The organism is Duganella rhizosphaerae, from assembly GCF_040364205.1.
Taxonomy (GTDB): domain Bacteria; phylum Pseudomonadota; class Gammaproteobacteria; order Burkholderiales; family Burkholderiaceae_D; genus Rugamonas; species Rugamonas rhizosphaerae.
In genome coordinates this window covers 171,459-218,169 of the sequence record NZ_BPWK01000010.1, presented here as the reverse complement: position 1 = coordinate 218,169, position 46,711 = coordinate 171,459, and the positions used below count along the sequence as shown (strand labels likewise).

General features: G+C 65.9%; 52 protein-coding genes (1 of these 52 running past the window's edge). 25 read left to right on the top strand and 27 right to left on the bottom strand.

The genetic code is table 11. From position 1 onward, the window contains the following. Positions 1-263 precede the first annotated feature (263 nt). The 4 genes from otnI to RUGAMON1_RS21635 all read left to right on the top strand — a co-directional run bounded on the left by otnI (position 264) and on the right by RUGAMON1_RS21635 (position 2,778). Entirely contained in the window at positions 264-1,043 is a 780-nt protein-coding gene (gene otnI, locus RUGAMON1_RS21650; RefSeq protein WP_445232476.1) for a 2-oxo-tetronate isomerase, read from the top strand. 67 nt (positions 1,044-1,110) lie between these two features. Next, entirely contained in the window at positions 1,111-1,878 is a 768-nt protein-coding gene (locus tag RUGAMON1_RS21645) for a hypothetical protein (protein ID WP_445232475.1), read from the top strand. Between the two features lie 18 nt (positions 1,879-1,896). Next, positions 1,897-2,331, top strand: a complete 435-nt coding sequence (locus RUGAMON1_RS21640; protein WP_445232474.1) for a hypothetical protein — start codon at positions 1,897-1,899, stop codon at positions 2,329-2,331. Between the two features lie 72 nt (positions 2,332-2,403). Beyond that, positions 2,404-2,778: a TraR/DksA family transcriptional regulator gene (locus tag RUGAMON1_RS21635; RefSeq protein ID WP_445232473.1), complete on the top strand. Its 375-nt coding sequence runs from the start codon at positions 2,404-2,406 to the stop codon at positions 2,776-2,778. 32 nt (positions 2,779-2,810) lie between these two features. Here the strand turns inward: RUGAMON1_RS21635 and RUGAMON1_RS21630 are convergent, their stop codons facing one another. After that, positions 2,811-3,173, bottom strand: coding sequence for a hypothetical protein (locus RUGAMON1_RS21630; RefSeq protein ID WP_445232472.1), 363 nt, complete (start codon positions 3,171-3,173; stop codon positions 2,811-2,813). A gap of 237 nt (positions 3,174-3,410) precedes the next feature. Between RUGAMON1_RS21630 and RUGAMON1_RS21625 the strand changes: the two genes are divergently transcribed. Genes RUGAMON1_RS21625 through RUGAMON1_RS21600 form a run of 6 tightly spaced genes read left to right on the top strand, consistent with a single transcriptional unit; the run spans position 3,411 to position 9,534 of the window. Continuing rightward, positions 3,411-5,075 carry an EAL domain-containing protein gene (locus RUGAMON1_RS21625; protein WP_445232471.1) on the top strand — a complete coding sequence of 555 codons (1,665 nt, stop codon included), beginning with the start codon at positions 3,411-3,413 and terminating at the stop codon, positions 5,073-5,075. Next, complete coding sequence (locus RUGAMON1_RS21620) at positions 5,072-5,404, top strand: hypothetical protein (RefSeq protein ID WP_445232470.1); 333 nt, start codon at positions 5,072-5,074, stop codon at positions 5,402-5,404. The genes RUGAMON1_RS21625 and RUGAMON1_RS21620 overlap by 4 nt, the downstream gene beginning before the upstream one ends. After that, positions 5,401-6,234 (top strand): HDOD domain-containing protein, encoded by an 834-nt coding sequence (locus RUGAMON1_RS21615; protein ID WP_445232469.1) that lies wholly within the window; start codon positions 5,401-5,403, stop codon positions 6,232-6,234. Before RUGAMON1_RS21620 ends, RUGAMON1_RS21615 begins: the two co-directional genes overlap by 4 nt. After that, positions 6,231-7,718 (top strand): PAS domain-containing sensor histidine kinase, encoded by a 1,488-nt coding sequence (locus tag RUGAMON1_RS21610; RefSeq protein WP_445232468.1) that lies wholly within the window; start codon positions 6,231-6,233, stop codon positions 7,716-7,718. Before RUGAMON1_RS21615 ends, RUGAMON1_RS21610 begins: the two co-directional genes overlap by 4 nt. Then, positions 7,715-9,043, top strand: coding sequence for a response regulator c-di-GMP phosphodiesterase, NosR family (gene nosR / locus RUGAMON1_RS21605; protein ID WP_445232467.1), 1,329 nt, complete (start codon positions 7,715-7,717; stop codon positions 9,041-9,043). The genes RUGAMON1_RS21610 and nosR overlap by 4 nt, the downstream gene beginning before the upstream one ends. Then, a complete protein-coding gene (locus RUGAMON1_RS21600; protein WP_445232466.1) occupies positions 9,040-9,534 on the top strand; it encodes a response regulator in 495 nt (164 codons plus the stop codon). The genes nosR and RUGAMON1_RS21600 overlap by 4 nt, the downstream gene beginning before the upstream one ends. Before the next feature lie 3 nt (positions 9,535-9,537). Here the strand turns inward: RUGAMON1_RS21600 and RUGAMON1_RS21595 are convergent, their stop codons facing one another. The 3 genes from RUGAMON1_RS21595 to RUGAMON1_RS21585 form a co-directional block, all read right to left on the bottom strand. Beyond that, on the bottom strand, positions 9,538-10,857 hold the full coding sequence (locus RUGAMON1_RS21595; RefSeq protein WP_445232465.1) for a sensor histidine kinase: 1,320 nt from the start codon (positions 10,855-10,857) through the stop codon (positions 9,538-9,540). A gap of 109 nt (positions 10,858-10,966) precedes the next feature. Next, positions 10,967-11,836: a M90 family metallopeptidase gene (locus tag RUGAMON1_RS21590; RefSeq protein ID WP_445232464.1), complete on the bottom strand. Its 870-nt coding sequence runs from the start codon at positions 11,834-11,836 to the stop codon at positions 10,967-10,969. Positions 11,837-11,969: 133 nt separating this feature from the next. Next, positions 11,970-12,560 carry a winged helix-turn-helix domain-containing protein gene (locus RUGAMON1_RS21585; protein ID WP_445232481.1) on the bottom strand — a complete coding sequence of 197 codons (591 nt, stop codon included), beginning with the start codon at positions 12,558-12,560 and terminating at the stop codon, positions 11,970-11,972. Positions 12,561-12,940: 380 nt separating this feature from the next. Between RUGAMON1_RS21585 and RUGAMON1_RS21580 the strand changes: the two genes are divergently transcribed. Then, the gene (locus tag RUGAMON1_RS21580) at positions 12,941-13,990 is read left to right on the top strand and encodes an OmpA family protein (protein ID WP_445232463.1); all 1,050 of its coding nucleotides are present in this window, start codon (positions 12,941-12,943) and stop codon (positions 13,988-13,990) included. 39 nt (positions 13,991-14,029) lie between these two features. Next, on the top strand, positions 14,030-14,893 hold the full coding sequence (locus RUGAMON1_RS21575; RefSeq protein WP_445232462.1) for a YihY/virulence factor BrkB family protein: 864 nt from the start codon (positions 14,030-14,032) through the stop codon (positions 14,891-14,893). Between the two features lie 7 nt (positions 14,894-14,900). Here RUGAMON1_RS21575 and RUGAMON1_RS21570 read toward each other — a convergent pair whose 3' ends face one another. From RUGAMON1_RS21570 to RUGAMON1_RS21560, 3 genes are all read right to left on the bottom strand, one after another. Continuing rightward, positions 14,901-15,191, bottom strand: coding sequence for a hypothetical protein (locus RUGAMON1_RS21570; RefSeq protein WP_445232461.1), 291 nt, complete (start codon positions 15,189-15,191; stop codon positions 14,901-14,903). 74 nt (positions 15,192-15,265) lie between these two features. After that, positions 15,266-16,423, bottom strand: a complete 1,158-nt coding sequence (locus RUGAMON1_RS21565) for an AI-2E family transporter (protein WP_445232460.1) — start codon at positions 16,421-16,423, stop codon at positions 15,266-15,268. Between the two features lie 65 nt (positions 16,424-16,488). Next, the gene (locus RUGAMON1_RS21560; protein ID WP_445232459.1) at positions 16,489-16,800 is read right to left on the bottom strand and encodes a BON domain-containing protein; all 312 of its coding nucleotides are present in this window, start codon (positions 16,798-16,800) and stop codon (positions 16,489-16,491) included. Positions 16,801-17,013: 213 nt separating this feature from the next. Between RUGAMON1_RS21560 and RUGAMON1_RS21555 the strand changes: the two genes are divergently transcribed. The 3 genes from RUGAMON1_RS21555 to RUGAMON1_RS21545 are packed head-to-tail and all read left to right on the top strand — an operon-like array spanning position 17,014 to position 18,020. Beyond that, complete coding sequence (locus tag RUGAMON1_RS21555) at positions 17,014-17,460, top strand: outer membrane lipoprotein (RefSeq protein ID WP_445232458.1); 447 nt, start codon at positions 17,014-17,016, stop codon at positions 17,458-17,460. Between the two features lie 52 nt (positions 17,461-17,512). After that, positions 17,513-17,665, top strand: a complete 153-nt coding sequence (locus RUGAMON1_RS21550; protein ID WP_445232457.1) for a DUF3309 domain-containing protein — start codon at positions 17,513-17,515, stop codon at positions 17,663-17,665. Between the two features lie 16 nt (positions 17,666-17,681). Further along, positions 17,682-18,020, top strand: coding sequence for a hypothetical protein (locus RUGAMON1_RS21545; protein ID WP_445232456.1), 339 nt, complete (start codon positions 17,682-17,684; stop codon positions 18,018-18,020). Positions 18,021-18,031: 11 nt separating this feature from the next. Here RUGAMON1_RS21545 and RUGAMON1_RS21540 read toward each other — a convergent pair whose 3' ends face one another. The 7 genes from RUGAMON1_RS21540 to RUGAMON1_RS21510 form a co-directional block, all read right to left on the bottom strand. Beyond that, the gene (locus RUGAMON1_RS21540) at positions 18,032-19,189 is read right to left on the bottom strand and encodes a patatin-like phospholipase family protein (protein ID WP_445232455.1); all 1,158 of its coding nucleotides are present in this window, start codon (positions 19,187-19,189) and stop codon (positions 18,032-18,034) included. 43 nt (positions 19,190-19,232) lie between these two features. Continuing rightward, entirely contained in the window at positions 19,233-19,598 is a 366-nt protein-coding gene (locus RUGAMON1_RS21535) for a hypothetical protein (RefSeq protein WP_445232454.1), read from the bottom strand. Positions 19,599-19,610: 12 nt separating this feature from the next. After that, entirely contained in the window at positions 19,611-19,979 is a 369-nt protein-coding gene (locus tag RUGAMON1_RS21530) for a phage holin family protein (protein WP_445232480.1), read from the bottom strand. An 18-nt stretch (positions 19,980-19,997) separates the two neighbouring features. Further along, the gene (locus tag RUGAMON1_RS21525) at positions 19,998-20,300 is read right to left on the bottom strand and encodes an ElaB/YgaM/YqjD family protein (protein ID WP_008446875.1); all 303 of its coding nucleotides are present in this window, start codon (positions 20,298-20,300) and stop codon (positions 19,998-20,000) included. Positions 20,301-20,389: 89 nt separating this feature from the next. Further along, entirely contained in the window at positions 20,390-20,917 is a 528-nt protein-coding gene (locus tag RUGAMON1_RS21520; RefSeq protein ID WP_445232453.1) for a ferritin-like domain-containing protein, read from the bottom strand. 20 nt (positions 20,918-20,937) lie between these two features. Next, positions 20,938-21,852, bottom strand: coding sequence for an OmpA family protein (locus RUGAMON1_RS21515; RefSeq protein ID WP_445232452.1), 915 nt, complete (start codon positions 21,850-21,852; stop codon positions 20,938-20,940). Between the two features lie 11 nt (positions 21,853-21,863). Beyond that, the gene (locus tag RUGAMON1_RS21510) at positions 21,864-22,253 is read right to left on the bottom strand and encodes a DUF4398 domain-containing protein (protein WP_445232451.1); all 390 of its coding nucleotides are present in this window, start codon (positions 22,251-22,253) and stop codon (positions 21,864-21,866) included. Positions 22,254-22,390: 137 nt separating this feature from the next. Here RUGAMON1_RS21510 and RUGAMON1_RS21505 point away from each other — a divergent pair, with 137 nt between their 5' ends. Together RUGAMON1_RS21505 and RUGAMON1_RS21500 are read left to right on the top strand one after the other, a co-directional pair. After that, on the top strand, positions 22,391-24,442 hold the full coding sequence (locus RUGAMON1_RS21505) for an AsmA family protein (RefSeq protein WP_445232450.1): 2,052 nt from the start codon (positions 22,391-22,393) through the stop codon (positions 24,440-24,442). Between the two features lie 117 nt (positions 24,443-24,559). Next, positions 24,560-24,784 carry a YMGG-like glycine zipper-containing protein gene (locus RUGAMON1_RS21500; protein WP_445232449.1) on the top strand — a complete coding sequence of 75 codons (225 nt, stop codon included), beginning with the start codon at positions 24,560-24,562 and terminating at the stop codon, positions 24,782-24,784. 116 nt (positions 24,785-24,900) lie between these two features. Here RUGAMON1_RS21500 and RUGAMON1_RS21495 read toward each other — a convergent pair whose 3' ends face one another. After that, positions 24,901-25,650 carry a Crp/Fnr family transcriptional regulator gene (locus RUGAMON1_RS21495; RefSeq protein ID WP_445232448.1) on the bottom strand — a complete coding sequence of 250 codons (750 nt, stop codon included), beginning with the start codon at positions 25,648-25,650 and terminating at the stop codon, positions 24,901-24,903. A gap of 120 nt (positions 25,651-25,770) precedes the next feature. Here RUGAMON1_RS21495 and RUGAMON1_RS21490 point away from each other — a divergent pair, with 120 nt between their 5' ends. The 3 genes from RUGAMON1_RS21490 (at position 25,771) to RUGAMON1_RS21480 (ending at position 27,303) form a co-directional block, all read left to right on the top strand. Beyond that, a complete protein-coding gene (locus RUGAMON1_RS21490) occupies positions 25,771-26,415 on the top strand; it encodes a glycine zipper 2TM domain-containing protein (RefSeq protein ID WP_445232447.1) in 645 nt (214 codons plus the stop codon). Between the two features lie 136 nt (positions 26,416-26,551). Further along, positions 26,552-26,698 carry a lmo0937 family membrane protein gene (locus RUGAMON1_RS21485; RefSeq protein ID WP_019921959.1) on the top strand — a complete coding sequence of 49 codons (147 nt, stop codon included), beginning with the start codon at positions 26,552-26,554 and terminating at the stop codon, positions 26,696-26,698. A gap of 74 nt (positions 26,699-26,772) precedes the next feature. Next, on the top strand, positions 26,773-27,303 hold the full coding sequence (locus RUGAMON1_RS21480) for a DUF3617 family protein (RefSeq protein WP_445232446.1): 531 nt from the start codon (positions 26,773-26,775) through the stop codon (positions 27,301-27,303). A gap of 5 nt (positions 27,304-27,308) precedes the next feature. On the opposite strand, the gene RUGAMON1_RS21475 is transcribed toward RUGAMON1_RS21480, so the two are convergent. Together RUGAMON1_RS21475 and RUGAMON1_RS21470 are read right to left on the bottom strand one after the other, a co-directional pair. After that, on the bottom strand, positions 27,309-28,145 hold the full coding sequence (locus RUGAMON1_RS21475; RefSeq protein ID WP_445232445.1) for a branched-chain amino acid aminotransferase: 837 nt from the start codon (positions 28,143-28,145) through the stop codon (positions 27,309-27,311). A gap of 42 nt (positions 28,146-28,187) precedes the next feature. After that, positions 28,188-29,267, bottom strand: a complete 1,080-nt coding sequence (locus RUGAMON1_RS21470) for a porin (RefSeq protein WP_445232444.1) — start codon at positions 29,265-29,267, stop codon at positions 28,188-28,190. A 114-nt stretch (positions 29,268-29,381) separates the two neighbouring features. Between RUGAMON1_RS21470 and RUGAMON1_RS21465 the strand changes: the two genes are divergently transcribed. The 3 genes from RUGAMON1_RS21465 (at position 29,382) to cls (ending at position 34,264) form a co-directional block, all read left to right on the top strand. Beyond that, positions 29,382-30,674, top strand: coding sequence for an acetyl-CoA hydrolase/transferase family protein (locus tag RUGAMON1_RS21465; protein WP_445232443.1), 1,293 nt, complete (start codon positions 29,382-29,384; stop codon positions 30,672-30,674). Between the two features lie 102 nt (positions 30,675-30,776). After that, a complete protein-coding gene (locus RUGAMON1_RS21460; protein ID WP_445232442.1) occupies positions 30,777-32,876 on the top strand; it encodes a site-specific recombinase in 2,100 nt (699 codons plus the stop codon). Then, a complete protein-coding gene (gene cls, locus RUGAMON1_RS21455; protein ID WP_445232441.1) occupies positions 32,873-34,264 on the top strand; it encodes a cardiolipin synthase in 1,392 nt (463 codons plus the stop codon). Before RUGAMON1_RS21460 ends, cls begins: the two co-directional genes overlap by 4 nt. 17 nt (positions 34,265-34,281) lie before the next feature. Here cls and RUGAMON1_RS21450 read toward each other — a convergent pair whose 3' ends face one another. The 3 genes from RUGAMON1_RS21450 to RUGAMON1_RS21440 are packed head-to-tail and all read right to left on the bottom strand — an operon-like array spanning position 34,282 to position 36,732. Beyond that, the gene (locus RUGAMON1_RS21450; protein WP_445232440.1) at positions 34,282-35,100 is read right to left on the bottom strand and encodes a metallophosphoesterase family protein; all 819 of its coding nucleotides are present in this window, start codon (positions 35,098-35,100) and stop codon (positions 34,282-34,284) included. Position 35,101: 1 nt separating this feature from the next. Then, positions 35,102-36,085: a diacylglycerol/lipid kinase family protein gene (locus RUGAMON1_RS21445; protein ID WP_445232439.1), complete on the bottom strand. Its 984-nt coding sequence runs from the start codon at positions 36,083-36,085 to the stop codon at positions 35,102-35,104. Further along, the gene (locus RUGAMON1_RS21440) at positions 36,019-36,732 is read right to left on the bottom strand and encodes a phosphatase PAP2 family protein (protein WP_445232438.1); all 714 of its coding nucleotides are present in this window, start codon (positions 36,730-36,732) and stop codon (positions 36,019-36,021) included. Before RUGAMON1_RS21440 ends, RUGAMON1_RS21445 begins: the two co-directional genes overlap by 67 nt. Before the next feature lie 139 nt (positions 36,733-36,871). On the opposite strand from RUGAMON1_RS21440, the gene RUGAMON1_RS21435 reads away from it, so the two are divergent. Beyond that, positions 36,872-37,096, top strand: coding sequence for a hypothetical protein (locus RUGAMON1_RS21435; protein ID WP_445232437.1), 225 nt, complete (start codon positions 36,872-36,874; stop codon positions 37,094-37,096). A gap of 72 nt (positions 37,097-37,168) precedes the next feature. Here the strand turns inward: RUGAMON1_RS21435 and RUGAMON1_RS21430 are convergent, their stop codons facing one another. Next, positions 37,169-38,242: an AI-2E family transporter gene (locus RUGAMON1_RS21430; protein WP_445232436.1), complete on the bottom strand. Its 1,074-nt coding sequence runs from the start codon at positions 38,240-38,242 to the stop codon at positions 37,169-37,171. A 96-nt stretch (positions 38,243-38,338) separates the two neighbouring features. Beyond that, complete coding sequence (locus tag RUGAMON1_RS21425) at positions 38,339-39,238, bottom strand: LysR family transcriptional regulator (protein WP_445232435.1); 900 nt, start codon at positions 39,236-39,238, stop codon at positions 38,339-38,341. A gap of 101 nt (positions 39,239-39,339) precedes the next feature. On the opposite strand from RUGAMON1_RS21425, the gene RUGAMON1_RS21420 reads away from it, so the two are divergent. Next, positions 39,340-40,353, top strand: a complete 1,014-nt coding sequence (locus RUGAMON1_RS21420) for a zinc-binding alcohol dehydrogenase family protein (RefSeq protein WP_445232434.1) — start codon at positions 39,340-39,342, stop codon at positions 40,351-40,353. Here the strand turns inward: RUGAMON1_RS21420 and RUGAMON1_RS21415 are convergent. The 5 genes from RUGAMON1_RS21415 to RUGAMON1_RS21395 all read right to left on the bottom strand — a co-directional run. Then, on the bottom strand, positions 40,350-40,859 hold the full coding sequence (locus tag RUGAMON1_RS21415) for a hypothetical protein (protein ID WP_445232433.1): 510 nt from the start codon (positions 40,857-40,859) through the stop codon (positions 40,350-40,352). The two genes, RUGAMON1_RS21420 and RUGAMON1_RS21415, sit on opposite strands and share 4 nt — an antisense overlap. A gap of 84 nt (positions 40,860-40,943) precedes the next feature. Next, positions 40,944-42,140 (bottom strand): alanine transaminase, encoded by a 1,197-nt coding sequence (alaC, locus tag RUGAMON1_RS21410; protein WP_445232432.1) that lies wholly within the window; start codon positions 42,138-42,140, stop codon positions 40,944-40,946. 102 nt (positions 42,141-42,242) lie between these two features. Continuing rightward, on the bottom strand, positions 42,243-42,560 hold the full coding sequence (locus RUGAMON1_RS21405) for a hypothetical protein (RefSeq protein WP_445232431.1): 318 nt from the start codon (positions 42,558-42,560) through the stop codon (positions 42,243-42,245). 60 nt (positions 42,561-42,620) lie between these two features. Beyond that, positions 42,621-43,475 (bottom strand): EamA family transporter, encoded by an 855-nt coding sequence (locus RUGAMON1_RS21400; protein ID WP_445232430.1) that lies wholly within the window; start codon positions 43,473-43,475, stop codon positions 42,621-42,623. A gap of 1 nt (position 43,476) precedes the next feature. Next, positions 43,477-46,711: the 3' portion of a DUF748 domain-containing protein gene (locus RUGAMON1_RS21395; RefSeq protein WP_445232429.1), read on the bottom strand. It continues 236 nt past the right edge of the window; the window shows 3,235 of its 3,471 coding nt (coding positions 237-3,471); its start codon lies beyond the right edge, outside the window; its stop codon occupies positions 43,477-43,479.

Genomic DNA, 46,711 nt, shown 5'->3' with positions numbered 1-46,711 from the left:
GCGGCAAGCCACGCGCGCCAGGCGCGCCGGCCGGCGGCGGTCCCCGCACCGGCACCAGCGCCCCGCGCTCGGCGGCCCAGCACCGCTCCGGCGGCCGCGGCCGATAAGCTCCAAGGAAAACCACCCTCGCGGTGGTTTTTTTTCACCCCGGCACAGCGGGGTCTGACCCCAGGCGGGGCGGCGTGCGGGGTGCCGGCGCGCCGCGCCTCCGGCATTTGCGGTTACGATAGCGGTTGCCTGACATTTCCCCCGGAATCTCTCCCATGCCCAAATTCGCCGCCAACCTGTCCATGCTGTTTAACCAAGCGCCGTTCCTGGAGCGCTTCGCGCTGGCCCGCGAGGCCGGCTTCGACGGCGTCGAATTCCTGTTCCCCTACGACTACCAAGCCGGGCAGCTGGCCGAGCGCCTGCGCCGCCACCAACTGCAACTGGTGCTGTTCAACCTGCCCTGCGGCGACTGGAACGCGGGCGACCGCGGCATGGCCTGCGATCCGCGCCGCCAGGACGAGTTCCGCGCCGGCGTGCACAGCGCGCTGGCCTACGCGACCGAACTGGGCGCGCCCCGGCTGCACTGCATGGCCGGCAAGCTCCCGGCCGGCGTGGCGCCGGAACTGGCCCACGCCACCTATGTCGACAACCTGCGCCACGCCGCCGCCGTGCTGGCGCCGCACGGCATCGAGCTGCTGATCGAACCGATCAACCACTACGACATGCCGGGCTACTTCCTCAAGCACAGCAGGCAGGCGCTGGACATCATCGCCGAGGCCGGCAGCCCCAACCTGTTCCTGCAATACGACATCTATCACATGCAGCGCATGGAGGGCGAACTGAGCAACACGATCCGCGCCCACCTGACGATGATCAGGCACATGCAGATCGCCGACACCCCCGGCCGCCACGAACCGGGCAGCGGCGAGATCAACTACCGCCACCTGTTCCGCCACATCGACGCCATCGGCTACGACGGCTGGCTGGGCTGCGAATACCTGCCGGCCGGCGACACCATGGCCGGCCTGGGCTGGCGCCAGACGCTGACCACCTGATCTGCGCATTCGCAACACGAAGATCTTCGGCTGGGACAAAAATACCTACACACTTTGTGGAGCGCCCATGAAACTCACCCGTGCACTGCTGATCCTCGGATTGCTGGCCCTGCTCGGCGGCTGCGCCAGCAGCACGCCCCGGATGGCGGAGGTACGCGCCTTCGCCGCCCAGTCGCCCAAGCTGGGCGCCTACCATGAATTGACCGAGCGCTACCGCTCCACCTACCAGCGCGAACAACCCTTCCTCAGCCCCGCCGCCGACGCCCGCGAGCGCCAGCTCGACAGCCAGCGCCAGGCCGCCTGCGACGACTTCGTCAAGCTGCAAGCGGGCGTGCAGGCCTATATGCAGGCGCTGGGCCAGCTGGCCGGCGACCACCAGTACGACCTCGAGGACCAGGTCAAGTCCATGAGCGGCGGCATCAAGGCGTGGCCGGACAACGGCATCGACGACCGCCACGTCAACGCCTACGCCGGCCTGACCCGGCTGCTGGCGCGCGCCCTCACCCGGCCGGCGCAGGAAGCCGCGGTGCAGGAATTGATGCGCGACGGCCACCAGGCGATGCAGGAACTGCTGGGCGCCATGCGCACCCTGCTGCGCCTGTACGGCAAGACCAGCGACAACGAGGAACGCATCGTGCTCGGCATGCTGGAGACCGAAATCCCCTTTGTCGACGCCCGCCGCGACCGCCTGCTGCTGGCGCTGGCCAAGGCCCAGCAGCACGACCGGCAAGCCGAATACCACCTGTTCGGCCTGCGCAACACGCTGGCGCAAAACAACCTGGCCGCCATCGAGCAGAGCCACCGCGCGCTGCTCAACCAGATCCCGCAACCATAAACCCAGCAAGGAGTTGCCATGGCAGATCAGCACGATCAGCACGATATCGAAGCGCTGGGCGACAGCCTGTCCGCCAGCGCCGACGCCTTGCACGCGCAGTTGATGTGCGCGCTGCGCCAGCGGCCCCCGGGCAGCGCGCCCGCCATGCCGCAGGGCACGGCGCAGGCGCTGTTTGAAAACGAAGTGCTGCTGCGCCAGCGCGCCAACAGCCTGTACCTGGACAGCGCCAAACTGGCCGCCAGCGGCCTGGGCGGCGCCCAGCAGCAGCTGCTGGAGCAGACCCGCCGCGCCCAGGACGCCGTGGCCCGCATCGACAAGGTCAAGGACCTGGTCGACCTCTCGGCCGAACTGCTGTCGCTGGGCGCGGCGGTCGCCAGCGGCAGGCCGGAACGCCTCGTGACGCCGCTGGAAAAACTCAAGCACCACCTGGACGCGCTGGCCCCGCCGGCTTAGGGCCGGGCTTCAGCCGACCCGCGCCGAACAAAATCGCGCCGCGCCGGTCCAATGCCGTAAGGAGCACGCGGCATGAATGGACTCGATGAACATCAATGGACGGCCTTGCAGGCGCGGCTGGAGCGCGCGCGCACCGCCCTGCTAAGCCAACTGGCGGACGATCTCGACCGCAGTGCCGACGTGCGCGCGCCGCAGCCGCACGAGGCCGAGGCCTCGCCGGCCGACAACGCCAGCCAGCGCACCCTCAACGCGCTGGTGCACGAGACCGCCGAGCATACGGCGCGCCAGCTACACATCGTGCGCCACGCGCTGGCCAAGTTCGATGACCACAGTTATGGATTGTGCGAGCATTGCGGTGAGCTGATCGGCTATTCGCGCCTGAACGCGCGGCCGGAAGCGCGGCTATGCATCACTTGCCAGACGCGGCAGGAACAGCGCCACCGCTGAGCTCAGCTGAGCTCAGTTCAGCTCAGTTCAGTTCAGCCGGCCTCCAGCCAGGGCTGGCTGCGGATCTTGGCCACCTGCCGCTGCGCCAGCAAGCGCCACAGTTGCAGCGCGTCGGCCTGCGCCAGCGCCGTCATCACGCGCGGCCCGGCCAGCGCGATTTCGCAATCGCGGTCCGACCATTCGGCAAAGCGCACCCCGCCGCCGGTGGACACCTCGACTTCGTACATCAAGCCGTCGTCATAACCGAAACGCAGCACGGCGCTGCCGGGGCCGCCGTCGGGCGCGGCGCTCTTGCCGCTGTAGACCTCCGCCAGCACCGCCGCCATCTGCGCTTCGGACGGCGCCGCCACATCGCGGCCGTCTGGACGAGTGAGCACTACCCATGCCTGTGCCATTGCCGCATCCCCCTATCAAAACGCGCCAGTCCGCCGGGTGCCAGGTTTTTTTATTGTAGCGACTATCATACCCAAAATTGCCGCCAGCGCTGGCTTAGTCCCCAATAAGCAACAACCGCGCGCAAATCGGCGGGCGGCAAAAAAAGGCGGCGCGCATACACGCCACAAAACCGGCGTGGTCGTATAATCGATTTGGGTTTTCGATAACCGGAAGCTATCATTAAGCTAGGCGCGCCCATGCATGCAGCACCGCAAACGCACGATGTCCCACCCGTGACGGCCGCACCGGACCAGCCGTTTTGCGACGCGCTGGAGCAGGCGCTGGCGCAGGACCAGCTGCGCCTGCTGTACCAGCCGCTGGTGGACTTGCAGAGCGGCGCCGTGGTCAGCCTGGAGGCGCTGGTGCGCTGGCAGCATCCGGAACTCGGCCTGCTGTCGGCCCACGCCTTCCTGCCGCAGGCCGAGGCGGCCGGCATGACGGCCGCCATCGGCCACTGGGTGCTGCGGCGCGCCTGCGGCGACCTGCAAGCCTGGCGCCGCGGCGGCCAGAACGACCTGCGGGTGGCGATCAACGTCGCGCCCAGCCAGTTCCGCGATCCCGGCTTCGGCGCCGCCGTCGCCGCCATGCTCGACGACTACGCCATCACCCCCGCCGCGCTGACGCTGGAAATCACCGAGACCGCGCTCAACGAAGCCGGCGCCGCCTGCGACGACGTGCTGGCCGGCTTCAAGACGCGCGGCCTGAACCTGACGCTGGACGACTTCGGCACCGGCCACGGCTCGCTCAGCAGCCTGAAGCGCTATCCCTTCGACGCCATCAAGATCGACGCCGACTTCATCCGCGACGTGGTGGCCGACAGCCACGACGCCGCCATGGCCAAGAGCATCATCGCCATGGGCCACAACCTGGGCATGAAGGTGGTGGCCGAGGGCGTGGAGACGGAAGCCCAGTGCGACTTCCTGCGCCGCAATATGTGCGACCAGATCCAGGGCTATTTCTTCGCGCCGCCGCTGGCCTCGACCGACCTGCACCAGCTGCTGGCCAGCGGCCGCGTGCTGCCGGGCCACCTGCTGCGCATGCACCGGCCGCAGCGCCGCCTGCTGCTGGTGGACGACGAGCCCAACATCTTGTCCGCGCTCAAGCGCCTGCTGCGCGGCGACCAGTACCAGATCTACACCGCCAACGACGGCCCGCAGGGCCTGGCCGTGCTGGCCGAGCATCCGGTCGACGTCATCGTCTCCGACCAGCGCATGCCCGGCATGCTGGGCGCCGACTTCCTGCGCAAGGCCAGGGAGCTGGTGCCCGACACCATACGCATCATGCTGTCCGGCTACACCGAGCTGCAGTCGGTGACCGACGCCGTCAACGAAGGCGCGATCTACAAATTCCTGACCAAGCCGTGGGACGACGAGCAGCTGCGCGGCCATATCGCCGACGCCTTCCGGGTCAAGGAAATCGCCGACGACAACCAGCGCCTGCACCTCGAAGTGCGCAGCGCCAACCAGGAGCTGGCGGCCGCCAACCGCCGCATGGAACAGCTGCTGCAGGAAAAGCAGCGTCAGATCAGCCGCGACGAGATCAGCCTGAACGTCGCGCGCGAGCTGCTGCAACACCTGCCGCTGGCGGTGATCGGCATGGACGACTCCGGCATGATCGCCTTCATCAACGGCGCCGCCGCCGGCCTGTTCCGCCACAGCGGCGCGCTGCTCGGCAACGAGGCCTGCCACGTATTGCCCGAGCTGTTCCCGGCCGACGGCGCCCTGGCCGCCCCTGGCCAGCCCCACCAGCACCTGGCCGACATCGACGGCCAGCGCTACGCCGTGATGTGCTACCCGATGGGCGAGCACTCGGCCTCGCGCGGCAGCCTGATCACCCTCAGCATCATGGAGACCCATCGATGACCGTCACCGCCCATCCCAATGAAATCGGCCTGGAGCAAGCCGTCGAAGGCATGACCCTGGCCGCCGCCCTGCTCGACGCCCACGGCGGCGTGCTGCTGCCGCAGGACGCCACCCTGACCACCGCCACGCTGGCCTCGCTGCGCCGGCGCGGCATCGAGCGCTGCGTGGTCTGGAGCGAGGCCGACGCGCCCGACCCGGCCGCGCTGGCGCGCGCCCGCGCGCTGCAACTGGCGCGGCTCGAGCGGCTGTTCCGCCACAGCGCCGACAGCGACGGCGGCGCCGTGCTGCTGCAATGCCTGCGCGCCTACCGCGAGGGACCGTGCGCATGACCGCCGACGACATCATCAAGGCGGTGCGCGACCTGCCCTCGCTGCCGGCGGTGGTCAACGAACTGCTGGCCAGCATGGACCAGGACGACATCGACACCCACGCGCTGGCCGCCAAGATCACGCTCGACCAGGCGCTCACCGCCAAGACGCTGCGCCTGGCCAACTCCTCGTTCTACGGCATGCCGTCCAAGGTCACCTCGATCCAGCAGGCGATCTCGGTGCTGGGCTTCCACGCCATCCGCACGCTGGTGACGGCCTGCTCGGTGACCGAGAGCTTCAAGCCGGCGCCCGGCAACCAGTTCGACTTCCCGGCCTTCTGGCGCCACTCGATCGCCAGCGCGGTGTGCGCGCGCGTGCTGGCGCCGCACGTGCGCCTGAACCCGGACACCGCCTTCACCGCCGGCCTGCTGCACGACCTCGGCACGCTGGTGCTGGCCACCCGCTTCCCCGACGACTACCGCCGCGTGCACGACTACCGCCGCCAGCACGACTGCACCGCGGCGCCGGCCCAGCTGGCCGTGTTCGGCATCGACCACGCCGCGGTCGGCAGCGCGCTGGCCAGGCACTGGAAGTTCCCGGCGGCGATCCAGGCCGCCGTGGCCGACCACCACCGCGCCGCCGACGGCAAGCCGGCCACGCTGTCGAGCGTGATCTACGCGGCCAACATCCTGGCCCACGCGCTCGACCTGTCGGGCCAGGAGGACGACCAGGTGCCGCCGCTGTCGCTGGCCGCGTGGCAGGCGCTGGGCCTGGGCGACGCCGCCTGGGCCGGCGTGTTCGCCGAGACCGAACAGCTGTTCGAAACCATGTGCAAGATGCTGACGACATGAACGCCGCCTCCCCCGCCCCCCAAAGCGCAACGGCCACGCCGCCGCAGCCCGACGCCGAACTGCAGGCGCACGCCGCGATCGCGCTGTCCGAGTTCTTCGACGGCCACCCGGTGGCCACCTTCGCCATCGACACCCGGCACGTGATCACGCACTGGAACCGCGCCTGCGAGCACCTGCTGGGCTGGAGCAAGCTGGCCATGATCGGCACCAGCAACCACTGGCAAGCCTTCTATCCCAAGCAGCGCCCGGTGCTGGCCGACCTGATCGTGGCCGGCGACGACCACCTGCTGGAGCTGCACTACCCCGGCAAGTACCGCGCCTCGGCGCTGATCCCCGGCGCCTACGAGGCCGAGGACTTCTTCCCCAACATCGGCGCCAGCGGCCACTGGCTGCACTTCACGGCGGCGCCGCTGCGCGACCACCAGGGCCGCATCGTCGGCGCCATCGAAACGCTGCGCGACGTCACCGAGCGGCGGGTGGCCGAGAACGCGCTGCGGCGCGCCCACGACAACCTGGAACACGTGGTCGAGAAACGCACCGCCCAGCTGGCCGACATGAACGAGCAGCTGCAGGAAGACATCCGCCAGCGCCACCTGGCCGAGGCCGAACTGCGCCGCAGCAACCTGGAGTTGACCGAACTGAACAGCCAGCTGTCGCGCGCCCAGCAGCAGTTGGTGCAGGCCGACAAGCTGGCCTCGATCGGCCAGCTGGCGGCCGGCGTGGCGCACGAGATCAACAACCCGATCGGCTACATCTTTTCCAACTGCACCACCCTGCAAACCTATCTGGACCAGCTGTTCGACATGCTCGAGGCCTACCAGCAGGCCGAGGCCGACGTCGGCGTGCCCGCCACCGCGGCCGCCCTGCGCGCGCGCCGCCAGCAGATCGACCTCGACTTCCTGCGCGAGGACATCCCGGCGCTGATGGCCGAATCGCGCGAAGGCATCGTGCGGGTACGCCACATCGTCCAGGACCTGAAGGACTTTTCGCGGGTCGACGCCAACCAGGACTGGGTCTGGTCCAATCTGCACCGCGGCATCGACTCCACCCTCAACATCGTCGGCAACGAGGTCAAGTACAAGGCCGACGTGGTCAAGGAATACGGCGACATTCCCGACATCCAGTGCCTGCCGCTGCAGATCAACCAGGTCGTGATGAACCTGGTGGTCAACGCCGCCCACGCCATCGGCGAGCAACGCGGCCGCATCACCGTGCGCACCGGCACCGACGGCGACAACGTGTGGATCGACGTCGCCGACAACGGCAGCGGCATTTCGCCGGACACGCTGTCGCGCATCTTCGACCCCTTCTTCACCACCAAGGCGGTCGGCAAGGGCACCGGGCTGGGGCTGTCGCTGGCCTACGGCATCGTGCAGAAGCACGGCGGCCAGATCGACGTCGAAACCGAACTCGGCAAAGGCACCCGCTTCCGCGTGCGCCTGCCCATCCACCAGCCCGAAGCGGCCAGCGGGGATCCCGCATGAGCAGCGCGCTGTCCGCCGCGGCCGCGCCGGCCGCCGTCGCCACGCTGCTGTGCGTGGACGACGAGCCCAACATCCTGTCGTCGCTGCGGCGCCTGTTCCGCCCGGCCGGCTACCGCGTGCTGCTGGCCGAGAGCGGCGCGCTGGGGCTGGAGGTGCTGGAGAAGGAACAGGTCGACCTGGTGATCTCCGACATGCGCATGCCGGAAATGAACGGCGCCCAGTTCCTGGCCCAGGTCAAGGCGCGCTGGCCCGACACCATGCGCCTGCTGCTGACCGGCTATTCCGACATCCAGTCGATCCAGGACGCCATCAACTGCGGCGAGATCTACCGCTACATCACCAAGCCGTGGGAAGACGACGACATGCTGCTGGTGGTGCGCCACGCGCTGGAGCGGCGCCAGCTGGAGCAGGACAAAGTGCGGCTCGAAGCGCTGACGCTGCGCCAGAACGAGGAACTGAAGACGCTCAACCAGAGCCTGGAGGCCAAGGTCGAGGCGCGCACCCGCCAGCTCAAGGCCGAGCACGAGGCGACCAGCGCCGCCAACAACAAACTCAAGCGCAACTTCGTCACCACCATCAAGATCTTTTCCAGCATGATCGAACTGCGCGCGCACAACCGGCCCGGCCACGCGCGCCTGGTGGCCGAGCTGGCGCGCCAGATCGCCGTGCGGCTGGAGCTGGACGCGCGCGCGACCCAGGAAATCTTCATCGCCGCGCTGCTGCACGACATCGGCAAGATCGGCTTTTCCGACGAGCTGCTGCAAACCCCGCTGACCCTGCTGCACGGCGAATCGCTGGGCCTGTTCCGCAAGCACCCGCAGCGCGCCGCCGAGCTGCTGATGCCGCTGGAGGACTTGCGCGGCAGCGCCGCCATGCTGCGCGGCCAGCTGGAGCGCTTCGACGGCAACGGTTTCCCGGACGGCCTGGTCGGCCTGGCGATCCCGCTGGGCGCGCGCATCCTGGCGCTGGCGGCCGACTACTACAACCTGCAGCAGGGCGCGATGGTGCAGCGCCACCTGCGGCCGGAGGAAGCCAAGACGCTGATCCTCGACGCCAGCGGCAAGCGCTACGACCCCAACGTGGTGGCGGCGTTCCGCCAGATCGTCGACGGCGACGCCGACGCCGGCGCCGGGGTCGAAGTATTGTCCGGCGAGCTGCTGCCCGGCATGGTGCTGGCGCGCGACCTGATCAGCCGCGACGGCCTGATGCTGCTGTCGGTCGAGCACGTGCTGGACGCCCGCATGATCCAGCAGGTGCAGGACTTCGAAACCAAGGCCGGCGGCCGGCTGTCGATCTGGATCCGCAATCCCAAGGGGGACGCATGAGCAAGATCCTGCTGGTGGACGACGAGATCAACGTGCTCAACGCCTTGCAGCGCGCGCTGCTGCAGATGTTGCGCGACGCGCCGCCGCAGATCGAGACCTGCGTCGATCCCTACGACGCGCTCAAGCGCATCTGCTATTGCGACTACGACCTGATCATCTGCGACTACAACATGCCGCAGATGACCGGCGGCGAGCTGCTGCAGGCGCTGCGCGACGTCGCGCCCAACACGGTGCGCATCATGCTCAGCGCCTCGACCGAGTACACCACCGTGCTCAGCGCCATCAACCAGGCACAGGCGTTCCGCTTCATGAGCAAGCCTTGGGACGCTGCCGAGCTGGAGCAGAATGTGCGGCAGGCGCTGGCGCAGCGCGCCGCGCTGGTGGCGCCGCCGCCGCCGACGCCGCAGGAGCTGGAGGCGCGACGGCTGGAAGCCGAGGAACCGGGCCTGCTGGACGTCAAGCGCGACGACGACGGCGCCGTCATCCTGTAGCCGTCAAGCGGCAGCTGCGGCCTGCGGCGGCTGCACCGGCAGGTGCACCGTGAAGCGCGTGCCCTGCCCCACCACCGAGGCCACCTCGATGCGGCCGCCGTGGCGGTTGACGATCCCGTACGACAAGGACAGGCCCAGCCCGGTGCCGCTGCCGACCGGCTTGGTGGTGAAGAACGGTTCGAAGATGCGGTTCAGGTTTTCCGGCGCGATGCCGCAGCCGTTGTCGCCCACCTCGATCCACACCCAGCCGTCGGCGGCGCCGGTGCGCAAGGTGATCACGCCCTGCTCGCGCAAGGCGTGGGCGGCGTTGACCAGCAGGTTCATGAACACCTGGTTCAGCTGCGAGGCCAGGCAGGTGACCGGCGGCAGCGTGCCGTATTGCTTGTCGACCCGGGCCTTGTACTTGATCTCGTTGCTGACGATGTTGAGCGTGCTGTCGAGGCCGTGATGCAGGTCGGCCACCTGCCACTCGGTCTCGCCGACGTGGGAAAAATCCTTCAGCGCCTGGACGATGTCCTTGACCCGCTTCAGGCCGTCCATCGATTCGCGCACCAGGTCGGTCACGTCTTCCTTGAGGAATTCCAGGTCGGCCTGCGCCCGCAGCGCCGCCAGCTGCGCCGCCAGCGCCGGGTGCGGCGCGGCCGCCTGCTCGTAGCGCTCGATCACGCCCAGCAAGGTGCCGACGTAGTTTTTCAGCGAGCCCATGTTCGAATTGACGAAGCCGACCGGGTTGTTGATCTCATGCGCGATGCCGGCCGCCAGCTGGCCGATCGAGGCCATCTTTTCCGATTGCAGCAATTGCTCGTGGGCGTTGCGCAGTTCGCCGATCAGCGCCTGTTGCTCGACGCCCTTGGCCTGCAAGGTCTCCTCCATGCGCTTGCGCGCGGTGATGTCGGTCAGCGAGCCGATCACCTCCAGCGGCACGCCCTTGTCGTCGCGGATCAGGCGCAGCGTGTCGTGCATCCACAGATAGCTGCCGTCGCTGGCGCGGAAGCGGTATTCGTAGGCGCGCTGGCCCTCGCTGAACACCAGCGCCAGGCTGGAAAAGATGCTGGGGGCGTCGTCGGGATGGATGTGGTCGAACCAGAAGTTGGGGTCGGCCACCATCTGCTCGGGACGGTAGCCCAGCACGTTCAAGGCGTTGTTGCTGACGAAGGTCATCTTGAAATCGCCGCTGGGCACGGTGCAATAGATGATCGCCGGCGTGTTGTCGACCAGGTACTGCAGGCGCACCAGCGGCGAGGTCGCCTCGGGCGCCGGCGCTGTGACGGCGGGGGCGCCGGCGGCGTCGGAGGAAAGAAAGTCGAATTCGTCAAATTGCATATCGATAGCCTCGCGACGACGTCTGTCTTGCGCAGATCGCGCAGGCGGACGGCTTGCATCAGCGTGCGCGGCTGAATCGATTATGCACTAGTTCCGGCATTGATGGTGTTCAATGCGACCAGCTGGACTCCCAGCCGTAAATGGGTTCGGGCGGCGGTGGCGGCGGCGTCATCCAGGCGCGCGGGTCGACCCGGTAGTACTTGAGGAATTCCGCGTACAGCTCGGCGTGGTGCTCGGCCATCTGGTACGGTTTTTCAAAGAAGGTTTCGGTGGCGACGGCGAAGAATTCGGCCGGATTGGTGGCGCCGTAATGGTCCATCACGCTGTGCTGGCGGTACATGGCGCTGTGGCGCAGGTTGTGGAAATCGCGCTCCAGCACTTCCGACCATTCGCGGTAGCTGGCCGGATTGCCCAGGTACGGCGCGCCGTTGGCGCGGCCCGACTCGCTGTCGAGCTGGTGCGCGAATTCGTGCAGCACGACGTTGTGGCCATCCGTCCAGTCGCCGGCGCCGCGCTGCACGTCGTCCCAGGACAGGATCACGCGGCCGTCGTCCCAGGATTCGCCCAGCATGCTGTGGTGGCCGGGCGTGACCACCCCGCCCGGGCCGATCTCGGCACGCTGCGCCACGAAGGCGCCGGGGTAGACCAGGATGGTGTGCAAGGCCGGATAGACTTTGGAGGGGCGGTTCAGCAGCAGCAGGCAAGCCTGGCCGGCGATGGTGACGGCCATCTCGTCGCTCACTTCCAGGCCTTCGCAGCCGACGAATTTTTTCTGGTGCAGGAATTGCACCACCATGCGCTGCAGCTGCTGCTGCAGATCGGGCGCCATGCGGCGGTAGACCGGGATGTTGCGCTGCAGGACGGCCAGCGCCTCGGCCGGCAGGGGCCGCGCCAGCACCCGCCGCAAACGCCAGCGCGGGTAGTAAAAAGGCAGCGCTATCAACAGCGCCGTCAGGCCGATCCAGGTCAAAGCTTCCATGCGCCGCGCGTCCGTTGAGATGTCCAGTCAAGGCTAGGTGGGGGGCCTTGTCGACATTTCAATATGCAAACAGCCGGGCATGCCCGGCCGTCGCATCATACTACCGCGGATACGCGTGCGCCGCGGCGTGCGCTCAGACGGTTTCTTCTTTTTGCATCGACGGCGCCGAGCCGAACAGCGCTGCCACCAGCGGATCGCGCATCACCGGGCCGCGGTTGACGCGGATCGCATAGTGGGTGTCGTCGGCCAGGATGTGGAAATGGCGGCCGCTGCCGGCCATCGCCTGTTCGCGCAGGCCCGGACGTTCCTTGCGCGGCGGCGCGCCTTCGCGTTTCGGCTGGACGATGGCGGCCAGGAAGGCGCTGACGCGTTCCGGGTCGGGGGTCAGCTGGTAGACCGCCTTGCCCAGGTAGGTGGCCGTGCCTTCGACATAGCGGGCCAGCTCGATCACGCCGGCTTCGCGCAGGTCGCGGATGTATTTGCGGGCGCCGGACGGCGAAAACTTCAGGAACCAGGCGATTTCATCGGCCAGCATTTCGTGCAGCTGCAATTCGCCGATCAGCTTTTGCATGTTTTCGATGCGGCGCAGCGTGGCCGAGGTCGAGCGGACCCGCTCGATAGAGGCCATCGACAGCGCAGGCTTCCGGTCCAGAGGCGCCGGGGCCGGACGTTCCACCAGCATCAGCTTGGCTGTGGTGGCGTGCATTTCCGGCGAGGCTTTCATCTCGTTCTGGATCAGATGTTGAGGTTGTCTAACTGCATGCATGGGAACACTCCTTATAACAATTGCCGAGATTAGTGGCAGCGGATAGCGTGGCGGGCGGCGGGCATCTCGCTACGGTCTCTGCATCTGGCTCAAGAATGCCTTTTCGCAGCGCATTGGTCTGTGCGGCAACGAACATTAGCGACCATCCTTGGCACTTAAGGTGTGACAAAGGGCGTTGAACTAAGTTTCTGCAACTGTGACAAATTTGATACACCACAAGCTTAGGTACGCTAGCGCACGGAAGCACCGCACCAAACTCCTTAATCTTCGGTCCAACAGCGGTGCCTCAACATTGCTGGCAATGAAACACATCCAATCAATAAATCGGGAGCAAACCTGTGAACCAAACTAAAAAAATCGCCCTCGCCGCCGCTGTTCTGTGTGCGTCGTTTTCCGCCCTGGCCCAGGATGCGGTCGTCAATCCATCGTGGTATATCCAGCCCAGCGTGAACGCCATGAAGCCCGATTCGGACTTCGGCGTGGACAAGCGCGGCTACGGCGTCGGCCTCAAATTCGGCAAGGCCATCAATCAGGACTGGGATGTGCAGCTCGGCACCACCTATGCCCGCTCCCGTGAAAACGGCCAGCGCTACCAGCAAAACACGCTGGGCGTGGACGGCCTGTATATGTTCTCGCGTAAAACCTTCCGTCCCTTCCTGCTGGTCGGTATCGGCGCCGAGCACGACAAGTCCAACCTGAACGTCATCGGCCAGCGCAGCAAGACTTCGCCCTACCTGAGCGCCGGCCTGGGCTTCCAGGCCGACATCAACGACCAGGTCGCCTTCCAGGCCGACATCCGCGACGTGCATGGCTTCATTCGCGGCAATGAGTTCCCTAACAGCAAGAGCAACAACTACTACGCAACGGTCGGCCTGAACATCGCCTTCAATGCGCCGCCGAAAGCCGCGCCGGCCGCGCCGCCGCCACCGGCGCCGCAAGTCATGGAACCTGCGCCGCAGCCGGCTCCGGCCGTAGTGCCGCCACCGCCGCCACCGGCCCGCTTTGAAAAAGTGACGATGTCGGCGACCGAACTGTTCGGTTTCGACAGCGCCAAGCTGGCGCCCGGCCAACCCAAGCTGGACGACATCGCCAACGTGCTGAACACCAACTCCGGCATCGACAACGTGGTCATCTCCGGCTACACCGACCGCCTGGGCAGCGACAAGTACAACCAGAAGCTGTCCGAGCGCCGCGCCAACGCGGTCAAGGACTACCTGGTCAGCAAGGGCGTCGCCGCCAGCCGCCTGAACGCCGTCGGCAAGGGCGAATCCAATCCTGTCGTGCAGTGCAACGACAAGAAGCAGAAACGTGCCGACCTGATCAAGTGCCTGGAACCTAACCGTCGCGTCGAAATCGAGCAGATCACCATCGAACGCCGCGTGCAGTAAGCAGGACAAGCCCCGCTCCGGTAGCGGGGCTTTTTTCTGATGAAGCCGAATTTAGGGTCTGTGCTGCGATGCACCGTGACCGAATGGTTTGAACACCGCGCCAGCAGCAAGGGCGCGGCGTTGGCGTTTTACACGCTGTTTTCGATGGCGCCCATCCTGGTGCTGGTGCTGGCCATCGCCGGCTGGTTCTACGGGCCGCAGGCGGCGCAAGGCCAGTTGTTCAGCGAGCTGCGCAGCCTGGTCGGCGCGCAAGGCGCGCAGGCGCTGCAACTGGTGCTGGCCGGCGCCCGCAACAAGCAGGAAGGCCAGCTCGCCACGCTGCTGGCCGGCGCCCTGCTGCTGTTCGGCGCCACCAGCGTGTTTGCCGAACTCAAGGCCAGCCTGGACGATATCTGGCAAGTCCCGCCGCTCACCCACGGCAACGCCTGGGACGTCATACGCACCCGCCTGCTTTCCTTCGGCATGATCCTGGTGCTGGCGTTCCTGCTGATGGTGTCGCTGGTGGTCAGCGCCGCGCTGACCCTGCTGGAAAACCTGTGGAGCGCTTACTGGCGCGAAGCCGGCCTGGTACTGTCGGCCATCAATTTCATCATCGGCTTTGTGGTGATCGCCGTCTTGTTCGGCGTGATCTTCAAGATGTTGCCGCGTGTACGGCTGTCCTGGCACGACGTGACGATAGGCGCGACCGGCACGGCCGCGCTGTTCACGCTGGGGAAATACCTGATCGGGGTGTATATCGGCAACAGCGGCGTCACCAGCAGCTTCGGTGCGGCCGGTTCGGTGATCGCGCTGCTGCTGTGGGTGTACTACTCGGCGCAGATCTTCTTCCTGGGCGCCGAATTCGCGCGCCAGTATGCGCTGCAACTGGGCAGCCTGCGCCGGCGCAGCGCCGCGCAACGCTAGCGCCGCCTTACACCGGCGTGCGCCGCAGATAGGCGCGCGGCGTGGCGACCGGCAGCTCGGCCACCGGCACCGACGCCGCCAGCACCTGCTGGTCGGCCTCGCGCACCTGCGCATCGGGCGCCAGCACGCGGGTGATCACCTGCGGGCTGATGCCTATGCCCTGCAGGAATTCCACCGCATTGGCGGTGCCGATGTCGCGCTGTATTTCCAGCGCATGGCGCACGATAAATTCAAGTGAGTGCCAGCCTGCGGTTTCCGAGGTCTCGGGCCGCTGGCGGCGGTCATGCTGTGGACTCATGGCGTACTCCTCAAAGTGCCTGTATTGCTCATGTTAGACGACCGCCGCCCGGAAGCAAGGGCCATCGCGCCAGCCTATTCGCCCAACAATTCGGCCACCACTTCCATGCCCTCGACGCGCTCGGCCACCACCTTGACGATGACGATCAGCGGCACGCCCAGCAGCAGGCCGTACACGCCCCACAGCCAGCCCCAGAACAGCAGGCTGACGAACACCGCCGCCGCGTTCATGCGGGCGAAGCGTCCCGTCATCCAGGTCGCCACCACGGTGCCGACCAGCGTCGCGATCGCCAGCGAAGTGCCCATCACCAGCACACTCATTTGCAGCGATTCGAATTGCATGAAGGCCACCGCGCCGGTGGCCAGCGTAATCAGCAAGGGGCCGAAGTAAGGCATCAGGTGCAGCAAGCCGGCCACGATGGCCCAGGCGCCGGCGTTCTCCAGGCCGATCCAGCGCAGCGCCACCCACATCAGCAAGGCCAGCAGGCCGTTGGTGACGAGCAGCATCAGCATGTATTTCTGGATCGACGAATTGATGTCGTCGAGGATGTGGACGGTGATTTTTTTCTTGCTCAGCGACGGTCCGGTCAGCTTGACCAGCTTGCGCTTGAAGGTGTCGCCCGACAGCAGCAGGAAGAACACCAGGAAGATCACCATGGTGGCCTGGCCGAGGAAACCCATCACGCCCATCGAGCCGGCCCAGATCCAGTCCAGCACCGGCAGGCTGCCGCTGTCCGGCGACGGCGGCGCGGCCTTGCGCACGGTGCGGCGTTCCTGCGCGCCGGCGGTGGCTTGCTGCAATTCGGTGGCCACCGCCTGGATGCGCTGGAAGGTACTGGGGCCGCCATGCGCGCGCTCGGTGAGCAGGCGCGACAATTTATGGCTGACGGTGGGCAGCTCTTCAACGATGGATTGGAACTCGCCCTGCACCTTGTCGATCACCACGAACACGCCGCCCAGGATGGCGACGGTGACCAGCGTGGCGCCGAGCACGCGCGGCACGCGCAGGCGCTCCAGCCAGCACACGAGGGGACTGAGCATATAGCTGAACAAAATGCCGAGTAACAGCGGAACCAGGAAATTGCGCGACCATTGCAGCGCATAGAGGAACGCCACGGTGGCGATGACGCCGAGCGCGAGGCCGCGGGCGTGGACGTGCAGGGGAATGCGGGGCGCATCGCTGTCGGCGGCCACTGCGTTGTTAATGGGAAGTTCGGCAGGCGGCTGGCTCATGATGGCTCACAAAGAACTCCCGGCGCGGCACGCCCGGATGGGCATGCCGCGCCGGCAGGTAATGCTTACTTGACGCGGATGTCGTTCTTGACGGCGGTCACGCCCTTGACGCCGCGCGCCACTTCGCCGGCCTTGGCGATATCGGCAGGCTGGGCGACAAAGCCGCTCAGCTGCACGGTGCCCTTGAAGGTTTCCACATTGATTTCGGTGGACTTCAGGCTAGGCTCGTTGAAGATGCTGGCTTTGACTTTGGTGGTGATGACGGAATCGTCGACATACTCGCCGGTGCCTTCTTTGGACGAGGTCGATGCGCAGCCAGCGGTGGCCAGCAGCGAAACGGTGAACAGGGCGGTGGCGATTTTGTGTGCGATTTTCATAGCATTCTCCTTGGAGGGTGATTAACAGTGGTTTGTCAGCCAGCGGGGCTATTGGATGGCCTCGCTGCCGATGTAGAGGTTTTACGCCCCTTCCCCGCCCACCTCTGTACGGTACCGTACACAGACCGCACTTCGCCAAACTGGGTGCGGAAGCGCACAGACCCCCGTCCCACCGCTGTCTATTCTGGAATCACACTTTTTCAGGAGGACAACATGAAACACTCGACCACCATAGCAGCCGTGCTGATCGCAGGAACCGCCGTCCTGAGCGGCTGCGCCAGCACCAGCCAGCCGCAGCAGGGCAGCTACACCAACCCGGCGGACACCGCGTCCTACGGCACCATCGAATCGATCCAGGTCGTGCAGGCCAAATCCGGCACCAGCGGCGCCGGCGCCGTCGCCGGCGGTCTGGTCGGCGCCCTGCTGGGTAACCAGGTCGGCTCGGGCAGCGGCCGCACCGCCGCCACCGTGGCCGGCGCAGTCGGCGGCGCCGTGGTCGGCAACAAGGTGGAGGACAGCCGCAACCAGCCACGCGAGCAATACCAGATCAGCGTGCGCATGGACAACGGCGACTACCGCATCGTCAACCAGGACAGCGTCTACGACCTGCGCGCCGGCAATCGCGTGCGCCTGGTCGATGGCCGCGTCTACCGTTATTAAGCATTATTAACCCTGCCGCATCGGCATCGAAGCACTCAACAAGGAGAACAATATGGGTACCATCATTCTGATCATTCTGATCCTGGCATTGATCGGCGCCTTGCCGACCTGGCCGCACAGCCGCAGCTGGGGCTATGCGCCCAGCGGCATCACCGGCATCGTGGTGGTGATCCTGCTGATCATGCTGCTCACCGGTAGGCTGTAAGCACACGGAGGCAATCATGGCTCACTTCAAACACTTCATCATCGGCGCGGCGCTGGCGGGCGCCGCGCTCGCCGCCCAGGCGGCCAGCACTACCACGCCGCCGCAAAACCTGCGCCTGCAACAAACGGAAATCGCCAAGGGCGATCCGCCGCGCTGGTACCAGGACGACGCCAGCCCGGCCGAGCAGCTGCGCACGCTGCGCAAGGAAATCGGCGCCGCGCTGGCCGAGGCCAACCTCGCCTGCAAGCAAGGGCCGGCCGCGGAGCGCAGCGCCTGCCTGAAGGAGGCGCGCGCCACCTACCAGCACGACATGGCGAACGCCGCGCAGATCCGCGCGGAGAACCACCCGCACTAAGGCGCCAAGGCTTACGCCGCCTGGTCGTGCGCCGGCTGCCGCAACGGCGGCAGCTCGTGCACGACCAGCGGCGTGTCTTCCGTCACAAAGCTCAACCAGCCCGCCGCCGTGATGGCGCGCAGCGCATCCTGATAGCCCTGGTCCCAGCGCCATTCGATCGAGCCCTTGGAGAAGTTGATGTCCTTGGCCGCCATATTCCAGTCACGCCCCGCATACGCCAGCCGCACCACGTGCAAGGTGCTGTCGCCGCCCAGGCCGGCCAGTTCCTGCATGCCCTGCTCCGATTTCGCGCGTTCCGGCAACTCCGCATACAGCTCGCGCAGCTTCTGCTTCAGCTTGTGCGTGGCGACGTAATCCTGCAGGTGGCGCTTGGAACGCGAGGCGAAGGTCACATCCTTCTGCCGCGTCTGCACTTCGTCCAGCGTGGTCGGCTCCGGGCCGTCGGCGCTCCACAAGTCCACCATGAAGCACAGCGTGTCGACATGCTCGTTATCGTCCAGCACGGTTTCCAGCGGCGTGTTGGAATACAGGCCGCCGTCCCAGTACAGGTCGCCATCGATGCGCACCGGCGGAAAGCCAGGCGGCAAGGCGCCGCTGGCGCGCACATGGTCGGCGCACAGCGTCTGCTCGCGGTTGTCGAAGCTGCGCAGGGTACCGCAGGTGACCTTGAGCGCATTGACCGTCAGCCGCATGCCGCCCGCCGAGTTCAGATAGTCGAAATCGATCAGGCGCTCGAGCGTTTCGCCCAGCTCGCTGGTGTCGTAGAAGCTGGCCTGCTCGGGCGCGACGGCGGTCCCCATCGGGAACAGACTCATGAAGCGCGGCTTGAAGAAGCCCGGCACGCCGCGCATCACGGTGTCCCAGGTTTGCAGCAGCACGTTGGAACGCCGCTGCATGTCCGGCACCCGCGTCATGTCGTAGCTGTCGCGGTGGGCCACGCCGTCCCAGAATTCCTTGAGGCGGCTCAGGCGCGTCTCGTGCGGATTGCCGGCCAGGATCGCGGCGTTGATCGCGCCGATCGAGGTGCCGACGATCCAGTCCGGCGCCAGGCCGTGCTCGTGCATCGCCTGGAACACGCCGGCCTGGTAAGCCCCCAGCGCGCCGCCGCCCTGCAACACCAGTACCACGCGCAAGCGCTGGGGATTCAATTCGGGTATAGCACTGCTCATCTGTGACTCCAATAAAAAAAACGCCGCGGTTGCGGCGTCTGGACTACTCCTGCTCCGGCGCGGGTTTGCGCCGCAGCAGCCACGCCATGCCGACACCGGCTGCCACGGCCACGCCGATGGCCGGCTTGACCAGCCGCTTGCGGGCGATGAATGAACCCACCGTCAGCGCATACGGCAGCAGCGACTTGAAGTTGATATTCTTCAGGCCGCCCGGCTGCAACAGCCCGCCGAGGCGGGCCTGGGCCATGCCGACGGCCTGCTCGACGGCGCCATGGAACAGCGCGTCCGGCTGCAGGGCATTGCCGACCAGCGCCTTGGCGTGCACCACCTTGATACGATACAGCTCGCCTTCGCGGACCAGACGTTGCTTGGCCGCCTCGACGGCCGCGCGTTCAGCTTCTTTGCTCATCTGCTCTCCCGGTTACAACAGCATGTCGCGGTCGGACTTCAGTTCCGCCATCGTCGCCGGCATCGACAGTTTGCCGCTGCGTATCAAGCCACGCGCGTACGCGATCAGGCCGATCGCGATCAGCAGGAACACGCCGGTGATGATGGGCAGGATCTTCCAGCCGATCGAGTCCCACGCCAGGTAGGCGATGGTCACCGTGCCGTAGGCCAGCGCGAAGCAGCCCGCCACCACGGCCAGCGCGAACACCAGCACCAGTTGCAGCAGGTGATTGCGCACCTGCGACAATTCCAGCGCGGCCAGCTCCAGCCGGGTCAGCACCAGGCCGATGCTGTTGCGGACAATATTGCCCAGCGACGCGATCAAGCCCGGCGGGCGGTTCATCTCATCGGACACGATGGATTACTTGCGGCCGATGATGACGCCGATCAGCAGGCCGACGCCGGCTGCCGCGGCGATCGAACGCCATGGGTTTTCCTTGACGTAGACATCGGCCTGCTTGGCCATTTCCTTGCTGGCGGCGACCGCGCTCTGCTGCGCTTCGTGGGCCTTGGCCAGTGCGGTGTCGAGCGCGCGCATGCCGCGGCCGCGCAGTTCTTCGGCTTTTTCGCCGGTCAGCGCGGTGGCGGCGGTGAACAATGCTTGCGCATCCTTAACCAGAGTTTTCACGTCGTTATTCACGGTACTGATGTTTTGTTCCAGCATGATGGAGCTCCTGTTATGGTTGTGTGAAGTGAAAACTGTACTGCAAACTGCAAACTCAAAATAGCCACTAAGTGGTCACTCAGTGTTCATTATCCCAGCAAATCGCGCATATCGTCCGCGTGTTCCTCTTCCACCGCCATGATCTTGATCAACAAGTGGCGGGTGGTCGGGTCGGTCGTGCCAATCTGTTCGATCATCTGGCGGTACGACTCAATGGCGACACGCTCGGCGATCAAATTGGCTTTGATCATCGATTGCACATCGTCAGATGCATCATACTCGGCATGGCTACGTGCGAGCAATGTTGCCGGATTGAAATCAGGTTGGCCGTTCAACTGGATGATACGCTCAGCCAGCCAATCGGCGTGTTCCTGTTCCTGCATCGCGTGCTCCAGGAACTCGGCCTTGACCGAACCGTTGTCGCGGCCGCTGACCGTGTAGTAGTGGCGCTTGTAGCGCAGAATGCAGACCAGCTCGGTGGCCAGCGCATCGTTGAGCATCTTGATGACGGCCGTGCGGTCGCCCTGATAGCCGGCCGTGACCGGGCCGTCCTGCAGGTTGCGGGCGGCCGCGCGGATGGCCTCCCTGTCGATGCCGGTGGGGGTGGATTCAGCCATGATCTGCTTTCCTTTCGTGGTTAGTGACGGGTGGCGATCGGCGCGCCGTTCTGCGACAGCACGATCTCGACGCGGCGGTTCAGCTGGCGGCTGCCGGCGTCGCTATTGCTGGCGACCGGGAAGGCCTCGCCATAGCCGCGGGTGGCGATCTTGTCGCTCTTGACGCCCAGGCCGATCAGCGCGTTGCGCACCGATTCGGCGCGACGCTGCGACAGCTCCAGGTTATGCGCGGCGCTGCCGGTGCTGTCGGTAAAGCCCTCGATCAGCACCGCGCTTTGCGGTTCCTGCAACAGCACGTCGGCCATCTTCTGCGCGGTGCGCATGCCTTCCGCGCTCAGTTCGGCGCGGTCGACGTTGAACAGCACGTCGCTCAAGGTGATGACGATGCCGCGGTCGGTCTGCTTGGCTTTCAGGTCGGTCAGCTGCTGTTGCAGCGCGGCGTTCTTGGCCGCTTCGTCGCGGGCGCTGTTGGCGGCGGCGTCGGCCTGGGCGCGGGCGGCGTCGGCGTCAGCCTTGGCCAGGTTGGCTTGCGACTTGGCCTGGTCGGCGCTCATGCGGGCCTGGTTGGCTTCCGCCGTGCGGGCTTCCAGGCGGATCTCGTCGCGCTGGCGGCCGGCGTTGGCCATCTCGCCCTCGGCCTGCTTCTGTTTCGCTACTTCACGCGCGGTGGCGATCTTCTGCTTGGCGAGGTAGGCCAGCTTGTCGATCTCGTCCAGGCTTTCCTTCTTCGCGGCGGCGGCGTTGGCGCGGTCCAGCGCATCGGAGGCGGCCTTGAATTCCAGCGGCGCGTTGGCCGCGACCGACGGCGTGCTTTGCGCGGCCATGAAGTCGCCGCGGGTCTGATCCAGCAGGCTGGTGGTGGTCGGCGTGGTGCTGCAGGCGGCGAACATCATGGACAGCGCGAAGACGGATGGAATGAGGTAATGGGATTTCATGTCGGAGCTCCTTATTGTTGGCTGGTGGCGTTGCTGCGGTTCAGTTCTTCACGCAGCGCGCGTATGCTTTGCTGCAGCTCGTCCGCCGCCATGGTGGCCTTGGTCGAGCTGGCCTTGCTCTGCGCCAGCTGGGCGTCGGCCGAAGCCTGGTTGGCCAGGTCCTGCGCGGTCTTGTAGTCCTTGGCGGCCAGCGCCTGGTTGGCGCGCATCAGCTTCTCGCGGGCCGATTGCATTTCGGCCGGCGCCAGGTCGGCGGCGCCGGCGCTGGTGGCGTTGGCCACGGCGGCGCGCGACACGGCGACGTCGGCGGTGGCCGGGGTTTTATCGCTGGCGCAGGCGCTCAGGCCGAGTACCGCGGCCAGCGTGCACAACAGGGTGAGACGATATTGGATGGTGGTCATTATTCTTCTCCTTAAAAATCATTCGGTAGGTTGACGTTATAAGCCCTTGCCGATGCAGCCTCAGTACGGTGCCGCACATAGAACGCTCGGTGCGAGCTAGTAAAATAGCGCCACTCCAATAAGAAAATAGGCCAGTCATGTCCCAACTCCGTCGCCCCACCCGCATCGCACTTGCCGTCGCCGGCGTCCTGGTCGCCGTGCCCGCCATCGCCGTCATCGTCCTGGTCAACTACGACTGGAACCGCGCGCGGCCGTGGCTGAACGAGAAGGTCAGCGAAGCCATCGACCGTCCGTTCGCGATCCGCGGCGACCTGTCGCTGACCTGGGAACGCCAGGGCCGCGGCGACGCCGACCGCACCTGGAGCGACTACCTGCCGCTGCCGCACCTGGTGGCGCACGACGTCCATGTCGGCAACCCGGCCGGCTGGCCGGCGCAGATGGAAATGACCAGCGTCAGCCAGTTCTCCTTCTCGGTCGACCTGTTGCCGCTGCTGGAGCACAAGCTGTCCATCCCGGTGCTGCGCTTCGACAATCCGGTGGTGCTGCTGCAGCGTAACGCCGATGGCGGCAACAACTGGACCTTCAAGCCGGCCGACAAGCCGTCGCCGTGGAAACTGGATTTGCAGCGCGTGGTCTTCACCAAGGGCACGGTGCATTACGTCGACGCCATGACCCACGTGGACGCGGTCGCCGAGGTCGACACGCTGAACGCCGATCCGACCTACGGCGTGGCCTGGAAGGTGCGCGGCAAGTGGAACAAGCAGAACATCTCCGGCGGCGGCAAGGCCGGCGCCGTGCTGTCGCTGCAGCAGCAATCGACGCCCTACCCGCTGGCGGCCGACATCAACGTCGGCGGCACCAGCATCGCCATCGTCGGCACGCTGACCAAGCCGTCGGCGCTGGCCGCGCTCGACATGCGGCTCAAGGTGTCCGGCCCCAGCATGGCGCGCCTGTATGGCCTGACCGGCGTGCTGCTGCCGGAAACCCCGCCCTTCGCCACCGAGGGCCACCTGACCGCCAGCCTGGGCGCCCACGCCAGCCACTGGACCTACGACCAGTTCAGCGGCCGCGTCGGCCATTCCGACATCGGCGGCAAGTTCGACTACCAGTCCGGCCAGACGCTGGCGCGGCCGCTGCTGACGGGTTCGGTGCAATCGAAGCTGCTGCAGTTTTCCGACCTGGGGCCGCTGATCGGCGCCGACTCCAACGCCAGCAAGGAGGCGCGCGGCGTGGCGCCGGTGCAGCCGGGCGACCGCGTGCTGCCGGTGGAGCCGTTCAAGACCGAGCGCTGGACCGCGCTGGACGCCAAGGTCAGCTACAAGGCCCAGCGCATCACGCGCGACAAGGACCTGCCGATCGCCAACCTCGACACCGTGATCCATATGCAGGACGGCGTGCTGTCGCTGACGCCGATGAACTTCGACATCGCCGGCGGCCGCTTCACCTCCAACGTGATGCTGGACGGCAGCGGCAAGCTCAACCCCAACGCCATCCGCGCCGAACTCAAGGCCGGCGCGCGCCACCTCAAGCTGCGCCAGCTGTTCCCGCGCATCGAGGAAATGCAGGCCACGGTGGGCGAGGTCAACGCCGACATCTCGCTGTCGGCCACCGGCAATTCGGTGGCCGGCCTGCTGGCCACGTCAAACGGCGAACTCAAGGGCGTGATCAACGAAGGCAGCGTCAGCAAGCTGCTGCTGGAAGAGATGGGGCTGAACATCGGCAACGTCGTGCTGACCAAGGTGATCGGCGACAAGCAGGTCAAGCTCAACTGCATGGTGACCGACTTCGGCGTGACCAACGGGCTGATGCAGTCGCGCCTGTTCGTGGTCGACACCTCGGACGCCAAGATCGACATCGCCGGCACGGTCAACCTCGGCAACGAGAAACTGGACCTGACCATGCGGCCCGACGCCAAGGGCTTGCGGGTGATTTCGCTGCGGGCGCCGATCTATGTGCGCGGCACCTTCAAGGATCCGGCCATCAGCATCGACAAGGGTGTGCTGGCCTTGCGCGCCGGCGGCGCGCTGGCGCTGGCCGTGGTGGCGCCGGTGGCGGCCATCCTGCCGCTGATCAACGCCGGTCCCGGCGAAACCACCGGTTGCGCCACCCTGCTGGCCCAGCAAGGCGGCAAGCCGGTGGCGCCGCCGCCGGGCAAGACGCTGGCGCCGAAACCGCCGCGGAAACACTGAGGGCCAGCGCAGCTCTGTGTGCGCTGCCGAACGGAATTGACCTGAATTCTTGCGTACGCTGAGGTCATTGGTGCAGGCATTCCCTGCCGCGCCTCAATCAGTTGCAAGGAGAAAATCATGAACAACATCAAACAGCTGGTATCGACCGCCGCCATCGTCGCGGCCACCCTGGGCCTGAGCGCCTGCGCAGGCATGTCCAGCCAGGATAAAAGCACCGCCATCGGCGCCGGCGTCGGCGCGGTCGCCGGCTCGGTGCTGACCGGCGGCAGCGCCGTCGGCACCGTGGGCGGCGCAGCCGTCGGCGGCGTGATCGGCAACCAGGTCAACAAGCCGCCGCGTTAATCGGTCGCCCCATCGGGGGTCAGATCTGACATTCGGACACGAGCTCTACCGCAACAGCGGTAGAGCTCGTGTCCGAATGTCAGATCTGACCCCCGCTGCTTTTGTGGAGCAGCGCGTCACAGAAAGACGTTGGCCATGCCGATGGCGCCGTCGTCCTTGACCAGCTCGTAGCAGCGGCAGGACGCCGCCTCCAGCCCGGCCGAATCGAGGATCTCGATATTGCCCCGGCTGTAGCTGATCAGCTTCTGATTTTGCAGCGCGCTGGCCGCCTTGGTCACGCCCACGCGGCGCACGCCCAGCGCGTGCGCGAGGAACTCGTGGGTCAGGTGGAACTTCTCCGATTGCAGGCGGTCGCGCGTGATCAGCAGCGAGCGCGCCAGGCGCGCCTCCAGCACATGGAAGCGGCTGCACACGGCGATCTGGATCGCCTGCGCCAGCAAGGTGTCGGTATAGCGGTACAGCAGCCGTTGCAGCGACGCGGTGCGCTTGAACTCGGCGCGAAAGTCGGCCGCGTCGATGCGGATGGCGCGGCCGGCACGCTGCACGATGGCGCGCACCAGCGCCTGCCCATGGCCCAGCGCTACCGACGCGCCTATCATGCCCTCCTGCCCCACCGAGCCCACCTCCAGCGTCATGCGGCCTTCGGCCACCGCCAGCAGCGAGATCAGGCAGCCAGTCGGAAAGTAAATGTGGTCGACGGTCTGGCCCGGTTCATACAGCACCTGGCCCGCGTCCAGCCGGACCGTGTCGCACTGCGCCAACAGCCTGGCGCGGTCGTCGTCCGGCAGGCCGGACAGCAAGCGGTTCAGCATGGGCCTGGCTTGCGCCCTGTCGTCGTCGGAAAAAATGGAGGGATGGGTATGCATGGGACCAGCGTAAAGGCTGCGATTTGCCCTGTATGTACGGTGACGCACGGAAGCAGGACAAGTCCTGAGGGAAAATCCGGGCTGCAATCCACTACTCTAACCAAAAACAGGACCTACATCATGGACACCCCAACCAGCAAGCCATCGCTCCACCCTATCATGGTCATCGCCGCCGTCGCGGTGGTGCTGTTCTGCGGCGTCGGCAGCGCCGCCATCATGGGCTGGCTGCCGACCTCCAGCGCCACCGTGCCTGGCGCCGCGCCGATGCCGGGCCAGCTGTCGTCGGTGCCGCCGGCGGAGCAGCCGCTGCCGTCGCAGCCATCGCAGCAGGCCGGCTACGCCAACCACGCGGCACCGGCCCAGGGCCAATATCCGGCGCAGCAGCAGCAGCAGCAGCAGCAAGAACAGGTCGCGCAACAGGGTCCGGCCGTCTGCAACAGCTGCGGCGTGGTGGAGTCGGTGCGTTCGATCGAACACCGCGGCCAGGGTAGCGGCGTGGGCGCGGCAGGCGGCGCCATCCTGGGCGGCCTGCTGGGCAACCAGGTCGGCAGCGGCCATGGCCGTCAACTGGCCACCGTGGCCGGTGCGGTCGGCGGCGCAGTGGCCGGCAACCAGGTCGAAGGCAATATGAAAACCACGCACAGCTGGGAGATCGTGGTGCGCATGGACAATGGCAAGAAGCGCGTGCTGCACCAATCGTCGCAGCCGCAATGGCGTTCCGGCGACCAGGTCAAAGTGGTCAACGGCCAGTTGCGTTCAGCTTAAGTACGATACCGTACAGAGACTTGCGCCAGCATTGCAGATAATGGCTACAAGATACGAACATGGCAACAGGGTTGCAGGTTCGGGATCGCAATCGATGACCAACATGGACGTCGCATAACAACCTAAGGAGAGAATCATGCTCTATACCATCGCTGTCGTTTTGCTTATCCTGTGGCTGCTGGGCCTGGTCACTTCCTACACCATCGGCGGATTTATCCACGTCCTGCTGGTCGTTGCTATCATCATGGTGCTGCTGCGCCTGATTAGCGGACGCGGCGTGTAGCGCCACCTCTGTAAGCCTTTGAAGCGGCGCTCCACTGAACGGTGGCGCGCCGTTTTTCATTTTCAGGAGATCACATGAAGCGATTGATAATTTCCCTGGCCATGCTGGCCGCGGTGCAGGCCTCGGCCCAGAGCATCAAGCCGGGCCTGTGGGAGCTGACCAACAAGGTCAAGACCGGCAACGCGCAAGCCGACCAAGCGATGGGCATGGCGCTCAAGCAGCTGGCCAACATGCCGCCCGAGCAGCGCGCGCAGATCGAGGCGATGATGAAGCAGAACGGCGCCTCCATGCCCACGGTCGGCGGCGACGGCGCCATGGTCATCAAGGCCTGCGTCACGCCCGAGATGGCGGCGAAAAGAGAATTGCCGATGAATCAGAAGGGCCAGTGCACGTCGAAGAGCGATCCGGTGGCGGGCGGCCTGAACATTTCGTTCAGCTGCACCGATCCGGTCTCGAGCGGCACCGGCACGCTGCGCTACATCGGCGACAGCGGCTACCTGATGAACATGAACATCAACAGCGAGGCCGGCGGCAAGCCGCAGAGCGTGCAGGTGGAATCGACCGGACGCTGGCTGGGCGCCACCTGTCCGGCCCGCTCAAACTGAACCGATTACTCGCTGTCGCAGAACGCCATGTAGCGCTGGAAGGCCAGCGTGGCGACCGGCCCGACCGGCAGGCTGCGCGCCTCATAGCGGATGCACGGCGTGACCTTGCCGTAGTTGCCGGTGTTGAAGATCTCGACGGCCGTCTCCAGCTCTTCGGGACGCACCGAACGCTCCTCGACCGCGATGCCCTCCTGCGCCAGCAAGGCGATCACGCGCGCGCGGGTGATGCCGGACAGGAAGGTGCCGTTGGCCACCGGCGTCACCACCTTGCCTTCGGGCGTGACCAGGAACAGGTTGGCCGAGGCGAACTCGGCCACGTTGCCGGCGTTGTCGCACACCACCGCGTTGTCGAAGCCGCGCTGCTGCGCTTCGCGGATGGCCTTGCTGGTGTTGGCGTACAGCGCCGACGCCTTGGCGTCGGTCGGCGCCATCGACGGATCGGGACGGCGCAGCGCCGTCAGGCAGGCCGAGAAACCGGTGAACGGCGGCATCGGCGCGTCGAACAGGGTCAGCGCGAAGGCGCTCTTGTCCGGCAGCGGCACCAGCAGGCCGTCGGTGCCGAACACCAGCGGCCGCACGTACAGCTCGGCATCGGCCGGGAACTTGGCCACGCCTTCGCGCACCAGCTTTTCCATCTCGTCCACGCTCAAGGGGCATACCAGGCCGACCCGCTCCGACGAGGTGATCACGCGTTGCAGGTGCAGGCGCAGGTCCGGCATATGGCCGCGTATCGAGCGCGCGCCGTCGAACACGGACGAGCCCAGCCATACGCTGTGATCCATCGCGCCAAACAAAGGGGTATTGCCTTCGGACCAGCCGCCGTTGAAGTAAGTCAGATACATGCTTGTTCCTGGTGATCAGTAAAGCAAGCAATTTATCACGGATCAGAAAGAGTGGCGCAGGCCGACGGTGACGGCGCGGTCGCTGTGGCCGGGCGCGCTGGCGTTGCCGACCGTGTAGCCGGCGCCGTTGCGGTTCTGGATGCGCGCGAAGGAAGCATAGAAGTCGGTGCGGCGCGACAGCGCGTAACTGGCGCCGACGGCGAACTGGTTGGCGTCGCGGTTGGCGCCGCTGCGGTCGTCCTTGTGGATCCAGGACGCCAGCCAGGTGGTGGCGCCCATCGGCACGGCGACGCCGACCAGCACGTCGCGGCTGTTGTTGGTCGGCATGCTCTGCACCACCGCGCCGTAGGGATTGGACATGTCCCACGGCGAACTGCCGTCGCCCCGGCTGTGGCCGTATGCGGCGTAGGCGACGAAGCGGCCGAAGTCGACATTGGCCGCCACCAGCGTATTGCTGGCCGACTGGTCGACCGCCGGCGTGGTGCCGCTGGCGTCGAGCAGGTTGTCCTTGCGCTGGTGGCTGATGCGCAGCGTGGCGGCGCCGTTGGCATAGCCGATGGTGGCGCCGTAAGCGCGGTTGACCCGGCTGTTGTAGGGCGACTCGCCGAAGCTGTAGATGGCGGCGCCGGTCCAGCCGCCGCGGCCGCGCGGCGACTGGTACTTGATCGTGTTGTCGTAGCGCTGGGTGGTATAGCCGACCAGGTTGGCCGCGCTGCCGGCCATGCCGCCGTGGAAGGGATCGGCGACGTCGGTCAGCGTCTCGTAGACCAGGTTGTACTGCCGGCCCAGCGTGACCACGCCCAGCGGCCCGTCCAGCCCGACATAGGCCTGGCGGCCGAACAGCCTGCCGTTCTGGTCGGAGGCGCCGCTATCGTTGAGGATGCCCGCCTCCAGCGTGTAGACCGCCGCCGTGCCGCCGCCCAGGTCCTCGCGCCCGCGCACGCCCAGCCGCGAGCCGGACGCGACGCCGCTGTCGAGCCGGGTGCGCGCGCATTCGCCGCTGCAGCCGCGCTCCGCCACCACGCCGGCGTCGAGCAGGCCGTACACCTGCACCGGCGACGCTGTTTGCGCCGCCGCGGACAGGGGGCCGCTAACGGCCAGGGCGTAGAGGATGAGTTTCATAAGCACCATCGTAGGCCAGCCGCTGCAACACCTCTGTGCGCAGCACCACGTTTCCGACATATTTTGCGGCTACTTGGTTTATAGTGACATTTCACCATGCGAAAGGCGGTCGATATGCAAGCCCTGTATGACGACAAGCGTTGTTCCCCGAGCGAGGCCCTGCACCTGCTGCGCGACGGCGACACCATCATCGTCCCCTGCGGCGCCGGCGAGCCGCCCGCGCTGCTGCACGCCCTGTCCGACCAGCGCACCCGCTTCCACGACGTCAAAGTGGCGCAGATCCTGGCGATGCGCAAATACGCCTACTTCGATTGCGACACCGCCCACCACGTGCGTCACGTGGCGCTGTTCTTCGGCGGCGCCTCGCGCGCGGCCGGTCAGGCGGGCTGGGCCGATTTCGTCCCCGCCTATTTTTCCGAGCTGCCGGCGCTGATCGAGCGCGAACTGCTGCCGGCCGACGTGGTGTTCTCGATGGCCGCGCCGATGGACGAGCACGGCAACTTCGCGCTCAGCCTGGGCGCCGACTACACCATGGCCGCCATCCTCAAGGCGCGCGCGATCGTGCTGGAGGTCAATCCCAACGTGCCCTACGCGCACGGCCAGTGCCACGTCCACATCTCGCAGGTGACGGCGCTGGTGGAGAGCAGCGAACCGGTGATCGAAGTCGGCCTGCCCAAGATCGGCCCGGTGCAGGAAGCCATCGGCCGCCACGTGGCGGCCATGATCGAGGACGGCTCGACGCTGCAGATCGGCTACGGCGGCATCCCCGACGCGGTGGTGATGCAGCTGACCGCCAAGCGCGACCTGGGCATCCACACCGAGATGATCGGCGACGGCATCCTCAAGCTGGTCGAATCCGGCGCCGTCAACAACAGCCGCAAGAGCTGGCTGCCGGGCCGCATGGTGGCCACCTTCGCGCTCGGCTCGCGCAAGCTGTACGACTTCATGCACCGGAATCCGATGCTGGAGATGCACCCGGTCAGCTACACCAACGATCCCTACCTGGCCGGCCAGAACAACCAGCTGGTGGCCATCAACGCCAGCCTGCAGGTCGACCTGCTGGGCCAGTGCGGCTCCGAGAGCCTGGCCCACCTGCCCTATTCCGGCACCGGCGGCCAGGTCGACTTCGTGCGCGCCGCCAACCGCTCGCGCGGCGGCAAGGCCTTCATCGTGCTGCCGTCCACCGCAAAAGAAGGCTCGATCTCGCGCATCGTGCCGACGTTGACGCCGGGCACCCACGTCACCACCGGCAAGAACGACGTCAACTACGTGGTCACCGAATACGGCGTGGCCCAGCTGCGCGGCAAATCCGCCCACCAGCGGGCCGAGGCGCTGATCGCCATCGCCCATCCCGACTTCCGCGCCGAACTGCGCCAGCAAGCCCGCAAAATCTTGCTGTGCTGTTAGTGGAGTTTCCTGACGGACAGCGAATGTTCGCCAGCGTACATACTTGACAGACTTATACGTCTATACTGCGTTTTTGTCCCAACGCGGTCCACCGCCTTACGCATGCTAGAAATCCTCGAACGCATCGATGCAGACAGCAGCGACATCGGCCTGATGGTCGAGCTGTTCAATACCCTGCGTCCCCAGCGCGCCACCGACGGCGCGCGCGCCACCGCCAACGTGCGCACGCTGTGCCAACTGTTGAAGGGCAACCCGGCGCACGCGCTGGCCTTGCGCCATTACGCGTGCAAGCTGCTCGCCAGCCGCCGCCACGCCAGCCTGTACACCGAGATCGGCGTGCTGTCGAACGACGGCTTCTTCACCGAACTCAAGCGCCGCATCGCCTACCGCATCCTGCCGCCCGCATTGGGCGATGTCTACCTGAGCGACGCGCTCGACCAGGTGGTCTACCGGCGCACCGACCACCTCTGGATCGCCGCCGTGCCGGCCGCCGACTGGCTGGCCCTGGTGGACGTGGTCGGCCTGCACGACGCCGCCGACGCCGGCCCCAACCTGATGCTGCCCGGCCTGCTGGAATCGATACGCACGCTGTCCTACCGCGTCAGCGCCATCGGCCTGGAACCCAAGCTGACCAATTTCCACACCGAGATCGAGACCTACGAGTCGCCGTTCATGGTGCAGAACTACGAGGTCAACGCCTATCTCGACAGCTACCAGCGCATGCTGGCCGGCGACGACGCGCCGCTGGAGGACGCCCGCCACCTGCTGGTGATGCTGGACCAGTGCGACGTCGTGGTGGCCAAGATCCGCAAGAAAGCGCTGAGCCAGGGCACCAGCATCGCCTTGACCTACCTGCTGGTGACGCTGACGCAAAGCATAGACCGCCTGCGCAAGCTGCTGTTCCTGGTCGACGTCAGCGGCGAGCTGCAAGTGACGCCGCCGGCCGACATCAACCTGCTGGCCGCGACCCACGCGCCGCACCAGCAGGAAGGCCCGCCCAGCCCGCGCCGCGGCGCCGCCGTCGGCCTGGCGCTGGAGCTGATCGAAGCGCACAACAACAAGTACATGGTGCGCGACCTGATGCGCGACAACATCGACCTGTTGGCGCGCAACGTCACCGAGAACGCCAGCCACACCGGCGAGCACTACGTGGCCGACAGCCGCAAGGAGCTGGGCGGCATGTTCGTGTCCTCGGCCGGCGCCGGCCTGGTGATCGGCTTCATGGCGCTGTTCAAGATTTTGATGTCCTACCTGCGCGCCGCGCCGCTGGTGGAAGCCTTCCTGTTCAGCATGAACTATTCGCTGGGCTTCATGTTCATCCACCTGCTGCACTTCACGGTGGCGACCAAGCAGCCGGCCATGACGGCCTCGCGCATCGCCGCCGGCCTGCACAGCAAGGACGGCCGCAACATCGACATCGACAGCATGGCCGAGCTGTGCAACAAGGTGATCCGCACGCAGAACATGGCGGTGCTGGGCAACCTGGCCACCGCCATCCCGACCGCCTGGCTGATCGCCATGGCCTGGCCGCTGATCACCGGCCACCACCTGGTGTCGCCGGACAAGGCCATGCACCTGCTGCAGGACATCGATCCCATCCACGGGCCGACGCTGGTGTACGCGGCCATCGCCGGCGTCTGCCTGTTCGTCGCCGGCCTGATCTCGGGCTACTACGACAACAAGGCGCTGTACACCCGCTGGGCGCAGCGCATCGCGCAGCTGCGCGGCCTGCGCTGGCTGCTGGGCCAGCAGCGCCTGGACCGCCTCGGCGTGTACCTGGAAAACAACCTGGGCGGCTTGATGGGGAACTTCTTCTTCGGCATCCTGCTCGGCGTGATGCCGCTGCTGGGCTTCCTGCTGGGCATGCCGCTGGACATCCGCCACGTCACCTTCTCGTCCGCCAATTTTGCGACAGCGATGGTCGGACTGGACTACCATGTCAGCTGGGAATTAGTGCTGACTTCGGTTGCCGGTTTCCTGGCGATCGGCTCGGTCAACCTGCTGGTCAGCTTCGGGCTGGCGCTGTGGGTGGCGCTGCGTTCGCGCCAGGTGCGCTTCAAGCACGGCTGGCTGCTGATGAAGGCGCTGGGCCGCCGCTTCCTTCAGGGACCGGTGTCGTTCCTGTTCGGCTCGGCGGCGGAAGAAGCGGCGCAATTGGCGCCGCCCGATGAATCACTCACTCCTGAAAAGACCATCAAATGAAAATCACGCGCATGCGTTGCTGGCTACCCCTCTGCCTGATGTGCTGGGGCTTGCTGGGCGCATGCGCCTCGCTGCCCAACGTGACGGCGATGAGCGGCCAGCTGGATCCTGCCGCCGTGCCCAGCGTCAAGGGCGTCAACGGCGAGCTGAGCGCCGCGCGCGGCAAGGCCTTGCTGGCCAAGCGCTGGCCGAAGGGTTCGCTGGACATGCAGGCCCAGGCCGCGCTGGAGGAAGCGGCGACCGGCGTGCCCCTGATCGCCGGCAATAAATGTACCTTGCTGTTCGACGGCCCGCAGACCATGAGCGAGATGCTCAAGGCCATCAACGGCGCGCGCAACAACATCAACCTGGAAACCTATATCTTCGACCAGGACGAGCTGGGCCTGAAGTTCGCCGACGCGCTGATCGAAAAACAGCGGCAAGGCGTAACGGTCAACATCCTGTACGACAGCGTCGGCACCTTGGGCGTGCCGGCCGAGTTCTTCAAGCGCATGCGCGAAGCCGGCATCCACCTGATCGAATTCAACCCGGTCAACCCGGCCAAGCTGAGCGGCGAAAGCTGGAAGCTCAACAACCGCGACCACCGCAAGGTGCTGATCGTCGACGGCAAGATCGCCTTCACCGGCGGCATCAACATCAGCGCGACCTATGCCAAGAGTTCGCTGTTCCGCTCCGCCGCCAGGCCGACCGACAAATCGCAGGTGGGCTGGCGCGACACCCACATCAAGGTCGAAGGGCCGGCGGTGCAGGCCTTCCAGTGGCTGTTCGTGCGCCAGTGGGCCACGCAGGACAAGGACGACCTGACCGAAGCGGACTACTTCCCGCAGCCGGTGATCGCCGGCGACAAGGTGGTGCGCGTGCTGGGCAGCGAGCCCGGCGGCAAGTTCGAAATCTACAAGGCCTACAACCTGGCGATCCAGGAAGCGAAGAAGAGCATCCACATCACCTCGGCCTATTTCGTGCCGGACCGGCAGACGGTGGAAGCGCTGATGGCGGCCGCGCGGCGCGGCGTGGACGTCAAGATCGTGCTGCCGGGCGTCTCCGATAGCGGGCTGGTGTTCTACGCCGGCCACGCCTTCTACGACGACCTGCTGGGCAGCGGCGTCCAGATCCACCAGTTGAAGCTGGCGGTCTTGCACGCCAAGACCGCCGTCATCGACGGCAACTGGTCGACGGTCGGCTCGACCAACATCGACACCCGCAGCTTCCTGCACAACAGCGAGCTGAACGTGGTGATCATGGGCGACGCCTTCGGCGGCGAGATGGAGCGCGCCTTCCAGGAAGACCTGCGCGACTCGGTGCAGATCACGCAGGAAGCGTGGCGCCACCGTCCCTGGGCCGACCGCCTGCGCGAATTCGCCGCCCGCTTCATGAACTACTGGCTGTAAGACACCGGTGTTTATGATTAAGCTTCGGCGGTGAGGCTCCAGGCGTCGCCGCTGCGCTGGAAGCGCTCGGTGTGCGCCAGCTCGAAGGCGCCGGTGCCGTCCACCCAGCTGTAGCGCTGCACCTCCACCTTGTCGTGCTCGACACGGATGACGTTGAACGAATTGGTTTCGCCCCGCCCGCGCGTGGAGGTGGCGGTGCCGGCCTGCACCATCAAGGCGGCGTAGCCGCTGATCTCGTAGCGCTGCGCCGTGTTGTGCGCATGGCTCACATGCAGATGCCCGGCCAGCAGCAAATCCACGCCGCACTCGGCAAACGCCCGCATCGCCAGCGGCGCGCGGTTGACCAGGTCGTTGTCGTCGAGCGCCTCCGGCATGTCGAACGGGTGATGGGTGACGACGATGCGCGTCAGGTGCGGATCCACCGCGCTCATGCGGCGATGGATCTGGTCGATCTGCTCGCGGTTGATGCGGCCATCCTTGAAGGTCAGCGAACGCGCGGTATTGATGCCCAGCACGGCGATCTCTTCGTCCACATATTCCGGCGTCAAGTCCAGCGTGACGTAGCGCGTGTACTTGCGCAGCGGCGTCAGGAAGCGGCTGGCGACGTTGTACAAGGGGATGTCGTGATTGCCCGGCACCACGATCTGCGGCCCCGGCAAGGTGTCGAGGAAGGCCCGCGCCGCCTTGAACTCCTCGGTTTTGGCGCGCTGCGTCAGGTCGCCGGACACCACCACGACATCCGGCGCCAGGCTGGCGACCAGCTCTTGCAGCGGCCGCAGCAGGTTCTGGTCGACGCGGCCAAAATGCAGATCGGATAAATGGACGATGGTGCGCATGCTATCCCTCCTGGGCCGGTACGATGACGCTCAACGCCGCCGCCCGCGAGCGGTAGCACAGCGGCGGTTTCATCAACGACACCTCGCCATCGGTGGCGACCCGCATGTGATGGTGCCGCGTTTCGATAATCAATTCCGGCGCCGACAACACGTCGAAATCGCGCGCCTCGCCCAACTTGCCGAGCATGGCGTGCAGGCCGTAGCGCAGCAGCCCCAGCCTGGTGGGTTTCTGCGCCACGTACAGGCACAGATTGCCGCTATCGAGCCGCTCGCGCCCGCCCAGCGTCAGGCCCTGCAAATATTCGTTGTTGCCGATGAAGACGAACGGCGTGCGGCGCAGATGCTCTTCGCCATTGATCTTGAGCCGCACGTTCATGAACGGAAAGCGCCGCAAGGCCGCGAACAAGGCGCGGCCGAACGCCGGCCACTTGCTGCGGCCCAGGTGGCGCTGCTGCTGTTCGCGGTCGCGCACGATGTCGGGATAGATGCCCAGGCCGGAGTTGTTGAGGAAGATGCGGCCGTTCACCTCGCCCACGTCCACCTGGCGCACCCTGCCCCGCACCGCGTTGGCCACGGCCGCATCGAGCTCCAGCGGTATCTTCAAATCCTTGGCGAAATGGTTCAATGTGCCCAGCGGCAGCACGCCCAGCCGCGTCGAACTGCCGACCAGCACCGACGCCACCGCGTTGATGGTGCCGTCGCCGCCGCCCGCCACCACCACCGGCGCGCCGTCGGCCAGCGCCCGCTCGGCGCGCGCCACCATCTCGGCGCCGCTCTTGGCCAGAGTAATGTCCGGCTCGACGCCATGGCTGCGGAATTTTTCCGCCAGCGCGGCGGCCCAGCCGCCGCAGTAGCCCTGCCCTGCGCCGGCGTTGATGATGACGATGATGCTGTCCAGCGCGTTCTCCCGGAAATAGTTTAGATGGTTTTTGCTTCGCGGCGCCGGCGCAGCGTCGAGATCGCCGTGATGCAGACCGCCAGCCACGCCACGCTCTCGGCCATGGCCGCCAGCACGTCGCTCAAATAGTGCGCGCCCAGATAGACGCGGCTGAACGCCACCAACAATACCATCAAGACGCAGCCGGCCACCGTACCCAAGCGCACATGCCACTGCGGACGGGCGATCACCAGATAGCTGGCGAGCAGGCCGTAGAACAAAGTCGCCGCCGACGTGTGCCCACTGGGGAAGCTGTACGTCATCAAAGTCAACAGCGGCTCATCGAACGCGGGCCGGACGCGCTGGAAGTGGTACTTCAGCGCCACGTTCAACAGCGCGCCGCTGGGCACGGAGACCAGCAAGGCCAGCAGCCAGTAGCGCGCCCGCACGCGCCACAGATGCCAGCCCAGCGCCGCCACCAGCAACACCATCCCGTAACCCGTATGCGCCAGCGACACGCCCAGCATGACACTGGTCAGCGGTTCGAACGCATGGGCATGGAACCAGTGCGCCACCTGCATGTCCAGCACGGTGATCGCCTCCTTGCCCATCACATCCTCGGCCAGGTCGCTGAAGATCGCGGCGGCGGCCACCAGCAGCGCCAGGCCGGCGGTCAGGTGCAGGCCGAATTCGCCGCCCGGCGACAGTCTTGCTTCAATGAAACGGATGAATTTGGTGAAAATTTGGTGCTCCAAGGCGCTCTGCCGTGCAAGTTGGTGGAAAAACCACGAAAAAACGAATTTACTGTTTATTTACACAGTACCTGTTTATTCATACAGTAGTTATGCTATTCTGAACTCCTCGTTAAACGCTACTCCCCACAAAGGAAATGTCATGACTACATTGCACAGCAGCTTTGGTTCCCGCTTCGGTATGGAATATATGCCTACCTCGTTCCTGGTACGCATGGGCAAACGCGAGTTGCTGGTGTGCCGTGACTTCCGCAAGCGCTACTACGCAGTGAACCCGATCATGGAATGCGACACCGGCGTACAGGCAGGCCATCTGGAAGTACTGATGTTCCGCCGCTGGCTGCTGATCCTGTCGAAGGCGCACTAATGGTTGCCGGTGCCAGTTGCCCGATCCAGTCGCAAGACAGGCCGGCCGACGCCGCGGCCTCGATCGCGCTCCTCACCTGGGTTTGGCAACTGGCGAGCCGTCATCAAACAGATTCGCCTCGTACCAAAGCGTCACAAACAGAACCATCACAACCGGACCGATAAACAGTCCGACCAGGCCCAGGGTTTCAACCCCGCCCAGGATACCGAACAGTACGGCCAGGAACGGCAAGCGCGTGGCGTTGCCGATCATGCCTGGCCGTACAAAGTGATCCGCCACGAACAGCACGATGGTGCCCCAGACCGCGACCGCGATGGCCGCCGGCACGGCGCCGTTGAACGCCAGCACCGCCGCCGCGCTGACGAAAGCGATCGGCGCGCCAAATGGAATGATCGCCAGGATGCCCGTCACCGCCGCCCACAGGGCGGGGGACGGCAGGCCTGCGAACGCGTAGCCGATGCCGATCAACACGCCTTCCGCCAGGCCCACCAGCACCAGGCCGTTGACGGTGGCGCGGATCGCCGTCGGGATTTTTTCTGCGTAGCGCGCCCAGCGCTGCTCGCTGAAGCAATGGCTGCCGATAGCGGTGATCTGGCGGTTCAGCGCCTCGCCGTCCTTGTAGAAGAAGAACAGGCACAGGAAGGCCAGGCCGAAATCGACCAGCCGGTGCATGAAGCCGACGCCGGCCACCTTGATCATGTCGCTGGCCGAATGCAGGCCGTTGATTTCACGGTCGGACAACAGGTGCGACAGCCCGTGCGGCTGGCTCAGCGTGGCCTGCCACCAGTTGCTGATCCATTCGCCGACCATCGGCAGATGCAGCACAAAGGCCGGCACCGGGATGCCGTCGGTGTTGGCGGTGACGATGTAGTTGGCCAGCTCCGGCGCCTGCTTGGCGGCCTGCGCCACGCCCAGCGAGACCGGCACGATGAACACGGCCACGCAGATCAAGGTCAACGCGGCGGCGGCCAGCACGTCGTGGCGGCCGAAGCGCGTCCGTATGCGCCGGTACAGCGGCCACGTCGCCACGCACAGGATGCCGGCCCAGATCAGCGGCAGGAAGAAGCGATGCATGACAAACGCCGCCAGTGCGATCAAGGTCAGGGAAAAGCCGGCACTGAGGATGTCGCGCTGGGTTTCGGTCATCGGAGTATCTCCTGGTAAATATTGGGGCTATGGTAAGCGCATTTGGCGCCGCCGTAAGCGCCAGCTTGTCGTTTTAATTATTTTCTAAGCGTATTTCTACGCCTTCTCGCAGTGCGCGCGCAGGAAGTCCCGCAGTTGCAGCACCGTCGGCGTGATCTGCGCGCGGTGCATGCACAGCATATTGAGCGGCGCCGGTTCGCCCAGTATGTCCGGCATCAGGATCTGCAGGCGCCCGCTGCGGATGTCGTCCGCCAGATCCAGCCGCGATTTGTAGGCGATGCCCAGGCCCGCCACCGCCCAGCGCCGCACCACGTCGGCGTCGTCGGCGCTGCGGTTGCCGCTGACGTGGATCGCCACAGGCTCGGCGGCGGCGTTGCGGTAGAAACTCCAGCGGTCGTGGATCACCTCCTCCACCATGAAGCGCAGGCAGTTGTGGCGCAGCAGCTCGTTCAACTCCGTCAGCTTGCCGTGCTGCCGGATGTAGTCCGGCGAGGCCACCAGCACGCGCCGGTTGTCCGGCGCCAGCGGCAGCGCGACCAGGCTGGAATCATCCTGCCTGCCGTAGCGGATGGCGATATCGACCGGCTGCCGGTACATGTCCGACACGCGGTCGCTGATGCTGAGCTGGAAACTGACCTTGGGATACAGCGCCTGGAACTGGTCCAGCCAGCCGACCACCATGTTCCGGCCCAGGTCGGACGGCATCGAAATCTTCAGCGTTCCGCCCAGCGTTTCCTGGCCCTGGATCAGCGCATCATGCCCTTCCTTCAACAAGCGCAGCGCCTCGCGCGCGTGGCGCAGATAGTGTTCGCCGTCCTCCGTCAACCGCAGCGAGCGCGTGGTGCGGGCGAACAAACGGAAGCCCAGCTCGCCCTCCAGCCGCTTGACGGCGGCGCTGGCCAGCGCCGGCGATATCTCCAGCTCGCGCGCCGCGGCGGACAGGCTACCCCGGTCGGCGGTACGGACATAGACGGTCAGATCATCCAATCGCAACAATTTTCCGCATTCCCTTGAAAGTGTTTCGTTATGCAGCCCCTTTTTCAAGGCCGCGAAATAAATGATGATACCCTCAATCCCAACTCACCCGGAGCATTTCCATGAAAGCCGTCGCCTACCGCAAGTCCCTCCCCATCACCGACGACGACGCCCTGATCGACATCGAACTGCCGGCGCCGCAAGCGACCGGCCACGACCTGCTGGTCGAAGTCAAAGCGATCTCGGTCAACCCGGTGGACGTAAAAATCCGCGCCAACATGGCGCCGGCAGAAGGTGACAGCAAGGTCATCGGCTGGGATGCCGCCGGCGTGGTCCGGGCCGTCGGTCCCGACGTCACGCTGTTCAAGCCGGGCGACGAAGTCTGGTACGCCGGCGCACTGATGCGCCCAGGCACCAACAGCGAACTGCACCTGGTGGACGAACGCATCGTCGGCCACAAGCCGAAGAAGCTGGACTTCGGCAAGGCCGCCGCGCTGCCGCTGACCGCCATCACCGCGTGGGAGCTGCTGTTCGAACGCCTGGAAGTGAGTCGCGACAAGGGCGTGCACGGCCAGTCGTTGCTGGTGATCGGCGCGGCCGGCGGGGTCGGCTCCATCCTGGTGCAACTGGCGCGCCAGCTGACCGGACTGACCGTGATCGGCACCGCCTCGCGGCCCGACACCGCGGCCTGGGTGCTGGAGCTTGGCGCACACCACGTCATCGACCACAGCAAGCCGCTGAACGAAGAGATCGCCCGCCTCGGCCTGCCTCCCGTGACATATGTCGCCAGCCTGAACCAGACCGACCATCACTGGCCCGCCATCGCCGAGCTGGTCGCGCCGCAAGGCAAGGTCGCGCTGATCGACGACCCGGCCGCCATCGACGTGCGCCTGTTGAAGCGCAAGAGCGTATCGCTGCATTGGGAATTCATGTTCACCCGCTCGATGTTCGAGACGGCGGACATGCAGAAGCAGCATCAGCTGCTGAACGATGTGGCCCGGCTGGTGGACACCGGCGTCATCAAGACCACGCTGGCCGAGCGCTACGGCAAGATCAACGCGGCCAACCTGAAGCGCGCGCACGCGCTCATCGAAAGCAACCGCGCCAAGGGCAAGATCGTGCTGGAAGGTTTTTAAACGGCCGGCGCCTGCCGGGCGCGCAGCAAGGCCAGCGCCGTGTTGTCGTGCTCGGCCAACGCGGCCTGCATGGTGCCGGCCGCCACGCACGAGTTCTCCAAAATCTGCAAGAACAGCGCCTGCCGCCGGCGCAATCGCGGCGACTGGTAGCCCAGCTGCTCGAACATGCGGCCGACGTCGATGCAGTAGCTGCGCAGTTCCCACATGGTGTTCTTGGTGATCTCGATATCGTTGCGCATGCTGAGGTCGACGTCGATCAGCTCCAGCCGGGCCTTCTCGTCGCCCGAGTAGGCGCGAATCGCCGGCAGCCACTGTTCGAACTTGCCGGCGATGCGCTTGATGCGGACGATCTTCTGGTCCAGCGTACGACAGTAGTGCCAGCACAGCCAGCATACCGGCAGCCGCGCCAGGATGCGCGGCAAGCCGGTCGACTGCAAAGTGAGTTCGAGTTTCCTGACGGCGTCGAGCAAACGACGCGTGCTGTCGCTGACGGGCGAGGAAGACATGATGGACGCTCCTGTAGGAATTCAGGAACACAGTAGCCGCCGCATCAAACATCCCGTTTGATGCGGCGTAAAGTCCAAGCAGATTTATTCAGCCTTGCGGAACATGGCCTTGATGCCACGGAGTCCCTGGCGGATGCGGGCTTCGTTTTCGATCAGGGCGAAGCGCACATACTCGTCGCCGTAGTCGCCGAAGCCGATGCCGGGCGACACGCACACCTTGGCCTCGGCCAGCAGCAGCTTGGAAAATTCCAGCGAGCCCAGATGGCGATACTGTTCCGGGATGCGCGCCCAGATGTACATCGACGCTTTCGGCTTGTCCACCGGCCAGCCGGCTTCGCACAATCCTTTGTGCAGCACGTCGCGCCGGCTCTGGTACATCGCGCAGATCTCGCTGACGCAGCTTTGGTCGCCTTCCAGCGCGGCGATCGCCGCCACCTGCACCGGCGTGAAGCTGCCGTAGTCGTGATAGCTCTTGATGCGCGCCAGCGCCGCCACCAGCTCCTTGTTGCCGACCATGAAGCCGATGCGCCAGCCCGCCATGTTGTAGCTCTTGGACATGGTGAAGAATTCCACCGCCACCTCGCGCGCGCCCGGCACCTGCATGATGGACGGCGCCTTCCAGCCGTCGAAGGTGATGTCGGCGTAGGCCAGGTCGTGCACCACCAGGATGTTGTGCTGCCTGGCCAGCGCCACCACGCGCTCGAAGAACTCCAGCTCCACGCATTGCGCGGTCGGGTTGGACGGGAAGCCCAGGATCATCATCTTCGGTTTCGGATAGCTCTCGCGCACCGCGCGTTCCAGCTCGTCGAAGAAATCGACGCCGGGCGTCATGCGCACCGAGCGGATGTTGGCGCCGGCGATCACCGCGCCCCAGATGTGGATCGGGTAGCTGGGGTTGGGCACCAGCACCGTGTCGCCCTGGTCCAGCGTGGCCAGCATCAGGTGCGCCAGGCCCTCCTTGGAGCCGATGGTGACGATGGCTTCCGAGTCGGGATCGAACTCGACGTCGTAGCGGTTCTTGTACCACTTGGTGATCGCGCGCCGCAGACGCGGTATGCCCTTGGAGGCCGAGTAGCCGTGCGTGTCGGGACGTTGTACGGTGTCGACCAGTTTTTCGACGATGTGCGCCGGCGTGGCGCCATCGGGATTCCCCATCGACATGTCGATGATGTCTTCGCCGCGACGGCGCGCCGCCAGCTTGAGCTCGGCGGTGACATTGAAAACGTAGGGAGGCAGGCGATCGATGCGCGAAAAGCTGCGCGGAGTTTGGGTGTCAGTCATGGATATCTCACGTAAGCGCCCGGAACCGTCCGAGCGACGTCGATGCAATGTTGCATCGGCATCCATACTAGCCGAAAGATTCAGTTTTTTGCAAGACCCAATTTAGACGCTGGCTTGTTTTTCCTGGTCGCTGAACCATTCGAACAAAATCAGGCCGACGATGGACGCCACCGGAAACAGGCACACGCAGATCACCACCCACAGCACCGGCGAACGGCCCAGGCGCTTGGCCGACATGCCGATGAACACCAGGTGGACGATGAAGCTGACCGCGATGCCGACGCCGGCCAAGATCATCAGCGGCACCGAGTCCAGCGTGTGTTTGTTCAGCGGCGGCAGGAAGGCGGCGACGCACAGCACCCACGCGATCAGCGAGACAGTGGCGGCGGCGATCGGTTGTTGTGCGCGGGCGATTTGCATAGGGTTACTCCTCCGGTAAGCGGTTATGCTGCCATGAACTAGTCAGAAGCGCAACACGGTTCAGCGCAGCGAGGTCAGCGCAGACGCCAGCACGATGCTGCCGATCGCCAGCCATTGCGTCAGCGTCAGGTGCTCGCCCAGCACCACCATGCCGGCCAGCGCGCTGAGCGCCGGCGCGCCGCTGCTGAACATGCTGAAGGTGCGCGACGACAGGGTGCGCATCGACAGCATCTCCAGCGTGTACGGCAAGGCGCTCGACATCACCGCGATCGCCAGGCCGATCAGCAGGTAGCTTGGCGTCAGCAATGCCGCGCCGCCGTACCACCCGCCTATCGGCACAATGAACAGCGACGCCGCCAGCATGGCCCACGCCACCGACTGCCCGCCATGCATCACCGACACCCGCTTGCCGAACACGATGTACAGGGCCCAGCACACCGCCGCGCCGGCCGCGTACATCACGCCGACCGGATCGAGCTGGTCGACCTTGCCGTGTATCGGCAGCAGGTAATACAAGCCCAGCACCGCCAGGCAGACCGCGGCGAAATCGCGCGGCCGGCGCGACGACAGCACCGCCACCGTCAACGGCCCGGCCACTTCGATCGCCACCGCGATGCCCAAGGGGATGCGGTCGAAGGAGCGGTAGATCAGCAGGTTCATCAAGCCGATCACGCTGCCGTAGATCGCCACGTTGACGCCCTGCGCCCACGTCAGCGGCGTGCGCCACGGCCGGAAGATCAACAGCATCAGCACCGCCGCGAGGCCGACCCGGTAAGCCGTCACGCCTTCGACGCCGACCAGCGGGAACAGATGCTTGGCGATCGCCGCGCCGAAGTTCAGCGACAGCTGGCTGGCCAGCAGGGCAAACCCGGCCAGCAGCGCGTTGCCGCCAGCGTGTTTTTTATCGTCGCTCATCTTATTTGGCCGACAGGCCGAGTTTCAATGCGATCGGCTTGCCGGCGCTGGCGTCCACCGGCTCCGGCGCGGTGGTGTGCGCGGCGGCGGCATCGACACCCTCGCCCTTCAAGGCCGCCAGGATCGCGGCGGATCGCTTGGCGCCCAGTTGCGGCAAGGCGTCCGCCGGCAACGGCTGCTTCTGCTCCAGGCGTTCTTGCAGCTTGGCGTAGAAGGCCGTGGCGTCCGCCACTTGCGGTTCGCCCTGCACCAGCTTGCCCAGGCGTTGCAGCACGGGCAGTTTCTTTTGCGCAGAGTCGGCTGCGGCGGCATCGGAACCAGCGGCGCCGACGGCAGGACCGGCGGCCGCTTCGGCGGCCTTCTTCTGCTTGTCCAGCTCGGCCGCGCCGAAACGCTCGGCGTACAGGTCGCGCATGGCCCCGCGCACTTTGCGTTGCCCCATGTCGAGCGGGCCGGGCTGCTCGCCGGCCGCCAGCTTGATGTCGGCGCGCGCCAGCACCACGCGGCGCAGGGCTTGCGCGCGCAAGGCCGCGCCGTCCACCGGCTCGCTGTACTGGCCCGGCACCGACAGTTTCAGCTGTGCCTTCTTCGCCAGGATCTGCGCCACCTGCTTGAGTTTCTCGCGCTCCGGCGGCAGCACCGTGTCGCTGCCCGCGTCGAAGTCGATGGACTCCAGCTTGTCGCCGCTGACGCCGAACAGATTGCCCAGCGCGCGGAACGGCGAGGTCACGATCTTGGTCATGATGTTGCCGATCGCCTTCCACACCACCGAGCCGTAGCTGAACTGCGGATCGTTCATATTGCCGGAAACCGGCACGCCGAGATCGATGCGGCCGTCGCTGTCCTTCAGGATGGCCAACGCCAGCTCCAGCGGCAGCTTGAGCGCGTCCGGACTGTCGATGCGTTCGCCCAGCGTCAGGTTGTCGAGCACGATGTGGTTGTTGCCTTCCAGCTGGCCCTTGGCGACCTTGTATTCCAGGTCCAGCGAGATCTTGCCTTGGGCGATTTTGTAGCCGGCGAACTTCATGCTGTACGGCGAGGCCGACACCATGTCGACGTTCTTGAACACGACGTTGATGTCGGTGTTGTCGGCCGGGACGAAGGGATTGAGCTTGCCACGGATGCGCGCCAGGCCGAAGTCGTCGACACGGCCGTCCAGCTCGATCTGGCTGCTGGCGTCGCGCCTGGATGACAGGCCGGTGATCACGCCGCCCAGCTCATAAATCCTGGCGCCGAACTGCGGCCGCAAGCTCAGGTCGGTGAAGGCCAGCTTGGCGTTCTCGAAGCGCACGCGGCGTACCTTGACCGGGAACGGCTCGGCGGTGGTCGCAGGCGCGGCGGCCGCCTTGGCGCCAGCGTCCGGGGCCGGCTGCGTCACCAGCAGGCGCTGGGCGTTGAAGCTGCGGTCGTTTTCGATGATGAGCGTGGCGTCCGGCTCGATGACGCGCAGCTCGGCGATATCCAGCACGTCCGGCGACAGGCCGAAGGCCAGCTTGTCAGCGCGTACCGATTTCCAGTGAGCGAAGCGGTCGTTGTCTTCTTCGTCGAGCGCGAGTTCGGCCACTTCCAGCGAACCGTCGTAGCGCAGGCCGGGATCGGCCTTGCCGCCGGCGCCGGTGTGCAGGCGGCCCTGGCCGGAGATGCTGCCGGCCGCGATCTTCAGCTTGACGTACTTGGACAGCAAGGGCTGCACCGGCGCGATCGCCAGCTTGGTCAGCTTGAGATCGGTATCGACGGCGCCGGTGGACGGCACCACCTTGCCCTTGGCGGTCAGCAGGCCACCTTCGCGCAGGCCGACCGCGCCGTCGAAGGCCAGCGGCTTCTTCAGGTCGGTGCTGGCATCGGTCAGCTTGAGGTTGAAGTCTTGCAGATTGGCTTTGATGCCGCTGCTCGCATCATCATAACGCGCGCCGAATTTGTTGAACTCGACGGTCTTGATGCTGGCCGTCCAAGGCGCCGAGGCCGCTGCGTCTTTCGCCGGCGGCTGCGCGCCACCGCCCGATTTCGGGAAGGCGTTCAGGAACAGGAACTTGCCCTTGCCGTCGCGCGACAGGTCCAGTTGGCCGCCGTCGAAGTACAGGCGGCCCAGGCTGGCGCGTTGCGCGGCCAGGTCGATCTCGCCGCCGTCGAAGCCCAATTGCGCCAGCTTGAGCGGCGTCATCGCGCCGCTGTTCAGCACCAGATTGTCCACCGAGAAGGCGGCGTCGGCGATGTTCAGCTTGAGGCCGTCGGCGGCGGGTTCGGCTTGCAGTTGCAGGTGCAGCTTGAGTTTGTCCGCATTGAATTTCAGCGCGGGGCTGACGGTCTCGTCCACCGCCGCCACGGCGATGTCGTCCAATGCGAGCTGCTTGAGCTGGATTTTCCAGTTGGCCGCCGGCGCAGGCTTGGCCGCCGCGACAGCCGCTGGCTTGCCCTTCGCAGCCGGCACGGACGCTGGCGCCGTGGCCGGCGTCGCCGCTTGCGCAGGCGCGGCAGGAACCATCAGCCCCGCCACATCCAGCTCGCCCTTGGCATCGCGGCGCACCGCCAGCGCACCGCCGTTGACATGCAAGCCGCCCACCGTCACGGTGCGTTTGAGCAGATCCACGCCGACATCGCTGACATCGAACAGCTTCAACTTGACGAAGGCCTCGGCCGCGCCATCGCGCTTGACCACCAGGTCGTTCAGCGCCAGGCCGGCCCCGGCCACGTTGGCATCCAGCCGCCCGTCCTTGTAAGCGAATTTATAAGGCAGCTTGGCCGACAAACGGCCCTCCACCACCGTCACCCGCGCGAACGACTTCAAATACGTCGACACGCCCGGCAAGGCCACATTCTCCAGCGTCAGCACGCCGCTGCCGGCGATCGGATTGAGCGCGTTCGTGCCCTTCCAGCGCAGCTTGCCGCCCAGGCCGGCGTCGGCGCTCAGCGCGTAATCGCCGTTCTCGTCCGGTAGCGTGCTCAGGTTGTTGAGCGTGAAGGCGATCGGCGCATAGGTATCGCTGTAGCCGGCGTGACGGTCATGCATGTCGACCTTGCCCTGCTCCAGCGCGAAATGCTCGACGACCAGGCGCGGCATGCCGCTGTCGCTGTCATCGTGCTTGCGTTTGTTGAGTGTCGCCACGAATTCGGCGATGTTGAACTTGCCGTCCGGCGCGATGGCCAGCTGCACCGTCGGCGCCACGATACGGATATCGGCGAAACTCCAGGCGCGGCGCAGCAGCGAGCGCCACTGCATTTCCACCTCCAGCGCGCCG

Excerpts from the sequence above, each read along its gene's own strand:
- otnI (WP_445232476.1), top strand. The coding sequence starts at position 264 with ATGCCCAAATTCGCCGCCAACCTGTCCATGCTGTTTAACCAAGCGCCG.
- RUGAMON1_RS21645 (WP_445232475.1), top strand. The coding sequence starts at position 1,111 with ATGAAACTCACCCGTGCACTGCTGATCCTCGGATTGCTGGCCCTGCTC.
- RUGAMON1_RS21640 (WP_445232474.1), top strand. The coding sequence starts at position 1,897 with ATGGCAGATCAGCACGATCAGCACGATATCGAAGCGCTGGGCGACAGC.
- RUGAMON1_RS21635 (WP_445232473.1), top strand. The coding sequence starts at position 2,404 with ATGAATGGACTCGATGAACATCAATGGACGGCCTTGCAGGCGCGGCTG.
- RUGAMON1_RS21630 (WP_445232472.1), bottom strand. The coding sequence starts at position 3,173 with ATGGCACAGGCATGGGTAGTGCTCACTCGTCCAGACGGCCGCGATGTG.
- RUGAMON1_RS21625 (WP_445232471.1), top strand. The coding sequence starts at position 3,411 with ATGCATGCAGCACCGCAAACGCACGATGTCCCACCCGTGACGGCCGCA.
- RUGAMON1_RS21620 (WP_445232470.1), top strand. The coding sequence starts at position 5,072 with ATGACCGTCACCGCCCATCCCAATGAAATCGGCCTGGAGCAAGCCGTC.
- RUGAMON1_RS21615 (WP_445232469.1), top strand. The coding sequence starts at position 5,401 with ATGACCGCCGACGACATCATCAAGGCGGTGCGCGACCTGCCCTCGCTG.
- RUGAMON1_RS21610 (WP_445232468.1), top strand. The coding sequence starts at position 6,231 with ATGAACGCCGCCTCCCCCGCCCCCCAAAGCGCAACGGCCACGCCGCCG.
- nosR (WP_445232467.1), top strand. The coding sequence starts at position 7,715 with ATGAGCAGCGCGCTGTCCGCCGCGGCCGCGCCGGCCGCCGTCGCCACG.
- RUGAMON1_RS21600 (WP_445232466.1), top strand. The coding sequence starts at position 9,040 with ATGAGCAAGATCCTGCTGGTGGACGACGAGATCAACGTGCTCAACGCC.
- RUGAMON1_RS21595 (WP_445232465.1), bottom strand. The coding sequence starts at position 10,857 with ATGCAATTTGACGAATTCGACTTTCTTTCCTCCGACGCCGCCGGCGCC.
- RUGAMON1_RS21590 (WP_445232464.1), bottom strand. The coding sequence starts at position 11,836 with ATGGAAGCTTTGACCTGGATCGGCCTGACGGCGCTGTTGATAGCGCTG.
- RUGAMON1_RS21585 (WP_445232481.1), bottom strand. The coding sequence starts at position 12,560 with ATGAAAGCCTCGCCGGAAATGCACGCCACCACAGCCAAGCTGATGCTG.
- RUGAMON1_RS21575 (WP_445232462.1), top strand. The coding sequence starts at position 14,030 with ATGAAGCCGAATTTAGGGTCTGTGCTGCGATGCACCGTGACCGAATGG.
- RUGAMON1_RS21570 (WP_445232461.1), bottom strand. The coding sequence starts at position 15,191 with ATGAGTCCACAGCATGACCGCCGCCAGCGGCCCGAGACCTCGGAAACC.
- RUGAMON1_RS21565 (WP_445232460.1), bottom strand. The coding sequence starts at position 16,423 with ATGAGCCAGCCGCCTGCCGAACTTCCCATTAACAACGCAGTGGCCGCC.
- RUGAMON1_RS21560 (WP_445232459.1), bottom strand. The coding sequence starts at position 16,800 with ATGAAAATCGCACACAAAATCGCCACCGCCCTGTTCACCGTTTCGCTG.
- RUGAMON1_RS21555 (WP_445232458.1), top strand. The coding sequence starts at position 17,014 with ATGAAACACTCGACCACCATAGCAGCCGTGCTGATCGCAGGAACCGCC.
- RUGAMON1_RS21550 (WP_445232457.1), top strand. The coding sequence starts at position 17,513 with ATGGGTACCATCATTCTGATCATTCTGATCCTGGCATTGATCGGCGCC.
- RUGAMON1_RS21545 (WP_445232456.1), top strand. The coding sequence starts at position 17,682 with ATGGCTCACTTCAAACACTTCATCATCGGCGCGGCGCTGGCGGGCGCC.
- RUGAMON1_RS21540 (WP_445232455.1), bottom strand. The coding sequence starts at position 19,189 with ATGAGCAGTGCTATACCCGAATTGAATCCCCAGCGCTTGCGCGTGGTA.
- RUGAMON1_RS21535 (WP_445232454.1), bottom strand. The coding sequence starts at position 19,598 with ATGAGCAAAGAAGCTGAACGCGCGGCCGTCGAGGCGGCCAAGCAACGT.
- RUGAMON1_RS21530 (WP_445232480.1), bottom strand. The coding sequence starts at position 19,979 with ATGAACCGCCCGCCGGGCTTGATCGCGTCGCTGGGCAATATTGTCCGC.
- RUGAMON1_RS21525 (WP_008446875.1), bottom strand. The coding sequence starts at position 20,300 with ATGCTGGAACAAAACATCAGTACCGTGAATAACGACGTGAAAACTCTG.
- RUGAMON1_RS21520 (WP_445232453.1), bottom strand. The coding sequence starts at position 20,917 with ATGGCTGAATCCACCCCCACCGGCATCGACAGGGAGGCCATCCGCGCG.
- RUGAMON1_RS21515 (WP_445232452.1), bottom strand. The coding sequence starts at position 21,852 with ATGAAATCCCATTACCTCATTCCATCCGTCTTCGCGCTGTCCATGATG.
- RUGAMON1_RS21510 (WP_445232451.1), bottom strand. The coding sequence starts at position 22,253 with ATGACCACCATCCAATATCGTCTCACCCTGTTGTGCACGCTGGCCGCG.
- RUGAMON1_RS21505 (WP_445232450.1), top strand. The coding sequence starts at position 22,391 with ATGTCCCAACTCCGTCGCCCCACCCGCATCGCACTTGCCGTCGCCGGC.
- RUGAMON1_RS21500 (WP_445232449.1), top strand. The coding sequence starts at position 24,560 with ATGAACAACATCAAACAGCTGGTATCGACCGCCGCCATCGTCGCGGCC.
- RUGAMON1_RS21495 (WP_445232448.1), bottom strand. The coding sequence starts at position 25,650 with ATGCATACCCATCCCTCCATTTTTTCCGACGACGACAGGGCGCAAGCC.
- RUGAMON1_RS21490 (WP_445232447.1), top strand. The coding sequence starts at position 25,771 with ATGGACACCCCAACCAGCAAGCCATCGCTCCACCCTATCATGGTCATC.
- RUGAMON1_RS21485 (WP_019921959.1), top strand. The coding sequence starts at position 26,552 with ATGCTCTATACCATCGCTGTCGTTTTGCTTATCCTGTGGCTGCTGGGC.
- RUGAMON1_RS21480 (WP_445232446.1), top strand. The coding sequence starts at position 26,773 with ATGAAGCGATTGATAATTTCCCTGGCCATGCTGGCCGCGGTGCAGGCC.
- RUGAMON1_RS21475 (WP_445232445.1), bottom strand. The coding sequence starts at position 28,145 with ATGTATCTGACTTACTTCAACGGCGGCTGGTCCGAAGGCAATACCCCT.
- RUGAMON1_RS21470 (WP_445232444.1), bottom strand. The coding sequence starts at position 29,267 with ATGAAACTCATCCTCTACGCCCTGGCCGTTAGCGGCCCCCTGTCCGCG.
- RUGAMON1_RS21465 (WP_445232443.1), top strand. The coding sequence starts at position 29,382 with ATGCAAGCCCTGTATGACGACAAGCGTTGTTCCCCGAGCGAGGCCCTG.
- RUGAMON1_RS21460 (WP_445232442.1), top strand. The coding sequence starts at position 30,777 with ATGCTAGAAATCCTCGAACGCATCGATGCAGACAGCAGCGACATCGGC.
- cls (WP_445232441.1), top strand. The coding sequence starts at position 32,873 with ATGAAAATCACGCGCATGCGTTGCTGGCTACCCCTCTGCCTGATGTGC.
- RUGAMON1_RS21450 (WP_445232440.1), bottom strand. The coding sequence starts at position 35,100 with ATGCGCACCATCGTCCATTTATCCGATCTGCATTTTGGCCGCGTCGAC.
- RUGAMON1_RS21435 (WP_445232437.1), top strand. The coding sequence starts at position 36,872 with ATGACTACATTGCACAGCAGCTTTGGTTCCCGCTTCGGTATGGAATAT.
- RUGAMON1_RS21430 (WP_445232436.1), bottom strand. The coding sequence starts at position 38,242 with ATGACCGAAACCCAGCGCGACATCCTCAGTGCCGGCTTTTCCCTGACC.
- RUGAMON1_RS21420 (WP_445232434.1), top strand. The coding sequence starts at position 39,340 with ATGAAAGCCGTCGCCTACCGCAAGTCCCTCCCCATCACCGACGACGAC.
- RUGAMON1_RS21415 (WP_445232433.1), bottom strand. The coding sequence starts at position 40,859 with ATGTCTTCCTCGCCCGTCAGCGACAGCACGCGTCGTTTGCTCGACGCC.
- alaC (WP_445232432.1), bottom strand. The coding sequence starts at position 42,140 with ATGACTGACACCCAAACTCCGCGCAGCTTTTCGCGCATCGATCGCCTG.
- RUGAMON1_RS21405 (WP_445232431.1), bottom strand. The coding sequence starts at position 42,560 with ATGCAAATCGCCCGCGCACAACAACCGATCGCCGCCGCCACTGTCTCG.
- RUGAMON1_RS21400 (WP_445232430.1), bottom strand. The coding sequence starts at position 43,475 with ATGAGCGACGATAAAAAACACGCTGGCGGCAACGCGCTGCTGGCCGGG.